The sequence below is a fragment of the Microcoleus sp. N9_A1 genome (assembly GCF_036701795.1).
Taxonomy (GTDB): domain Bacteria; phylum Cyanobacteriota; class Cyanobacteriia; order Cyanobacteriales; family Microcoleaceae; genus Microcoleus.
This window is the reverse complement of sequence record NZ_JAUBRI010000013.1, coordinates 1-57,671: the sequence shown is the minus strand read 5'-3', so window position 1 is coordinate 57,671 and position 57,671 is coordinate 1. Positions and strand designations below refer to the sequence as shown.

49 protein-coding genes (1 of these 49 running past the window's edge) are annotated in these 57,671 nt (G+C 44.8%); 17 read left to right on the top strand and 32 right to left on the bottom strand.

The annotated features are described in order from the left end of the window. Window positions 1–573, top strand: partial view of an NAD(P)/FAD-dependent oxidoreductase gene (locus QUA58_RS08690; protein WP_333393678.1) — the 3' end only. The gene continues 879 nt to the left of window position 1, outside the view; only the last 573 of its 1,452 coding nucleotides appear in the window; its start codon lies off the left edge, out of view; it ends in the stop codon at window positions 571–573. Window positions 574–603: 30 nt separating this feature from the next. Here QUA58_RS08690 and QUA58_RS08685 read toward each other — a convergent pair whose 3' ends face one another. From QUA58_RS08685 to QUA58_RS08670, 4 genes are all read right to left on the bottom strand, one after another. Beyond that, window positions 604–996: a hypothetical protein gene (locus QUA58_RS08685; protein WP_333252802.1), complete on the bottom strand. Its 393-nt coding sequence runs from the start codon at window positions 994–996 to the stop codon at window positions 604–606. Between the two features lie 62 nt (window positions 997–1,058). Further along, the gene (locus QUA58_RS08680) at window positions 1,059–1,352 is read right to left on the bottom strand and encodes a nucleotidyltransferase domain-containing protein (RefSeq protein ID WP_333252804.1); all 294 of its coding nucleotides are present in this window, start codon (window positions 1,350–1,352) and stop codon (window positions 1,059–1,061) included. Between the two features lie 226 nt (window positions 1,353–1,578). Then, window positions 1,579–2,061, bottom strand: coding sequence for a transposase (locus tag QUA58_RS08675; RefSeq protein ID WP_333393676.1), 483 nt, complete (start codon window positions 2,059–2,061; stop codon window positions 1,579–1,581). A 119-nt stretch (window positions 2,062–2,180) separates the two neighbouring features. Then, window positions 2,181–2,615 carry a GMC oxidoreductase gene (locus tag QUA58_RS08670; protein WP_333393674.1) on the bottom strand — a complete coding sequence of 145 codons (435 nt, stop codon included), beginning with the start codon at window positions 2,613–2,615 and terminating at the stop codon, window positions 2,181–2,183. 342 nt (window positions 2,616–2,957) lie between these two features. On the opposite strand from QUA58_RS08670, the gene QUA58_RS08665 reads away from it, so the two are divergent. Both QUA58_RS08665 and QUA58_RS08660 read left to right on the top strand, forming a co-directional pair. Further along, a complete protein-coding gene (locus tag QUA58_RS08665) occupies window positions 2,958–4,340 on the top strand; it encodes a branched-chain amino acid ABC transporter substrate-binding protein (protein WP_333393672.1) in 1,383 nt (460 codons plus the stop codon). Window positions 4,341–4,555: 215 nt separating this feature from the next. Continuing rightward, window positions 4,556–5,632: a branched-chain amino acid ABC transporter permease gene (locus QUA58_RS08660; protein WP_333393670.1), complete on the top strand. Its 1,077-nt coding sequence runs from the start codon at window positions 4,556–4,558 to the stop codon at window positions 5,630–5,632. Between the two features lie 159 nt (window positions 5,633–5,791). Here the strand turns inward: QUA58_RS08660 and QUA58_RS08655 are convergent, their stop codons facing one another. After that, window positions 5,792–6,358: a Uma2 family endonuclease gene (locus QUA58_RS08655; RefSeq protein ID WP_333393668.1), complete on the bottom strand. Its 567-nt coding sequence runs from the start codon at window positions 6,356–6,358 to the stop codon at window positions 5,792–5,794. A 222-nt stretch (window positions 6,359–6,580) separates the two neighbouring features. On the opposite strand from QUA58_RS08655, the gene QUA58_RS08650 reads away from it, so the two are divergent. From QUA58_RS08650 to QUA58_RS08640, 3 genes are read left to right on the top strand one after another with little or no spacing between them, the layout of a single operon-like run. Then, on the top strand, window positions 6,581–8,200 hold the full coding sequence (locus QUA58_RS08650; RefSeq protein WP_333393666.1) for an ABC transporter permease subunit: 1,620 nt from the start codon (window positions 6,581–6,583) through the stop codon (window positions 8,198–8,200). Window positions 8,201–8,219: 19 nt separating this feature from the next. Next, window positions 8,220–9,050, top strand: coding sequence for a class I SAM-dependent methyltransferase (locus QUA58_RS08645; protein ID WP_333393664.1), 831 nt, complete (start codon window positions 8,220–8,222; stop codon window positions 9,048–9,050). Window positions 9,051–9,109: 59 nt separating this feature from the next. After that, window positions 9,110–9,889 (top strand): ABC transporter ATP-binding protein, encoded by a 780-nt coding sequence (locus QUA58_RS08640; RefSeq protein ID WP_333252828.1) that lies wholly within the window; start codon window positions 9,110–9,112, stop codon window positions 9,887–9,889. Between the two features lie 199 nt (window positions 9,890–10,088). Here the strand turns inward: QUA58_RS08640 and QUA58_RS08635 are convergent, their stop codons facing one another. Continuing rightward, a complete protein-coding gene (locus QUA58_RS08635; protein ID WP_333252830.1) occupies window positions 10,089–10,952 on the bottom strand; it encodes a PEP-CTERM sorting domain-containing protein in 864 nt (287 codons plus the stop codon). Between the two features lie 484 nt (window positions 10,953–11,436). On the opposite strand from QUA58_RS08635, the gene QUA58_RS08630 reads away from it, so the two are divergent. Further along, on the top strand, window positions 11,437–12,864 hold the full coding sequence (locus tag QUA58_RS08630; protein ID WP_333252832.1) for a tyrosine-type recombinase/integrase: 1,428 nt from the start codon (window positions 11,437–11,439) through the stop codon (window positions 12,862–12,864). A gap of 476 nt (window positions 12,865–13,340) precedes the next feature. On the opposite strand, the gene QUA58_RS08625 is transcribed toward QUA58_RS08630, so the two are convergent. Continuing rightward, window positions 13,341–13,907 carry a hypothetical protein gene (locus QUA58_RS08625; protein WP_333252834.1) on the bottom strand — a complete coding sequence of 189 codons (567 nt, stop codon included), beginning with the start codon at window positions 13,905–13,907 and terminating at the stop codon, window positions 13,341–13,343. A gap of 505 nt (window positions 13,908–14,412) precedes the next feature. After that, window positions 14,413–14,724, bottom strand: coding sequence for a hypothetical protein (locus tag QUA58_RS08620; protein ID WP_333252836.1), 312 nt, complete (start codon window positions 14,722–14,724; stop codon window positions 14,413–14,415). A 402-nt stretch (window positions 14,725–15,126) separates the two neighbouring features. Between QUA58_RS08620 and QUA58_RS08615 the strand changes: the two genes are divergently transcribed. Further along, window positions 15,127–15,834 (top strand): ABC transporter ATP-binding protein, encoded by a 708-nt coding sequence (locus tag QUA58_RS08615; RefSeq protein ID WP_333252838.1) that lies wholly within the window; start codon window positions 15,127–15,129, stop codon window positions 15,832–15,834. Window positions 15,835–16,024: 190 nt separating this feature from the next. Here QUA58_RS08615 and QUA58_RS08610 read toward each other — a convergent pair whose 3' ends face one another. The 6 genes from QUA58_RS08610 to QUA58_RS08585 all read right to left on the bottom strand — a co-directional run bounded on the left by QUA58_RS08610 (window position 16,025) and on the right by QUA58_RS08585 (window position 26,195). After that, window positions 16,025–21,517, bottom strand: coding sequence for a response regulator (locus tag QUA58_RS08610; RefSeq protein ID WP_333393662.1), 5,493 nt, complete (start codon window positions 21,515–21,517; stop codon window positions 16,025–16,027). 83 nt (window positions 21,518–21,600) lie between these two features. Beyond that, a complete protein-coding gene (locus QUA58_RS08605; RefSeq protein WP_333393661.1) occupies window positions 21,601–22,860 on the bottom strand; it encodes an RNA-guided endonuclease TnpB family protein in 1,260 nt (419 codons plus the stop codon). A 567-nt stretch (window positions 22,861–23,427) separates the two neighbouring features. Then, window positions 23,428–23,892 carry a hypothetical protein gene (locus QUA58_RS08600; RefSeq protein ID WP_333393659.1) on the bottom strand — a complete coding sequence of 155 codons (465 nt, stop codon included), beginning with the start codon at window positions 23,890–23,892 and terminating at the stop codon, window positions 23,428–23,430. 53 nt (window positions 23,893–23,945) lie between these two features. Continuing rightward, window positions 23,946–24,869: a hypothetical protein gene (locus QUA58_RS08595; protein WP_333393658.1), complete on the bottom strand. Its 924-nt coding sequence runs from the start codon at window positions 24,867–24,869 to the stop codon at window positions 23,946–23,948. A 33-nt stretch (window positions 24,870–24,902) separates the two neighbouring features. Continuing rightward, a complete protein-coding gene (locus QUA58_RS08590; protein WP_333252848.1) occupies window positions 24,903–25,058 on the bottom strand; it encodes a hypothetical protein in 156 nt (51 codons plus the stop codon). Further along, the gene (locus QUA58_RS08585) at window positions 25,059–26,195 is read right to left on the bottom strand and encodes a glycosyltransferase family 39 protein (RefSeq protein WP_333252850.1); all 1,137 of its coding nucleotides are present in this window, start codon (window positions 26,193–26,195) and stop codon (window positions 25,059–25,061) included. 776 nt (window positions 26,196–26,971) lie between these two features. Between QUA58_RS08585 and QUA58_RS08580 the strand changes: the two genes are divergently transcribed. Then, window positions 26,972–27,421 carry a pyridoxamine 5'-phosphate oxidase family protein gene (locus QUA58_RS08580; RefSeq protein WP_333393656.1) on the top strand — a complete coding sequence of 150 codons (450 nt, stop codon included), beginning with the start codon at window positions 26,972–26,974 and terminating at the stop codon, window positions 27,419–27,421. 95 nt (window positions 27,422–27,516) lie between these two features. Here QUA58_RS08580 and QUA58_RS08575 read toward each other — a convergent pair whose 3' ends face one another. Continuing rightward, window positions 27,517–28,389, bottom strand: a complete 873-nt coding sequence (locus tag QUA58_RS08575; RefSeq protein WP_333252854.1) for an alpha/beta hydrolase — start codon at window positions 28,387–28,389, stop codon at window positions 27,517–27,519. 332 nt (window positions 28,390–28,721) lie between these two features. Here QUA58_RS08575 and QUA58_RS08570 point away from each other — a divergent pair, with 332 nt between their 5' ends. Beyond that, complete coding sequence (locus QUA58_RS08570; RefSeq protein ID WP_333393654.1) at window positions 28,722–29,216, top strand: GAF domain-containing protein; 495 nt, start codon at window positions 28,722–28,724, stop codon at window positions 29,214–29,216. A 206-nt stretch (window positions 29,217–29,422) separates the two neighbouring features. On the opposite strand, the gene QUA58_RS08565 is transcribed toward QUA58_RS08570, so the two are convergent. The 7 genes from QUA58_RS08565 to QUA58_RS08535 all read right to left on the bottom strand — a co-directional run bounded on the left by QUA58_RS08565 (window position 29,423) and on the right by QUA58_RS08535 (window position 34,989). Then, window positions 29,423–29,743 carry a XisI protein gene (locus QUA58_RS08565; protein WP_333393653.1) on the bottom strand — a complete coding sequence of 107 codons (321 nt, stop codon included), beginning with the start codon at window positions 29,741–29,743 and terminating at the stop codon, window positions 29,423–29,425. After that, window positions 29,731–30,147 carry a XisH family protein gene (locus tag QUA58_RS08560; RefSeq protein ID WP_333393651.1) on the bottom strand — a complete coding sequence of 139 codons (417 nt, stop codon included), beginning with the start codon at window positions 30,145–30,147 and terminating at the stop codon, window positions 29,731–29,733. The genes QUA58_RS08565 and QUA58_RS08560 overlap by 13 nt, the downstream gene beginning before the upstream one ends. A gap of 100 nt (window positions 30,148–30,247) precedes the next feature. Further along, window positions 30,248–30,613, bottom strand: coding sequence for a hypothetical protein (locus QUA58_RS08555; protein ID WP_333393650.1), 366 nt, complete (start codon window positions 30,611–30,613; stop codon window positions 30,248–30,250). A gap of 79 nt (window positions 30,614–30,692) precedes the next feature. Beyond that, the gene (locus QUA58_RS08550) at window positions 30,693–31,511 is read right to left on the bottom strand and encodes a hypothetical protein (protein WP_333393649.1); all 819 of its coding nucleotides are present in this window, start codon (window positions 31,509–31,511) and stop codon (window positions 30,693–30,695) included. A gap of 180 nt (window positions 31,512–31,691) precedes the next feature. Next, window positions 31,692–31,793 (bottom strand): helix-turn-helix transcriptional regulator, encoded by a 102-nt coding sequence (locus QUA58_RS08545; protein ID WP_333393648.1) that lies wholly within the window; start codon window positions 31,791–31,793, stop codon window positions 31,692–31,694. A 67-nt stretch (window positions 31,794–31,860) separates the two neighbouring features. Next, a complete protein-coding gene (gene uvrA, locus QUA58_RS08540; protein WP_333393647.1) occupies window positions 31,861–34,821 on the bottom strand; it encodes an excinuclease ABC subunit UvrA in 2,961 nt (986 codons plus the stop codon). Window positions 34,822–34,851: 30 nt separating this feature from the next. Continuing rightward, complete coding sequence (locus tag QUA58_RS08535) at window positions 34,852–34,989, bottom strand: hypothetical protein (RefSeq protein WP_333252865.1); 138 nt, start codon at window positions 34,987–34,989, stop codon at window positions 34,852–34,854. A gap of 235 nt (window positions 34,990–35,224) precedes the next feature. On the opposite strand from QUA58_RS08535, the gene QUA58_RS08530 reads away from it, so the two are divergent. Further along, window positions 35,225–37,006 carry an SWIM zinc finger domain-containing protein gene (locus QUA58_RS08530; protein ID WP_333393646.1) on the top strand — a complete coding sequence of 594 codons (1,782 nt, stop codon included), beginning with the start codon at window positions 35,225–35,227 and terminating at the stop codon, window positions 37,004–37,006. Window positions 37,007–37,264: 258 nt separating this feature from the next. Here the strand turns inward: QUA58_RS08530 and QUA58_RS08525 are convergent, their stop codons facing one another. Beyond that, window positions 37,265–39,067, bottom strand: coding sequence for a serine hydrolase (locus tag QUA58_RS08525; protein WP_333393645.1), 1,803 nt, complete (start codon window positions 39,065–39,067; stop codon window positions 37,265–37,267). A 70-nt stretch (window positions 39,068–39,137) separates the two neighbouring features. Further along, on the bottom strand, window positions 39,138–39,872 hold the full coding sequence (locus QUA58_RS08520; protein ID WP_333257044.1) for a calcium-binding protein: 735 nt from the start codon (window positions 39,870–39,872) through the stop codon (window positions 39,138–39,140). Window positions 39,873–40,155: 283 nt separating this feature from the next. Here QUA58_RS08520 and QUA58_RS08515 point away from each other — a divergent pair, with 283 nt between their 5' ends. After that, window positions 40,156–41,511 carry an AAA-like domain-containing protein gene (locus QUA58_RS08515; protein ID WP_333393643.1) on the top strand — a complete coding sequence of 452 codons (1,356 nt, stop codon included), beginning with the start codon at window positions 40,156–40,158 and terminating at the stop codon, window positions 41,509–41,511. 441 nt (window positions 41,512–41,952) lie between these two features. On the opposite strand, the gene QUA58_RS08510 is transcribed toward QUA58_RS08515, so the two are convergent. After that, window positions 41,953–42,771, bottom strand: coding sequence for a calcium-binding protein (locus tag QUA58_RS08510; RefSeq protein ID WP_333393641.1), 819 nt, complete (start codon window positions 42,769–42,771; stop codon window positions 41,953–41,955). A 413-nt stretch (window positions 42,772–43,184) separates the two neighbouring features. Between QUA58_RS08510 and QUA58_RS08505 the strand changes: the two genes are divergently transcribed. Beyond that, window positions 43,185–46,724 carry a WD40 domain-containing protein gene (locus QUA58_RS08505; RefSeq protein ID WP_333393640.1) on the top strand — a complete coding sequence of 1,180 codons (3,540 nt, stop codon included), beginning with the start codon at window positions 43,185–43,187 and terminating at the stop codon, window positions 46,722–46,724. Window positions 46,725–47,041: 317 nt separating this feature from the next. Here the strand turns inward: QUA58_RS08505 and QUA58_RS08500 are convergent, their stop codons facing one another. Next, the gene (locus tag QUA58_RS08500) at window positions 47,042–47,674 is read right to left on the bottom strand and encodes a 7-carboxy-7-deazaguanine synthase QueE (RefSeq protein ID WP_333257054.1); all 633 of its coding nucleotides are present in this window, start codon (window positions 47,672–47,674) and stop codon (window positions 47,042–47,044) included. Between the two features lie 192 nt (window positions 47,675–47,866). Continuing rightward, on the bottom strand, window positions 47,867–48,565 hold the full coding sequence (locus QUA58_RS08495; protein ID WP_333382614.1) for a class I SAM-dependent methyltransferase: 699 nt from the start codon (window positions 48,563–48,565) through the stop codon (window positions 47,867–47,869). An 832-nt stretch (window positions 48,566–49,397) separates the two neighbouring features. Between QUA58_RS08495 and QUA58_RS08490 the strand changes: the two genes are divergently transcribed. Beyond that, window positions 49,398–50,165 carry a hypothetical protein gene (locus tag QUA58_RS08490; protein WP_333393638.1) on the top strand — a complete coding sequence of 256 codons (768 nt, stop codon included), beginning with the start codon at window positions 49,398–49,400 and terminating at the stop codon, window positions 50,163–50,165. Between the two features lie 366 nt (window positions 50,166–50,531). Next, a complete protein-coding gene (locus tag QUA58_RS08485; protein WP_333255781.1) occupies window positions 50,532–50,978 on the top strand; it encodes a hypothetical protein in 447 nt (148 codons plus the stop codon). Window positions 50,979–51,133: 155 nt separating this feature from the next. On the opposite strand, the gene QUA58_RS08480 is transcribed toward QUA58_RS08485, so the two are convergent. After that, on the bottom strand, window positions 51,134–51,688 hold the full coding sequence (locus QUA58_RS08480) for a cyclic nucleotide-binding domain-containing protein (RefSeq protein ID WP_333255780.1): 555 nt from the start codon (window positions 51,686–51,688) through the stop codon (window positions 51,134–51,136). Between the two features lie 329 nt (window positions 51,689–52,017). After that, window positions 52,018–53,001 carry a DUF1517 domain-containing protein gene (locus QUA58_RS08475; RefSeq protein ID WP_333255778.1) on the bottom strand — a complete coding sequence of 328 codons (984 nt, stop codon included), beginning with the start codon at window positions 52,999–53,001 and terminating at the stop codon, window positions 52,018–52,020. Window positions 53,002–53,532: 531 nt separating this feature from the next. On the opposite strand from QUA58_RS08475, the gene hemB reads away from it, so the two are divergent. Together hemB and QUA58_RS08465 are read left to right on the top strand one after the other, a co-directional pair. Continuing rightward, window positions 53,533–54,516: a porphobilinogen synthase gene (gene hemB, locus QUA58_RS08470; protein ID WP_333049296.1), complete on the top strand. Its 984-nt coding sequence runs from the start codon at window positions 53,533–53,535 to the stop codon at window positions 54,514–54,516. 609 nt (window positions 54,517–55,125) lie between these two features. Then, window positions 55,126–55,614 carry a GNAT family N-acetyltransferase gene (locus QUA58_RS08465; protein ID WP_333255776.1) on the top strand — a complete coding sequence of 163 codons (489 nt, stop codon included), beginning with the start codon at window positions 55,126–55,128 and terminating at the stop codon, window positions 55,612–55,614. Window positions 55,615–55,886: 272 nt separating this feature from the next. On the opposite strand, the gene QUA58_RS08460 is transcribed toward QUA58_RS08465, so the two are convergent. From QUA58_RS08460 to QUA58_RS08450, 3 genes are all read right to left on the bottom strand, one after another. Further along, a complete protein-coding gene (locus tag QUA58_RS08460; protein ID WP_333393636.1) occupies window positions 55,887–56,822 on the bottom strand; it encodes a sensor histidine kinase in 936 nt (311 codons plus the stop codon). A gap of 25 nt (window positions 56,823–56,847) precedes the next feature. Then, window positions 56,848–57,441: an L-threonylcarbamoyladenylate synthase gene (locus QUA58_RS08455; protein WP_333255772.1), complete on the bottom strand. Its 594-nt coding sequence runs from the start codon at window positions 57,439–57,441 to the stop codon at window positions 56,848–56,850. Between the two features lie 44 nt (window positions 57,442–57,485). After that, window positions 57,486–57,671, bottom strand: a 186-nt coding sequence (locus tag QUA58_RS08450) for a hypothetical protein (RefSeq protein ID WP_333393729.1), incomplete at its 5' end; no start/stop codon positions are given.

Here is a 57,671-nt window from a genome sequence, read left to right as displayed (position 1 = left end):
TTGATTGTAGCGCTGATTGTCGATCGCAAGGATTTGTTTCCTGACAACTGGATTTACATTCACTCTCCCGAAGTTAAAGTGGGACGAATTCAAAACTTTAAGAATTGGAGCGCCGCTTTAGTTCCCGATGTCAGCAAAACTTGTTTAGGAATGGAATATTTCTGTAGTGTAGGCGACGAAGTTTGGGAAATGTCGGACGCTGAACTTGTGGAATTAGCAACTCGCGAGTTGGTTGGTTTGGGTTTAGCAACAACTGCTGAGGTTGAAGATGGAGTTGTCATACGGCAACTTAAAGCTTATCCAGTTTATGATGGAGAATATCGCGGACATTTGCAGGTACTTGAAGGTTTTGTGAAGGGTATTGAGAATTTGCAGACGATCGGGCGAAACGGTATGCACCGATACAACAATCAAGACCATTCTATGCTGACGGGGTTGCTGGCGGCGAGAAATATTCTGGGGGAAAAGCACGATTTGTGGGATGTGAATACTGAGCGATCGTACTATGAAGATTTTTCAGTCGATCGCTCAAAAGAAAAAAAGGATTCCGATTTGATGGCGCAGTCTAGTTGATATTTGGGGAACAGTTCGTAATCGACAGCATCACTCAACCTCATTAGATAAACTCTCAAACCACCAGACTAAGGTACGGACATCATCGAGCGCCTGCGTTAACCGATCGCGATCGCCCGTCCAATCGCCATACTCCCCGTGCTCGCCCGCCCCCGACACTATGATGTACTCCAGGAACGGATCGATCTGCACGAGAAACCCACCACTAGACACGTTAAACACCGCGTAGACATCCTCTGGCTGAACAGACCATCGCAAAAAAACGACGCCCGTAGCCAATGCTGGGAATTCGTTGAACACTTCACCGAAGAAGCGTTGAGCGAACGCAGGGGCGCGGGCTAAAGCGATGTCTTGTGGCTCAGTCCACCACGGGCCCTTTGTCTCGCGGCCACAGCGAGGATCGTGTTCTTCAAATTTGTCCATAAGGAATTTCCTCTCTCTTCTCTTCCTCTGTGCCCTCTGCGCTCTCTGTGGTTAAATCATTCCTATGAAACTGTAAACGATATCAGCCTTAAACTCCTGAATCCGACCAATTGCTTGCGCCATATCCCAAAGTGAAGTGCTATCCCGATCGCCCGCTTGGATAAATCACTCGATAGGTTTTCAAAAGCAACCAATACATCCACATTACTATCAGGGCGAAAATCATCCCGCAGTACCGAGCCAAACAGGGCAAATTCGACAATGTTCCAGCGCTGGCAAAATCGTGCGATCGCATCTAGAGAGACTTTTAGGCGATCGGTCACAACATATTCTAAATCTGATTGCAACTCAACCATCCGCGAGCTAACCTCCAATCTGGTAGCTAACGTCTTTTAATTTTAACATCCCAGGTCTGATTGACATTCTGATGCTAATATTTGAAGTAACTTTTACTTCGGAAATAGCTGGCATCATTACCCGACATTTGGGACAAAACCAGCAAATCTTTTGTTTGTGAATGTGCCGCAACAATGGCTCAGAACAACAAGGACATTCCTGCATTCTCTTTTACCATATAATTAATTAGGGGAAAACTATTTTAGGAGCAGCCATATGTCCTAAATAAAGATAGGCAGCCGATCGCAGCACAATTTCGGAATAGAGAATCTTTTGGATGTCTAAACTTGGCGCACGTTTTGCAGTGAATTTGTAAGCCACGATTTCCCCTTCCAAACTGAATTCAGTATCCGTCAAGTAGTGGTCGTGATCGTGCATTCCCTGAAAAATAAACCCGTAAATGGGATTGGGATAAACCGAAGAATCGTAACTTTCAGCAGATACCCAAAGTTGCCCTTGTTTGATATCTGCAAACATTTCTTCTGCGTTTTCGTAACGCATATAATCTGAAAATTGTAGATTTAAAGGCAATTGCTGGAACTCACCCATTAGCCAATCACAGAGTTGGGCGATGGTTTGATCTGAAACTTCGGCTGCCTTACTTTCCAGATAGAGTTTGGCGAGAGTTTCTACTTTTAATGCGGTTATGTTTGCTTTTGTGAGAGTCATATCGCTCCCCTCCTAACCTTGAACTACCTTTATTCTGACAGTTTTTATCAACAACTGCTATGAGCTAGCTCATAATTGAAAAAAAATAGTCAAGGCTATTTAATCGATCGCACTCCCTGTTAATTTTCCATTGCTAAACGTACTTGCTGTGAAACGCAAGCTGTGGCTTTAATTAAATCGGCTGCTTTTTCGCCGATCGCAATTATCGGCCCATTCGTATTTCCTGTGGTGATTGTTGGCATGATTGACGCATCTACCACACGCAATCCCTCAACTCCATGTACCCGTAATTCGGGGTCTACAACCGCCATTGAGTCGGTTCCCATTTTGCAGGTGCCGACAGGATGAAACACCGTACTGCACGTTTCCCGGATGTAGGCTTCGAGGGCTTCATCGCTGTTAACATCCGCACCGGGAGCGACTTCATCACCCCGAAACTCATCAAAGGCACTTGTCTGAAACAATGTGCGGAGTAATTTAATTCCTGCAACCAACTTTTGCAAATCGGATTCACTGTGGAGATAGTCAGAGCGAACGCATCTAAATATACTCACCGCTGATGAACAGTGTTCAATAAGATGCGCTCCCCCTGCTGGGCCAAACATACCCAGGCGAATAAGCCATTTTTAAAATCTAAATTTTGGCAATCGCCGACATTGACGTAGTGACAAAATGCAGATAGCGCAAGTAATATTATGTCAAGTATTTAGTGATGATGCTATTTCTATCGTTGCAGTTCAAGCATTGTCAATAAATACTCAAAAATCTTAGCACGTAATTGAATCAGATATGACCCAATTCCCGACCTTCTTGTGGCAGCAGTGTATCTTTGAGAGTTGACACAAATTTTTTAAACTTGTGCTAACTCTTGACTTACAGACTTACAGAGTGAAAATATGCTAAGACGCAAGCAACAAACCAACCAACCTATGAACTTTTCCCAGAAATCAGGGGGCAACAGTGCCACACACTCAACAACCCACACAACCCAGAATCCGGGCGCGGCCCGATTGCGGACAATACTCCTCGCCGCTGGCATAGCCTCTCTGTGCGCTAGCTGTCAAAATCCTCAAGCACCAAACGCCACAACTCCCGGAGCGACTCCAGCAGCCTCTCCCGTCGCAGTCAGCGCCCCCGGAGACCCAAATACTGTCAAAATTGTCTCCATGCTCCCCATGACAGGCAGCGCCTTGGGTCAATCTCAAACAATGGTCAACGGCATCAAACAAGCACTCGCCGAAACCGACTCCAAAGCTTGCGACGGCAAAATCAAAATCGAATACGAAGTGCTCGATGACGCCACCGCCGCCGCCGGCAAATGGGACCCCGCACAGGTAACGTCCAACTCTAATAAAATAGTCGCTGACGGTTCGGTAGTTGCCGCTATCGGTCACTACAACTCCGGTGCAGCCAAACTTTCCATTCCCGTGCTCAACCAAGCTAACGTCGTGATGATCAGTCCGGCAAACACCTATCCGGGACTGACTAAACCAGGAAAAGGCGAACCCAAAGAACCCAACGTTTATTATCCTGCAGGCACTCGCAATTTCACCCGCGTTGTCCCTGCTGATGACCTTCAAGGCTCTGTTGCTGGAAATTGGGCGAAATCTTTAGGCGTACAAAAAGTCTTCATTCTCGACGACCAAGAACTCTACGGGAAAGGTATCGCTGACGTTTTTGAAGCAACGGCTAAAAAGTTGGGAATTCAAGTCTTGGGTCGGGAGGGAATTGATATTAAAGCTAGCGACTACAAGGCGTTAATGAATAAGATCAAAGCTTTAAATCCAGACATGATTTACTTCGGTGGCACTACTCAGAGCAACACGGGACAAATAATTAAAGACATGAGAAATGTCGGGATGGCGGCTGATGCAGTTAAGTTCATGGGGCCCGACGGTATCAAAGATCAAGCTTTAATTGACGCAGCAGGCAAAGATGGCGAAGGTGTTTACGCTACTTTTGGCGGCTTGCCTGCGAAAGAATTGACTGGTGAGGGGGCCAAGTGGTACGCAAGTTACAAGGCAAAATTTAATGCTGAACCGGAAGCTTATACAGCTTACGCTTATGAATCTGCTAAAGTGGCGATCGCCGCAATCAATAAAGTCTGCAAAAATGACCGCGCTGCGATCCGCGATGCTGTCTTGGCAACTAAGGATTTTAATGGGGTACTCGGCAATTGGAGTTTTGACGCTAACGGCGACACGAGCTTGACTGTAATGTCAGGAAATGTTGTTAAAGGCGGCAAGTGGGATTTTGTCAGCGCGCTGAAGGCGGAATAATGGATAATTGGGAATTGGTCATTAGTCATCGGTCATTAGTCATCGGTCATTAGTCATCGGTGATTGGTAATAACTGAGAAATCATCGCTAAAAAATAATAGCTGTCGGAACACGAAAAATGCCCAATTCCCAATTCCCAACTCCCAATTCCCAATTCCCAATCCCCAATCCCTAATTTCCAATCCCTAATCCCCAATTCTCAATTTCCCAAAATTATGAAAAAATGGCAGAGTATTCTTCTATATCTAGGTGTAGCTTATATAGTTTTGTTGTTAGGTCCGATCGCCGGATTTGACTTGCCCAAAATTATTGGGGAAATAGCCAGCAGCCCTGAAGTTTTGATTCAACAATTATTAGTTGGTCTTGTCAACGGCGCGCTGATTGCAATTATTGCTTTGGGTTATACGATGGTTTACGGCATTATTGAATTAATCAATTTTGCTCACGGCGATTTGTATATGTTGGGCGCTTTTGCTTCCCTAACTGTGTTCGGGGCTTTTGGCATTGAAGACGGCGCACCTTTAGCTGTGGCGATACCGGTGATGTTAGTCGCTTTAATTGTATGTTCGGCGTTTTGTGCTGGGCTGAATATTGTTGTGGAAAAGTACGCTTATCGGCCTTTGAGGAATGCTCCGCGTTTGGCTCCTTTAATTTCGGCGATCGGGGTTTCCTTCATTTTCCAAAATATGGGATTATTTTGGGGAGGATTGAAAGCTTTTATTCCGGTGATGGGTTCTAATTCGGCTGCTCCGAAAAGTTTTCCCGATTTGTTGCCCAGAGTTGATATTCTCAAATTTTTGGGAATTGAAACCAGTATTGTATTTACTACGAAAGATTTAATTGTGTTGGTGGTGGCGGTTGTATTGATGGTTTTGCTTCATGTGTTTGTGCAGTACACTCGTCTGGGAAAGGCGATGCGGGCTACTGCTCAAAGCCGCGATGCTGCTAAGATTATGGGAATTAATGTCGATCAGATTATTGCTCTGACTTTTTTGATCGGGGGGGCTTTGGCTGGTTCTGCGGGAATTTTGGTTGGTTTGTACAATAATACGATCGTGTTTACGATGGGTTTTACGGCGGGTTTGAGGGCTTTTACGGCGGCGGTTCTGGGGGGAATTGGCAATATTGTGGGGGCGATGTTGGGAGGGGTTTTGATTGGGTTGCTGTCGTCTTTGAGCGATCAGTATTTGTCGAGCCGCTGGACTAATGCTTGGGTGTTTGGGGTTTTGGTGGTGATTTTGGCTTTTCGGCCTGGGGGTTTGTTGGGCGAGAATGTTCAGGAGAAGGTTTGAAGGTGCGGTTTCTCTGTTTTATTAAAGATTTATGCTTGAGCGAAACCGCAAATCAACAATGCAGATTAATGCAGATGTCTTTGTAGTTAATAAATTAGTATTGTGATGAAATCTGCAATCTAAAACTTTTGTACTGAGCGAAGTCGAATGAGTTCAAATTTAAAATAGTTTGAGCCAGCTAAAAACTTCGCCTAAAGTCAACTGCATTTCCCCCATAAATTCGGGAACCGGAAGTATATCTGTCGGTTCTTGCAATGAAATTGGTTGCTGCCTTGCGGGATAAGCTAAAATGTTTTTTTCATCGGGATCGAGCAACCAACCCATCTGACAACCGGCATTCAAACAGTGCAAAATATTGTGGGTGACTTTGGTTTGGCTTTGGCCGGGGGACAAAATTTCGATTGTCCAGTCTGGGTGAGCGTTAAATGTATTGGCAATTTCGCCGTCAGCGTCTAGGGGAATGCGATTCCAAACAAAAATGGCGACATCTGGAACAATAGAACGTCCGCCAAAGGTGCAGCGAAGTTCTGGTAGGGCAAGGGCAATTTGCGGTTTCTCTGCGATGTCGTTGGCGACTGTTACGAGTCTACCTTGTAGTTTGCTGTGTTTTCCTTGCGGCATAGGTTTTTGGACGATCGCACCGTTGATGTATTCGCTAGCGGGTTTGGTTTCTGGCAGTTGCAAAAACTCGTCTAGGGTGATAGTTTTTTGAGGAGCTTGTACCATATCGCGATCGCCCGTTTGAAGTGTGTTTCGGTAACAGTTCCAGTATATTTGAATTTTCGTCGCTTTTGGTGCAACAATCGAACTTAAAAGACTTTAAACTGTAGCTAGCCCGATCGCCAGTTGCCAAAACCAGCAATCGATGGAAAACGATCTAATTTTTTTCTTACCTCTTCCTCACATCCGTTACATCCGTTACAGAATCCGTTACCGAACTTCTTCCTTATGTCAAATAAAATAATCAAAGCAATTAAATCGATCGGTATTCTAGCGATCGCCTATTTTACCGTCCGCCTAAAAGCAATTAAATCGAGCGGTATTCTAGGAGTGATCGCCTCTTTTACCGTCCTCCTATTCGGGGGTTGGAGCGGCAGTGTCATCGGCTGGCTGATGGGTACGGCGGCTGGCTTCATCGCTTGTCAAAAACAGAAGGTTTACAACCCGAAAATGGGTGCGTATATCGGCAATTTGGCGGGTTGGGGTTTGGGCTTTTGGCTGTTAGTTGCGAGTGTGGTAGAAGGGGTTTTAGTTAGACCTTTTTCCGGTCAATCTGCTGTGGCTTTGCCGACGACGCTGCGGTACGGGATTTGGAGTTGGGCTATCGCAATTTGGACAGCTTCGTTAATGGGTGCTTTGCAAGGTTTACCGCCGCAACGTCAACGGCTGGCGACTCTGGTAACATTAGCTTTTATCTTAATTTTGTTTCCGTTTATCGATCTTCAGGCTCAAACCGGTTGGATTGCTACGGTAGTACAGATTCAAATCTTTATTATGTTGGCGCTGGGTTTGAATATTACTGTGGGTTTTGCGGGTTTGTTGGATTTGGGATATGCGGCGTTTTTTGCGATCGGCGCTTACACGACAGCTTTGCTATCTTCCGGGCAGTTAAATATTGCTTGGAATTTTTGGATCGTTTTGCCGATCGCCGCCGGTGTAGCTGGCATTGCGGGCGTTATCCTGGGTATTCCCACACTGCGGCTTAAGGGCGATTATTTGGCAATTGTTACCCTCGGTTTTGGCGAAATTATCCCCGTGATATTTCGGAATTTAACGGACATTCGGATCGAGGAACCAATCTCGAAGATTGTAGCTTTAATTTTGGGCAAGCCGGAATTGGTGCTGTGTCTGGTTGGGTGCGATCGACCTTTTAACCTCACCGGCGGCGAAGCGGGTATCAACCCGATCGCGCGTCCATCTCTCCCCATCGTCGGCACATTCAGCACCGGCAACTACTTTCCCTGGTACTACCTAATTTTACTGCTAGTCGTCTTCGCTTACTTCATGATTTCGCGGCTGCGAGATTCCCGCTTGGGACGGGCATGGAATGCCATGCGCGAAGATGAATTAGCGGCAAGCGCAATGGGCATTAACCTAGTCAAAACCAAACTTTCGGCTTTTGCGATGGGAGCGACATTTTCGGGGTTTGCAGGTGCATTTTACGCTGCCTATATCAGCGCGGTTTTTCCCAGCGTCTTCGATTTCTCAGTCTCGGTGATTATCCTGTGCATGGTGATTTTAGGCGGTTTGGGCAACATGACCGGGGTAATTTTAGGCGCTATCATTATCATGTCTGCCGATCGGCTTTATCTTCCCCAACTCGCCCAAGTCCTCAAAGGTTTCCTGAATACTTTTGTACTTCCCAGAATAGCAATTCCCCAGTTAGCCGACTTTCTCGCCACCAGTTTAGACCCGATTCAAATGCGCTTATTTCTATTCGGTTTAACTCTAGTTGTCATGATGATTGTGCGGCCAGAAGGGTTGATTCCCGATAAAATTCACCAAGCTGAATTGCATTCTGATGATGAAGCGAGCAATGAATCTTTAGCAGATGCCAGAAGTCAATAGTAAGGGTGAAAGATTAGCCATGAACAATGTAACTGGTACTGCTTTTATCGTTGCGGAATTTAGAGCAGAAGAAAATGAAGAAAGTGCACCGCTTTACACTGATAATGTAGTCAAAATCTGGCTGAATGAGGAAACAAAAGAAATAGCTGCCGAAATAGCTCAAAACTCTCCCGCTGCCAAAGAAATGGTTAAACTGCGGACGAAATACTTTGATGATGTTTTATCAAATCAAGTTTTAGGAGGTTGCAAGCAAGTAGTTATTTTAGGTTCGGGCTTAGATACTCGCGCTGCGAGAATCAATGGAGAAAGAGTCACTTATTTTGAAATAGACGACCGCGCTACACTGCAATTAAAAGAAGAAACTCTCACCGCCAACAAAGTTAGTGCCAATGTCCGCTACCTTGGCGGCGATTACGTAAAAGACGGTTTAATCTCATTGTTGAAACAGAGTGAATTTGACTTCGATATACCGACATATTTTTTGTGGGAAGGCAACACTACCTTGCTTGCCAAAAAAGATGTAATATTTGCGTTGAAACAAATTCGTGACAATGTGAATAGTTTTCGATTGTCCTTTGATTATATGTCAGAAAAAGTGATTTTGAGGACGACGGGCTACCAAGATATCAATGATTACATAGATAAATACGAAAGTATGTATGCACCGTGGATTACTGGGTTTGACCAAATTGCCACTTTGGCGGACGAACTCAATCTCAAACTTATTGAGAACTTCTCAACGGCAGATTTGCACGTACAATATCGCCCTCGCCGTTCCCTCGAATCTAATCTTTTTAAGTTTTATTTTGTTTGTACATTAGAGAATATGTCCGAGAATCTCCCAAGTTGATTCACAAGCCTGCGTGAAATCTCACACTTCAATATAAAATATTAGGAAACAAAACCAAAATGTCATTATTAGAAGCACAGCAACTTACCATGCGATTCGGCGGTTTGACAGCAGTCAACCAGGTTAGTTTAACCTTGGAAAAAGGCTCGATCGCCAGTTTGATCGGCCCCAACGGTGCGGGGAAAACCACGTTTTTTAATATGCTGACGGGTATCTACAAACCGAGTGGCGGTAACTTGCTGCTGGAAAATAAGAATATCACCGGTTTACCACCCGATCGCCTGACAAGTTTCGGGATTGCTAGAACTTTTCAAAATATCCGCTTGTTTAACAATATGACTGTGCTGGATAATGTTTTGGTAGGCAGGCACAGCAGAATGAAAACAGGTTTGTTGGGCGCAATCCTCCGCCCTCCGACTGCGATTATCGAGGAACGGGAAGCTAAAATAAAAGCGCTAGCTATGCTGGATTTTGTCGGTTTGGGCGTGAAGAAAGCGCCGGAGTTGGCAAAAAACCTTTCCTACGGCGATCAGCGCAGATTGGAAATTGCGAGGGCTTTGGCTTCCGATCCGAAGGTGTTACTTTTGGACGAACCGACTGCGGGGATGAACCCGAATGAAACGGCTGATTTAACTCGCTTTATTTACCGGATTCGCGATGAGTTAGATTTGAGCATTTTGCTGATTGAACATGATATGAAAGTGGTGATGGGAATTAGCGATCGCGTTAGTGTGATGGAGTACGGTACTAAAATTGCTGAGGGAACTCCGGCAGAAGTTCGCGCAAATCCTCGCGTCATTGAGGCATATTTGGGAAAAGAAGAAGATGCAAATGGGTAATGGTTAGATCTGAATTGCAAAAATAATTTGGACGATGCTCAGAGCAACATCCCACAATTTTTTTTTCTTGTGGGACGTTGCTCTGAGCATCTCCGAAAATTTGATTAAAAAGACTTTGGCAATCTTGTCTCTTATTGTGCGCCGACAGATAAGTCAGGTGTGCACTGCGCCCCCTACGGATTGATATTGGCGATTTTTCCTAAATTTTTGATTTGATTTCCGACAATTGATTCTTGAGTTTTCGTGCTCTGGCAAACAAACCTAAAAATATTGCAGTACCTAATACAGTGCTCGGTTCGGGAACTGCTTGTGGTTCTGCTTCTGCTTCTGCGATATTGTTTTTAATTTCTACTAATCTTAAGTTAGTGGCGCTGTCGAATGTCCGCGAATACACCCCAGAAGTATACAGGAGGCTTTCTGCTGCACTTCCTTCAGCCATAAAGTTAAAATTAATTGCTGTGGGATGAAAGCTTTGGCTGGCGGACAAATTGAAATAACTTCCCCCAAAAGAGTCTAAAATGCCGACAACTTCAAAAGAGTCTAACAGAATATTAGTAACAGTGTTGATCAACCCAAAAAATATATTTCCACTCGCTTGGGCGCGTTGGGATTGGCTGTTGTCAACTGATGTTAAAAGATTTAAAACTGTCTGGAAATTGAAGGAAAAAGTTTCTTTAGCGTCAATGTCGAAGTCGCCGATAACTGTTGCTTGACTTTGGGCTAAACCATAATAGCTGCTGCGGCTACCTATGACTTGACTTGTTGAGAGATTTGCTGCTAGCAATTCGTGACAGTTAGATATAAAAACTGCTTCAGCATTTGCTTCGCTAATCACGAAACCGCTGTTAGCTGTCGCAGAAGTATTAGTATTAGTAGATCTACCTGTGTCTGTGGGTCTGTGACTGAAGTTGTTAATGCTTACTTCTGCCGCAGAAGCTGCTATTGTGGCAGCACTGCTGGGCGCTATACCTACAGTCAAGCTGGTGACTACAGGAGTTGCTAATAAAAATGCGTTAGCGAAGCCCTCGAAGAGGATCGCTCTGGTACTGTGATTTAATTTCATGGTGAATCTCCTTAAATTTGCAGAATTTTAAGTGTGGTTCTTTTTGTGATTTGTAGTGGCTAGTTTCCCTTACGTATTCATACTATCTATTTACTTAGACATTTTTGTAAAGTTACAGTCAAGAAATCATTTTTTTAATTAAAAGTTCTGTAAAGTTGGTCTCCACAACTTTTCAAAATACATGGTATTCGATCGCTCGTTGGGTGTTGATTTAAGTAAAAATACTACTTACTCTACAAAAGGTTGATTTTAAATAAATGCAATAAAAATTTATAATGAGTCGGGATAATATAACAAAGGACAAAGCAGAAAGAGTAATTATGTTAGAAATTAAAAACATTCACGTAAACCGTGTCATAGTATTTTCAAACGTAGGCGGCTACAGAAGGCGGCTACGCCAAGAAAAGCTCACTAGAGCGATAATCTAGAAACTGTCTAGAAAACCCTGAACCTTGACAAATCAATACTTTGGAGCAAAACAACCATGAGAGCCGACAAGCGTCCCCAACCTTGTGATGTAACTGTGTACTCTGACAAGGGTTCCCTTGCCTTGCGCTTTCCTAAGCGCCACAATCCGCTGTGGGAACAGTTGGACGGTAAATCGCTCGTTAAGCCCAAGTGCTTGGGAATAGGCAAGTACGGTTACAGGGACAACCCAGATGACTGGAAACGGGCAACACAATTAGCGATCGCACTAGAAGCCGACCTCGACCACCCTGAATGGGAAAAGTTGTTTGACCCTACCCTTGCCAAGTACGGTTTAGGGGGGGGCAAATATGCCAAGTTAGCCGACGTACTCCAATTACCAGGGGCTAAACAGCCTGAACCTGAAATAACAGTAGGGGAGATGTGGGAAGCGTATCTAGAGTGGAAAAAAACTGTTGTTGAAGAAACTACGTTTAAAAAAGCTTTCGGTTGCTTCACTAATGCAATACACGGTAAAGTTTGGAGTAAAAAAACCAAAACCTATGTACAACAAGTCAGCCCTTTATCTAGACTTCCTTTAAGTAACGAAAAAGAATTGGAGCTTTGTTTGTCAAACATAAGTTTGAGCGCTAAATCGTACTTTTTCACTGAACTAAATCAGGCTTTCGAGTTTTGTAAAACAAAAGGGATGTTGGTCAATCCAACTACTGAGAACCCTTTTGTTACAGACAAGTTCAGCGTACCTGCTGTAACAACTCAACAAAAGTACGCGCCTAAAATAGTGAACGGGGAAGAGAAAGAATGGTATGAAGCGCTAGATGAGAAAGACCTTGAAAATGACAGGCGCGCTTTCACTAAGGAGGAGCGAGATATCATTATCAAAGCTTTTTATGAAGGGTCATCATCTAAAGCTTTTTACGCACCTTTGATTGAGTTTTACTTTTTAACAGGTTGTCGTACATCTGAGGCACTACCTCTTACTTGGAAGGATATCGACTTTGAGCGAAACCTAATTCGCTTTAACAAGTCGCTAGGTTCCTGTACCAAAAAAGTTAAAGAAACCAAAACAGGGGAAGCAAGATTGTTTTACTTTAGTGAAAATTCTCGACTGAAAGAGATGTTAGTAAAGTTGAAAAGTGAAACTTCAAGCAATTTAGTTTTTCCTAGTAAAAGCGGTAAGTATCATAGTCAAGCGAGCATCGGCAAAATATGGCTAGGTTACATCCTAGCTAAGACTTTAGTCGATGGAACAGAGTGTACCTACTACTACCCTGGTGTTGTTACTCAATTAGTTGAGTCAGGAAAAGTAGGCTGTTACCTTAGTCCTTATCACACCCGTCACACTTACATCACCCTTACGGCTAATGCCAACAAACACGACAACAACGCACTACTTTATATAGCAACAGCTTGCGGTAACAGTGTTGACGTGATACTCAGGCATTATCTGGGTGCTGCCGAGAATACTCAGATAGCAGAAGTCTAACCCCCACCGACCGCGCCCTAAAAAGGGCGGTTTTTTATTGGCTTACTATTGGGTCGGTAGGACGATCGCTACATTCACACTATCTGCACGATGTGAATAGAGATGTTGGTTCTCTCCTAGTCTTTGCCTGTATTTTCAACTGTAGCCGCCTAACGTAGGCGGCTTGACTTAAAAATGCAGGTAAATAACCTAAGTAGTATTTGTTCGTTTTTGTATAAGAGAAAATATACCTAAACCCTACGGGTTTCGCGAAGTAAATATACGAAAGTATAATGTTGTAATTGCCTAATAAATAAGTGTTTTAGTGTGTATTTTCTGGCGTAGCCGCCTACAGTAGCCGGCTTGACTTAAAAATAGACTAGAGAGAGCAAGTGTAAACCTAAAGTATTTCGATGTCAAAGTAAAAATACTCAAATAAAAAAACCTAGGCAACTAAACCTAGGTCTTCTATTACTTACAGGACTTGCTAGCGTAAATTACTCGCGTAAACAAACGTCGGATATTCTGTCAGCCCAAGTGTGCTTTTTTATGTAAAAATTACCTCGCGGTGGTGGAAACTCCCCATCATAAGCAAACAGGCTCGACCAAGTTTCGAGGCAGTCTTGCTGTCCAAAATGTTGGATATAGGGATACAAATTGAGTTCTTTTGCTTTTACCAAGCACTCAACTAATTCTCGATCGCTTATCCGATCGCAGTGAATCGCGCGGTAACGATAGCAGGTTTTCTCCCAGTCAGCATATGTGGTTTCACTCAACTCTTCACTCACCGCATAATTCCACAGTGCATCAACGGTTGCCACTACGGTAGGAGTAGCAGGTAGGAGCAGGCACATTTTTAAAACCGCTTGCGGTGGTAGCAAAATGAGTTCGTTCGCAGTCAATGGCGTACCTAGTTGCTTGCAAGCATCATCTATTGCCTTGTCGCGCAATACCAGCAACCCGCTCTCGAATAATTCCTTTAGGTAGCTGGGGACTCCATTAATTACAGTTTTGATTTTTTTTGCTTTTAAGCCGTAATAACCCGCCACATCATTTACCGACATTACGGATAGCTCGAAATATTTGCCCCACAGGTGTCTGGGTATTGGTTCGCGGGACTCTTCGATTTGACGGGCTACCGTTGCGTCGTAAAGTATCTCAAGTGCCTTATCGTCGGTGATGCCGTCAAATGTATGGATACGCGCCCACTGTGAAGTAAAAAGCGATACGCGCGTTAAGAATTGTGGCTGTACGTTGCCGCAGGCGTTCTGACAGTCATAATAAATTTGCCCTCAAGCGTTGTAATAGAACGTTTGGGGAAGTCGCAGTTAGCTCGGTGTGAGAAACCTTGCTGGCTGCGCGGAAATCTTCCTCATCACTAGACGATCGCAGCCGAAGTCGGTCGGTGTCAACCCGCAAATTTAGTCATATTTGGTCTATTTCCCACTCTAGCCGCCCAACTTAGGCGGCTACGCTTCAAAATGCTCTCAAATACTCTGTTTTACTATGAACCGAAGTAAAGTCCCCTTTTAAGGGGCCATAGCTTCCTAATTTCCCCTTACTGGGGCCTTACCCCTTCAATATTGCCTCTACTTGCCTCACAGTGACTTTTTTAGTCATAGGGAATAGATTTTTGATGGCTATAGCCTTGTCAGTGATGCCAGCCTTCAGTGCTTCATTCTCTTCCAGTGATTCAGCTAGCTGCTGTTTCAGCTGTTCTATCTCAGCTTTCAATGTATTTGTGTCACGCGCTTCAAGCGATACTGTATCAATCTGACTATCAACTAAACCATTACTTTGTTCCGCTGTGTCAGGCGGTTCAATACCTTTATCGAGTTGACGGGCAAATTCGAGAGTTGCATCAGCTAAAACGATCGGCACTCGGATAGTCCGGGTAGCACCCGAGTGCCAAGGTGAGGAAAACTGAGTTTTCTTAATTGAGTCGATGTGTCCAATTGGGTTAGGCATAGTAATAACTAAGTAAGGTTTATCGCCTGTGTCAGGCGTTTCGACTCCTATAACAGTAGCAGTTTAAGACTTTCAACCCCGTGACACAGGGATTTACTACTTTCAGTTACTCCCAAAACCCTTCAAAACGTTGGGGTGAGAGCTAGGTATAGCGGACGGTATGGTACAGGTAAAGTTAGGCTAGAAAGTATCTAGATTTTGTCAATCGAAAAAGTAAGCTAACTCAACGTCTGAAATGACGCAAATACGTTAGTTCGGCTAGAAAATGTCTAGAAAATAAGGTTGTAACGGCTAAAAGTATTGGTTATTCATGCAATGCTAGAAATTAAAGACATTCACACCTACTACGGAAATATCCACGCTCTCAAAGGAATATCGCTAACAGTGTCGCAGGGAGAAGTTGTGACATTAATCGGCAGTAATGGGGCGGGGAAAACTACAACTCTCCGCACGATTCAAGGGCTGCTGCGCCCGCGCAGCGGCACTATATTATTTGAGGGTAAGCCTTTGGAATCGCTGTCTACAGAGGCGATCGTCCGTTTGGGTATTTCTCAAAGCCCGGAAGGGCGGCTGATTTTTGGGCGCATGACGGTGCAAGAAAACCTGGAAATGGGTGCTTATCTCCGCAATGATACTCTGGGTATCAAGTCGGATATGGAAAAAGCTTTAAATTTATTTCCCCGTTTGCGAGAAAGAATTAGTCAAAAAGGGGGCACTCTTAGCGGCGGTGAACAGCAAATGCTGGCGATCGCCCGCGCTTTGATGTCGCGCCCCCGTTTGTTATTATTGGATGAGCCGAGTATGGGATTGGCGCCGATGTTAGTCAGTCAAATTTTTGCGATCGTCCGCGATATTAATGCGGGCGGAACTACTATTTTACTGGTGGAACAAAACGCCCGCATGGCTTTAAGTGTAGCCCACCGTGGCTATGTCATCCAAACTGGTGAGGTTGTAGTCGCTGGTAGTGCTAGCGATTTGCAGTCTAATGAAACTGTTCGGAAAGCGTATTTAGGTGAAAGTTAAATAGCTATTTTGGAATTGGGTAAAGAGTCATTAGTCAGTTGTCATTAGTCATTAGTTAGGAATAATGGGTAATTGGTAATTGGTAATTGGTAATTTTCAATTACTAATTGAGCGCGATTCATTAAACATCCTGGTTAAGGACTAATCACCAATGACTAATGACTAATGACTAATGACCAATGACCAATGACTAATTCCCCATTTGCGATCGCAACTTCCCCGTTTTCAATTCGGTCTCAAACGCCATCCGTACCTTTTCCCACTCCGTTTCGGCTTCCAACAGCCGATCGCGCGCCGTCCTCGCATCAAAAACCTGTTCTCCTCCAGACTCAACCGCCAAGCGGCCCATATACTCCAACTCCTTGCAAACTTCCGAAAAAGACACCGCTCCTAAATTAGCGCTGCTCGACTTCAGCGTGTGAGAAGCCAGCTTCAAACTATCAGCATCGCCGAGAAAAATAGCCTCTTTAATTGTTTCTAAATGCTGCGGTGCGTCTAACAAATATATCTGAATCAACTCCCCCAAAAAATCCGGGTCTTCCTCATCGTCTAACTCGCGGAGACTTTGCAAAACATGAAAATCGATCGGCGAATTTGCTCCCGGTTGAACGATCGAAGATGCCGCAGCATCACTGTCAACTTTATCAGAAATATCTTGATTGTTTTGCTCAGTAACCGCATCCAATTCATCCCGAATCAGAGGTGAGCACTTGCTCAAGGCGATCGCCAACTCTTCCCGGCGCACCGGCTTAGTAATATAATCGTCCATACCTGCTTCCAGACACTTTTCGCGATCGCCCTGCATCGCATTAGCAGTCATCGCAATAATTCTCGGCTTCTTGTTAGCAGGCCATTCCTGACAAATGCGGCGCGTCGCTTCCAACCCATCCATGTTCGGCATCTGCACATCCATCAGCACAACATCGTAAGATTGCCGCTTCAGCGCCTCCAAAACCTCCAACCCATTAGCCGCAATATCAGCCCGATATCCTATCCTGTCGAGTAAATGCGTAGCGACTTTTTGATTCACCACATTGTCCTCAGCCAGCAAAATCCGAATCTGACTAGAATTAGCTGCATCCTGTCCGCCAGAATTCGCCGCAGCCTGCCTCAAAACAGCAGGCGTCCGCTGCACGCGGTGCTGTTCTTGAGAATTTTCAAAATACTTCAATCCCGAAGTCAAAGTCACCACATTTGAGACTTCTCCCCTGCCGCTTCTGCCAGTAACATATCCAAAAACTTGCAGCAACACATTATAAAACTGCGACTGTTTTAAAGGCTTAGTTAAAAAAGCAGAAAAATGTACTTCTGTAGTTTCAAGTTTTTTCCAAACTTCCGCCTTACTTAAATAAGTAAACAGCACCAAAGGTAGTGCTATTTTGCGAGTGTTTTTAACGATGACATTCGGATTTAGACCGTCGTCGCCCGACAAATTGCTCAGCTCAAATTTCCGAATCTCCACAGCCAAAGCCACACCGTCCATATCTGGTAGATTCATCGCCAAAATAGCTAAATCGAGCGGCGAGTTTCCTTTAATGATTTCCAAAGCCTCAGCACCCGAAGTTACAGCCACGGGTATCATTCCCCAAGACTCTGCCTGCCGGATCAAAACTTGCCGGTTAATGGCATGATGCTCAACAATTAACAAGCGCTTACCAGCGGCAAATTCGGGTCTTTTTTCCTCAGCCCGGATGTCATTCGCTTCAGCAGTCACCGTGAAATAAAAAATCGAACCCGAACCCGATATCAAGGGCGGAGTAAATTCTTCTGGCGACCTTCCAGCGATACTTTGTCCGGCAGAAACTCCCGGTTGAGACTTAGAACTTCCCGGAGTAACCTGGCTGACAACCCACATTGTACCGCCCATCATATCGCTCAAACGCTGGCTGATAGCCAGTCCCAAACCCGTCCCGCCGTAATGTCGTGTTGTCGAAGCATCCACCTGCGAAAAAGCTTTAAACAGGCGATCCATCCGGTCTGGCGGAATGCCAATTCCCGTATCTTGGACAGCAAATTGAATCTCGTATTGTCTGCTACGTGCCACCTCTCCCTGGTTAATTGCTAGCGGTTGTGGCTCTAGAATATTAATTTTTTCCGGCGAAGTTTTAGCAGCTACCTGTTCAATTTGCCTAGCCGTACAGCACACCACAATTTCTCCAGATTCTGTAAACTTAACTGCATTGCCCAGCAGATTTACCAAAATTTGGCGCAGCCTCGTGACATCTCCTAAAATGTTTTTCGGAACAGAATCATCAATAAAATAAGCCAGCTCTAAACCTTTTTCTGAGGCTCTTGGAGCCAGTAATTCCAGAGATTCTTCTATACAGTTTTGCAGCTCGAAGGGGCTGCGTTCCAAATCCAATTTTCCAGATTCAATCTTGGAAAAGTCCAGAATATCGTTAATAATAGTCAGCAAAGCATCGCCGCTGGTACGAATTGTCTCCACAAAATCCCGCTGTTCAGGAGTTAGTTCCATATCCAGCAGCAAGCCCGTCATCCCGATGACCGCATTCATCGGAGTGCGGATTTCGTGACTCATAGTCGCTAAAAATTCGCTCTTAGCTCTATTAGCAACTTCCGCCGCTTGTCGTGCTTGATCCAAAGCTTCATTTTGCTCGGCTAACTGTCGCTGTCGCTCAACTTCCTTTTCTAAAAGTTGTGCTTGAGCTAACGTAATTCCGACTTGAGCGGCCACATCTTCTAACAGTTCAATTTCGTCTGGAGTCCACTGGCGAGTTGCATCGCACTGGTGCAAAGTAATAATTCCATTCGGTTTTCCTTGATAGGAAGTGCGAACAGCCAACATAGATTTTAATCCGATGCGGCGGCACATCGGCCCCGAAGATTCGAGCAAAGGATCGGCAAACACATCGGGAGATGCCAGGGCTATATCCTCAGCGAGGAGTTTTTCTGTGTAGGGGTTATAAGTGACAGAAAGTTCTAAATCTAAAGCCGATTCGTGACCGGGTTCTAAGTATTCTGCGACGCAAGGAAGGTGGGGATAAGGTTCGGAAAGATAGGTGTGAATTGTACAGCGATTGACACCAAATACGCGGCCGATTTGGGTGGCGGTAGTTTGAAAAATTTCTTGAGTGTCTAAGGTCGATCGCACTTTTTGAGTAATTTGTTTGAGTAGTAAAACGCGCTGGTACTGACGTTGCAAAGTTCGCTCTCGCTCTTCGCGGGCAATTTCTGCGCCGATGTAATTGCCCATCAACTTTAAAATTTCAAAATTCAGCGGTTTAAAAGGAGATTTAGTGGTGCGAGAAGTAAAGCTCAAAGTGCCAAAAATTCGCCCTTGGACCATTACCCTCGTCCCCACAAAAGCCTCCAACTTGCGGACGCTGTAAGCGGGGTGGTTGCGCCACTGAGTAGTGCCGGCTGATTCGACAGAAATAGGTTCGCTCGATCGCAAAACCTCTCGCTCAAAGGTTCTGCTCAAAGCAAAACCGTCTCCTTTAGCAAATCCGAAGGGAAAATCTTCCGGTACATAAGCCGCAATCACTTCGTAGCGATCGCCCAAAACCCTGCCCAACAGCCCGATATCCATCCCAAACTGACTGCAACCCATTGCCAGCAACCGGATTGTTCGATCGTCAAAAGAGCCTTCCGAGCTCACCATTACCTCGTAGAGCGATCGAATTGCCCGCTCGCTTTCCCGCAGTTCCTCAACTCCATCGAGGCGGTTGCAGACATCGTGCAAAGTCCCGAAAATTCCCGCTATTTCGCCTTGGGAATTCCGCCGGACTTGGGCAAATAGTTCCACGGAAACAAAGCCGGAATTACTGTGAATTCCCAAGGAGTTTTTCCCCGAAACCGACTTGGACTTAAATCGCAGTTCTCGCCGTTCAAATTCCGACTTCCCCGACAGCAAAGACTCCAATAAATTTGCACATTGCTCGCGCTCATCTGGATGCACCCACTCTAAAAAATTAGTTTCCAAACTTTCCGCAACCTCAAAATTCGTAATTTCCGTCCAAGCACGGTTGAGAAATTTCCAAATCCCCGCCGCATCTATGTGGAAAATTACTGTTGCTTTTAAAGAGTCAAATAGATGGAATTGTTCTCGATCATGCTCGCGGTTTTTGAGTGCAAAATGCTTGTTTGGAGTAATATCTGTATGAGTTCCTACTACCCGCAGCGGTTTGCCGGTAGCGCTGCGTAAAACTTGACCTCGGTTCAGCACCCAGACAGTGCTGCCGTCTTTACAGTACATCCGATATTCTGCTGCAAAATCCGGTGTCTTTTGGGCGAAGTGTTCTTCTAAAGCTGCCTTTACCGAGTCAATATCATCTCGGTGGATGCGACTCCACCATTCCGATCGGCGATTCGAGATTTCCCCTTCTTGGTAGCCCAGCATTTCTTGCCACCGCGCCGAATAAAAAAACTCATCTGTTTCGAGATTCCAGTCCCAAATCCCCTGATTGTTGACTGCAGGGGGGAGATTTGGCCGCTCTACGAAACTGTGGTGAGAAATTTCAGCCACCTCGTGGCTATTTGCTGCTGTCCGCTGTATTTCTGCTGAGAGTTTTTTGTATTGAGCGTTGCTAGATTCTAGCTGGCGCTGCAAAGCGATTAAGCCAGAATGCAGAGATTTTGAATCCAGCGCTTGTAAAAGGATAGTTTTAGGATTGATAATCCCGATCGGGTGATTTGTTTCGTTGATGACTAATAAAGGCAACTGGCAGTAGTGTTTTTGCAGCAGCGCGACGGCTGCTTCGAGGGTAGAGTGCGATCGCACCAGCGGCGGCGAACTGCTGCAAATTGCTCCCGCTTTAATTTTGTTAGAGTCTCTTCCCAGCGCCTGCAACTGCACAATATCCCGCGAACTTACCACCCCAACCAGTTTGTGAATGTTGGGATTTGTAAATTTGGAATTGTGAGCCGCACCAGTCGAGTTTTGTTCCGGGGTTTCAGTGATTAATACATAACTAACATTGTGTCTAAACATCAGTTGCGCCAAATAGCGAACCGAAGAATTAGAAGGAGCATGAATTATTCGCGAACCTGCTATTTGAGGGATTTGATAAAGTTTAATTAAACTTGCGGGTAGCTCTAATTTCTGATGCAGAATTGGCAGCGGCGGAGGGAACGCGAAAGTCGCAGGTGGCGAAGCGCTGCTAATTGCTTTTGGTGTCGATTCCCCAATTCCTTGCAACATTTGCACCAAGCTTTGAGAGCTAATTAAACCGACAAGTTCTTCAGTGTCGCTGACGACGGGCAAATGGCTGATCTGATTTTTCTCCAGCAGATTTGCTAACGCAAAAAAGTCGGGAATTTCCGATTCTCGGGCTACAGTTACGGTTCGGATCATGATTTGCTCGATCGCAAATCCCCTCAAAGCAGCGCCGATCGAATTTAGCTGTACGATATCTCGCGCTGTAAAAATCCCCAACACTGTCTGGCTGCTCGGATAGGGAGCCTTTGAGCCGTTGAAACGCAGCCCGTTGCCTCCTGCGTGTACCGCAGGCGGTATGCCGTTGTAGAAACCCGACTGTTCCCGCGATTGTGGGGAAGTCCCGTTGGTGGGATTTCCGAATAGAGAATTCCCGCGTGGTTCTACCACGAGGACGTAACTGGCTCCTGTGCTGCTCATCAGCTCGATCGCCTTTTCTACGGGCGTCTCAGGGCTGACAGTGAGGGGATTGCGGTTGATGACCTGACTGAGGGAGGGAATAAACATCAGGGGACATAAGAGGATATTTGTTGGAAAAATCCGAAAAGCGGGCAGCAAGTTGATTGAGAGGCTTTGCCGTTCCGTAATACCTACACAAACCTACTCAAGTCTAAGCAAAGCTCGACCAAAGTAGGATCGCTGCTTACTTCCTGCTTCACAGTAGCCCCGGTCTGACGACGGGAGGGTTTGTCTACTCCACAAGCTGAGACGGTGGAACTCACCGCCAAATCCGAACACTCTGGAATATATATTCCTTCAAACCAACGTTCAAGATTTCGAGCCGCGTTTAAATCCCTGTCTCCGGTGTAACCGCATTCTGGGCACTGATAAACGCGGTTCTTTAAAGGCATTTTGTGCCGATGGTTGCCACAATTTGAGCAAATCTGGGAGCTTGGGAACATCCTCTCGACTAGCACCAACTGGGATGAAAACTTCTCAGTTTTGTATTCCAGTTGCCGCTTAAACTCATACATCCCGCAATCAGCGATCGCGCCCGCTAATTTGTGATTCTTGAGGAACGCTTTAATATTCAAGTCTTCAATCTTTACTGTGCCGTGGTTCTTAGCCAAGTGAGTTGTTAACTTGTGGATTGCGTCTTTCCGAATATTGCTGATTCTCTGATGAAGTTTCGCGAGCTTCCCGACTGCCTTAGTCCGATTGGCAGAGCCTTTAACTTTTCGACCCAGAGAACGCTGTAACCGCTTCATTTTACCGCTCATACGGCGGTAAGCTTGCGGGTTAGCAAACGTCTTACCATCACTGGTGACGGCAAGCTCTTTAATGCCGATATCCACTCCCACAGAAGGGCGGTAGTCAGCGACATCTGGCTTTTGGACTTCCACCTTGATAGCGATAAACCATTCGTCGGCTTGACGGCTAATTACGCAGTTATGAACGGCTTCTACGGGCAAAGCTTCAGACAATCTTACCCAGCCAATTGAAGGCAGTCTAACCCGCTTGCTGTCGTTTCTAATCATCGGTTTGGCTTGAGTACCCGACTCCAAGTAAAACGAATCGCGATGCCCTTTTTTCTTAAATCTAGGCTGCTTTGATACTTTTTTAAAGCACCTGTCCCAAGCTTTTTTCAGTTCGGCTAAAGCCTGCTGAGGAACGTTTTTATTCGTTTCGTAGTACCACCGACACTCTGGCTTGACAATAGCCACAAGCTTTTTGTGCAAGTCTATCGCTGAGGGAACCTTGACCGAAGGATCGGTTTTTCGATCTTGTAAGGCTTTTAATACAATTTCGTTCCCCCAGTTGTAAGCATGGCGGGCTACCCCGCAAGCTTTCCGAAACTGGGTAGTTTGTTTTTTAGTCGGCTCTAGCCTGGTTTTGAAACTTAAAATCATTGATTCGACCTCTCAATGTTGTGCTGTGTGATTAACCCTAGCTTTTTCTGCTTTTTGAGGAAACTTGGCAGAAGAGAGACTCTATACAAAACGACAAAGGATGTATAGAGGTGTATACATATTAGCTTGCATTTGTCAACCCCTACTTCCTGCATCTTGGCATTTAAACTTAATTCCGTGCCCAATCCTGACAATTGACGGGTTCTGACTTTCAGAACCAATGTGATCGGTCCAGAGGGCGGACATGAAGGCTGGCCGGCAATTCCTCCCCTAGCCTAACTGCGGGTTTACGAGCAAGAATTTCTGCGATTGTCTAGACTGCACCCTACTTTCTGCCCCTCAACGGAACTCTCGCTCGCATTCTGTTTGAGGCAAGATACCTGCACGCTACCAATTTACCAGCGACAGGAGGGGAATCACAACAGGACGACTTAGGTATGGCAACTGTGCAAAGGGGTTCGAGGGTTCCATGGTTCCAGGGTTCCAGGGCCAAACAGGCAGAAAATAAATAATTCTGAGCATAACTAATTCTATCTTATCCCAATTATGGCCCAGAGGATTTGAGCTTCAATTCGGGCGATCGAACTTGATGAGAATAGCGCTGTTCCCCGCCAGTGCAAAACTCGCATTTCCGCCCTTGAGTCTTAAGCTACCAACAACCTCATCCATTCTTTTAGAACTGAACTCCCGCACCGTGCCATTACCAGTTTTTATCAGCTCGGAAATATCAGCATTAACAGTGTAAGATGTTGCTCGGTCATTGACAACCAGCAAGTAAACATTCTTGCTAGCATCAAGAGTTACAACTGCCCTTAAATCCGAACTGTTAGTGATAGGAAAAAAGGTAGCTTTCCCGCCCTGCAAAGCCCGAATTTCCATCCGCAAAGCATAGTAGCCTGCGCGCCGTTTTCCCCCATCCCCTAGCAACCCTTCCGCCAGTCCCAGCTTTCCCCAGTCGTACAAACAGAATATGTGACCGCCGTCAATACAATTATCCCCCGGTTGGGAACCTCGAATCAAATTCTTAATCAAATTTAAAGCTAAAGATAAATCGTCATAGCTAATTTCGTAAGTTCCCCATTCTCCTACCCAAAGCTGCGAGTTAGCGCGGACAGTACCGTTATCCAGCCGCGCACTTTGCGGGTGTAGTTAGAAATATCTGCATCGTAGTTGTGGACATTGACTGTATCGAAATAATTCGGTATTTCCTGCAAAGCACTAGCCGGCCAATTGCTGCCTCCTACGGTTTTCGGGCCGTGGATGCGGTAAGTGTGCGAAGGCAAATAAGTTTTATAAACAAATTCGATCGCATCTTTTGCCACCTTAACCAATTCAAAATAGTCAGCCCTAGTCCCGCCCCAACCCTGATCCCGATTGTCCGGTTCGTTGTGAATTTCACAATCATCAACGCGGTAATCATTGCGAACATTCAGCCAATAAACCGTAGCAAAAACCTGTTTCCACCACTCGTTCCAATCTTCTCCTGTGCGCGGCGGGTTCAGTTGCAGCGCCCAACTCGGCCGCCAGCTATTATCAACATTGCGAATGCTGACAACCGGGCGAATATTTGCTTGTTTGAGACTATTGAAAATAGTCCTGGCATTGCCTTGCCAAATTGTGTCACGTTCTCCCGACCACCAATAATTGCTACCCTTGGGCGGATCGGTCATAATTTTATCCCAATGCGCCCAATTAATGATATTTGGATTTGTCTTAATTTGGGAGATTTCCGGCCAGCCGTATTTACCATCGTCGTCTTCCGGTTCCCACCGGGACATCCCGCCGTAAATCCGGTAGGTATTAATTCCCAAATCTTGCAAATCTTTGAGGTCAAAGTTGATGTTGCCCTCGACTGCACCGATGTAGCGACTGCTGACACCCGCAGCAGTGCCGGAGAATTTAATTGTTTCGATGTTTTGAGCAAAAATTGTCGTTCCGCTGAACAACTCAAGGATGAGGGCGATTAAAAAGGCGATCGTAAAATTCCGAATAATTGTTTTTGAGAACACTGGGTTAATAACTCATGACAAACTGCCTAATACCTACTGACTAATTAACTTCAACCGACGCTGAAGTTCCCCAGCGGCCGTAGCAATTACGATCGCCAAAATCGGTTGCAGTGGCTCGCTGTGGCGAACTTCTGTAAAAGTGAGGGCATGGATCAAAGTAAAATAGCCACAGACTGCCAACAGTGGCAACTACTCCCGCCAGCGATGCCGCAAAACTATCATGCCCAAAGCAGCAAATACAGGAAAATTTCGCGACGCTAAAATGCCGACAATCTGTTGCGGCGAAAAGAATGGCCGCATTGCCTTCACATTAAACATAGCGTGATAAGGCCAGTCACTTATAGGGTTTCCCAACCAGAAAAAAACTGCCTTTTGCAAACAATACCAGAGATAGACAGCAGGCTCGCGGAGGATTGAAGCGATCGCCCGTTTGGTAAAATAGCGATCGCCCTCAATTGTAAAAGCATTGTGTCCCCCATTCCGATCCGGATTAAGTTCTTCCTCCCAAATCTGAACGATATGGCGTTTTGGCAGTTGTTCGTAGGCCAAATGATAAAACTCTGGACTTCCTTGCCACAGCAGCGCCGTAGAAACGCTGTAAATCAAAAAAGTCTTGTGAGTTCGATAATTGTGGTAAGTCCAAGGTGTAGTAATGATAATAATTGCGCCCAAATAAGCAACAAAACAAGAAATCTTGCGCTTTAAAGACCATTGACGCGGCATCAATAGTGGCACAATTAATGGAAACAACATCGCTGTCGGCCGACAAAGATTCGTAATTGCCAACAGCGCACCTGCTAATGAAAACTTTTGCCACTGCGGCTGTTCTAATGCCCGTAGCAAGCCCAGCACTGTTAAAAGTATTAAAGGCGTATATAAAACCTCTGTTTGCAGCAGCCTGACATGAAGAATTAGGGAGGGATGCAGCGCAATTAATCCAGCGGCGACTAAGGAACTTGGAGCGCCAGTAAAACGCCGTGCCAGGATAAAAGTTAGCGGTATGATTGTCGCCCCCAAAAAAGCTTGTACGTAGACTACAGATGCGGGAGAACGACCAAAAATTGCATAGCATCCAGCCACAAAAAAGGGATAAACTGGTGTCCGGCCTGGCCTCTCAAAAAAATGACCCTTCAGCAACTCGTATGCGAAACGCTCATAGCCCGGTTCGTCGCCTCTGAGACGGGCGAGGGTATCGGGGAGAGTTTGGTTGGTGCGCCACGCCAAATAAAGGCGGAATGCCAGTCCCAGCAGCGTCAGACCAATTAGGGCCAAGACAATTATGCAGTGATTTCTTTGCTGCTGCGTTGCGGAGATGTCTGGTGTCATAAAAACTGACTGCTAAGATTTGATTGGCTCGCTGCGAATTTTCTTAGGTTGGCAATGTCAAAAATTATATCGTTTCAGCTTCCATCTTTTTCGAGCATAGATGTTTTTTCTCAGGGATTATATAATGTGAGAGTATGCAGGCGGACGATCGCACCAATACGCTATGAGGGCAGTGTGCACTCACAAACTACGAGATTTCAAGCGTTTGAGGGAGTTATAGACCAGGCTTGGCAGTCACGCCAGACAGGGCGGGTCATCACGCTCGAATTTGCCGCATAACCGCAGCGTGAACCATCCCTAAATTTGGCGCTGCGGTTATGCGGCGATGTTTTTTTAGCACCGATTATATCTAGTGTCAGAGAATTCCAGGGGATGATCGCATCTTGTTCGCGGGTAACAAGAAAACATGGACGCCCAAGCTGCTGATCAAGCGAGTTTGGGTTTTATCTGGGCTGAAAATTTGTTTAAGTCGCGTTAGGAAAAAACGCTTTTATTAATTAATTAGACGATCGCCATTTAATAAAAACATTAAGCCCTCAGCAATTGCCGAGGGTTTATTTCCAAAATAATACAAATTTTCCAACAAAAAATATCTCGGTCTAAAGGTAGATGATATTTGTGACTAACCCAGGTTATGTTTAAGGTAATTATATACTTGTTTGATAGCCACAAAACAGGCGGATCACAAACGCAATAATTAGAGCCAAAGCGCCACTCGTGAAGCAACCTAAAACCTCGATTGATTTATCTAGAGTAAGTTTTAAAGGAGCATAAGAATGTTAGATATTGATGAAATGAGTTCAAAAGAAATACAAGAACTTTTACAGCAAGTAGGACACGGACACCTCGGCTGTGTATTTGAAGGGCATCCCTACGTTGTGCCAATGCACTATTATCTCCAAGATTCGGACATATACATTTTCACAACTGTCGGGATGAAAACGAAGTATATAGACAGCAATCCAGAAGTCTGCTTGCAAGTGGAAGAAGTCGGGGATTTCCAACACTGGCGCAGCGTTGTCGTCAACGGGCGAGCAGAACGCCTCACGGAACAGTCAGACATCGATCGCGTGATGCAATTGGTCAAAGAACACAACCCCACACTTTCACCCGCCATCAATCGCACTTGGATTGACTCTTGGGGACGTGCGGAGGTAATTGCAATCTACCGCATTCACCCCAGCGAAATGAGCGGGCGCACTACGGAGGGCATCAGCAGTCGGTGAATGTCTCTGCTGCCATGGGAATAATAATTTTCCGAGTAGATCGCGATCGTCCTACTCGCAGGCTCAGTAGCATTCCGATCAAACTGGATATGAGATTAAATGAACTTACTTCCCAAAAAATCTCTCATGTAGCGATTCACTAACTGCGGCTGTTCCTGGTTCACCCAGTGGCTGCAATTGGGAATGTACTGAATCTGAAAATCCCGCACGTAATCTTCAGTTCCATAGGTTAACTCTTTGCCGAGGGCAGCATCATTTTCTCCCCAAATCATCAGCGTCGGAACTTCCAGAACCCTCCAATTCTGGCGATCGAGAAATCCGCCAGCAATATTGCGGTAATAATTGATAGTAGCAGTCAGAGCGCCGCGTTTGGCAGCCGCATCTTTGTAAGCTTCGATATCTGAGGGGGTAAAGGTGCTTTTGTCAACTGCCATACCTTCCAAAGCAGCAGAAATTGCCTGATAGTCGCCTAACTGAATTAACAACTCCGGCAAAACAGGCAACTGAAACAACAAGATATACCAACTTTTCAACAATTGTTGGGGAGTGCGTAAACCTTCCGCAAACTTTGCCGGATGCGGTAGATTCATCACAATTAATTTATCCACCATTTCGGGATAAACATAAGCAAAATTCCAGGCGATCGCCCCTCCCCAGTCGTGACCGACTAAAACGCAACTTTCGTATCCCAAACCCTGAATAATTCCCTTGACATCTTGCACAAACTCTGCCATCACGTAGGCAGATTTATCCTTCGGTTTGTCGCTGTCGTTGTAACCTCTAAGATCCACAGCGACAACTTGATAATCTGACGCAAATTCCGGGATTTGATGGCGCCAAGAATACCAAAATTCGGGAAATCCGTGCAGCATCAGCATCAGCGGCCCGGAACCTTGAGTGACATAATGAAGCTTGATGTTATTTGTCGCAATAAATTCGTGTTTCCAAGGTTCTTTCAGCACAGGCATATTTGAGAGTTCCTCTAGCTAGAGATAGATTTTAGCAGTTAAATAAGTTGAGATTTCAGATTAAAGAATTGAAGACTTCAAAATGACCGATCGCCCTTCGCGATTTGGTGATTCCTGTGTGGAACAGGTGTCCGGCCAGTTTCCCGAAAGGATTGCGAGTTCAGTCAAAATATTAGTATAATGTTACTTCCGTTTCGAGAACTGTCAAGCCCAAAATAACTTATTTTCGAGCGGGCGAGAATCCAGAACCTCAAAGAGTTGACAATTTTTGAAGATGCAAGTTAAATAATTCATAGTTTGCGAGTACACTAGAAATTGAAGGAGTTCATACCATGTCTGGCGATCGCCTGCAAAACATTGTTAACCGCTTGACAGATAGTCTAAAGCGCGACGTATTAGTTGAAAAATGCCTGTACGACATTCGAGAAGTTTTGCAGAGCGATCGCGCGGTGCTCTATTATTTTTACAGAAAGTGGCAGGGTCAAGTGACTTGCGAGACGTTAAGTGCGATCGAACTCTCAATCTTGGGTTCAACGGGGCCAGACGAGTGTTTTAACGGCGAATACGCTGCTTTGTACGAAGCGGGCAGAGTTAAAGCAATTGCAGATATTGAAGTAGAAGAAATTCACCAATGCCACCGAGATTTTCTGCGTAGCCTGAAAGTTCGTGCCAATTTAGTTGTGCCAATTTTAACAAACAAAGGACTGTGGGGGCTGTTAATTGCTCATCAGTGCAGCGGGCCCCGCACTTGGTCGCTGTCCGATATTGAATTTATGCAGAAACAAGCGCAAAATATGGCAATGTCTCCCACAATTCAAGATAGTTAATATCGCATCTACTATTAGTACATAATATACCAGGATTTCACCCTCTAATTAGTGTAATTGATCGCCCCCTTGGAGTAGTATGACTCTCAGTGTTCAACCCTTCTTCGAGTTCGGGTGCATTCTCTAGGCGATCGAAAATGACCAACCAACCGGAATCTTGTCCCAATCTAGCCAAATATCTATCTAACTGTTCCCAACCTTTATCTCTAGGAATAGTTGGTGGCAAGGAGTTTTCGGATGCTGGGGGAGCGAAACCCAAGAATGATATCTTGAGAAAACACGCCACGTTGAATCAGTTCTCGATCGATGTAGATTTCGGTACTGTTGTGTTGAATCCAGATTTGATTTTCGATGATATCGAGCTGCATGGCACACCCATAGATGCGATATTCGTCGCGCCATTCGTTGTGCATAACGAGATATCGATCGCGGGCGAAATCGAATATTAGCTGAGCATTTGCGTCATTTTTAGAAAAGTCTTCGAGAAAGTCACAAACAATTTTGCGGTATTCGTTTAGTCTATCCATTGGTCGATCGCCTCACGAGTTGGATTGTAAATAATTAGTCGAATTTCATAACGTTCGATGACAGTTTTTGCGGGTTCAAATCTGAGAAACATTTGGTAGGTATCGATGGGCACTGCCAGATACAGGACACGTTCTGGTTCGCTAGAGACTTCGATGGCAATGCGATAGTTGAGGAATTGACCGAGGGCGGTGTGGAATTCAGAAATGGTGGAGCCACCTGCGAAACTTTTGACTTCTACAGCTATTTTACGTCCTTCTTTTTCAGCGGCGATCGCTTCTTCGGCTGCAAGATCGATGTAGACATCAGCAACACCATAGCGTAACTGGTAGGGATCGTGGGTAATCTTCCAGCCATCTTTTTGTAGGGCGATTTTGACTGTATTGTGGAAGAGATCCTTTGCCATTTTTAGATTTTACCCAAGTATTTACACCCGACACTATGAACAACACGAGATGTTAATGCCATAACAAATTCACCAGTCTGGCTACCAATCTTTACAAACATTATAACCTAAATTCTTTCCAGCCTTTGATGAATCCAGTAATAAAGGCCCCAGCCGGATTATCGATAGCTTTTTCAAACGCTGCTAGACTACCTTCTGTAACACCATTTATAACTTTTTGTTTCATTGTTGGGTTACTTTCTAGGTGTTTAACCACTTCCATTGCCATCACCCTATCTCTTTCCGGTGTATCGCTAGGATAACTTGTTTCTAGCTGTTTGAGTAATGCTTGAATTTCGCTTGCTGCTTGTACTAAGCTTTGAGGCTCTCCTGCGGCGTAGTAATTTCCCTGAATGTACTTACCTTGAATATGTCTGTTGAAATTACCGCCACCTGTGTTAACAGTCCAATTTTCATTGTTACTCATCTTGATATCTCCTTAAATCCTTATTTCAATTAAACTTAAAACCCGATCAAATTAGTGAGCTACCTCCGCAAACTTCTATCTACCAATTACTAAATTTTGCTTTGTCTATCTTCCCTTTTGCTTGATCGATTGCCAAGTCTTTGTCATAAAAATCACCACTTTCATTACATAGAGGACCATTTATCTTGTAATACCACCTATCATCTTTGTCTGATTCCAAATAAATTATATGTTTTTTATAATTTATTTCTTCCCCATCATCTTCTAATCCTTCATAGCCTGTTGTTTGATTGAATGAAGCGTTTCTAATTAGAAGGCTCACAAATGTTTTATAAACTTCACTATCATCAGCATTTTCGTCAATATGAAACTTACCTTTAACGTAGGGCTTATTTCGAGCCTCTTTGGCTAACTCTTTAGCCATTTGATTTACTGCTTGCTGTGTACTATATCCTTGACTTTTCATCTCAGTCAGAATAGCTAGAAAATCATCAAGAATGGAAGTAATATCTTTGCTCATATCTACACTATTGTCCTGTATGTTTATATAATCACCTTGTATGTAATTGCCTTCAACTACTCGATTATAGTTGCCGCCACCTGTGTTGATGTCATGATTTGTAGTTGAATTATTTTTATCTTCTAAATCATAAACTATATGATTATCTCTAACACCTCTTTGTCGCTTTAAGTATAGATAAAGACAAATTGTAAGCAGTATTATACCTATAATAATACCAACCACATATTTGTTCTCAACTATTAATTGAAAAACTAATTGACAAACTTGAACAATTAATGATGCAGCTAAAATTAGGTAAATACTCTTTTCAGTAATAGACAGCCTGTCTTTAAAGTGATGAAAAAGTTTTACTGAATTTTTTTTTAGATAGCTCATACTACCGGAATAGTATTTGTAATTTTAGTAACCAAGCAATCATACTAGCTTCCCGTAGAAATGGATATAGTATAAATCATTGCTTATCTGTGATTAATATCACTGATGGCAATCACTAAGCGTGCTACACAACGTAAAAAAAAGGTCTTGCCATCACCATATCACCTTCCCCATGTTCAATCAATCAACAGTTCCCTCAGTTAGATACAATATCTCAGCAATTTCCTGATTATTTTTGCCTTCACCAACCAGTTTTAATACCTCCCACTCGCGCTTACTCAACTTAGAGCGATAACTTCAACTAAAGGCGTGGCACTCATTTACAGGAATCCCACGCCATAATTTACTATTAACTAACGGCTACAGCACTCCCTAAAGGATGCTGCTGCAAAACCGCTTGCAAATACTTCCCAGTATAAGACCTCTGATTTGCCGCCACATCCTCCGGCGTTCCCGCCACAATAATCTCGCCGCCCTTATCTCCTCCTTCCGGGCCCAAATCGATCGCCCAATCGCAGCACCGAATCACATCTAAATTGTGTTCGATTACCAAAATTGAATTACCCTTATCCACCAATCTTTGCAGCACATTTAACAAATGGTGAACATCATAAAACGACAAACCAGTCGTCGGTTCATCAATCAAATAAAGCGTTTTCCCAGTAGCGCGGCGCGACAGTTCCGTTGCCAATTTTACCCGCTGCGCTTCCCCCCCAGAAAGCGTCGGCGCCGGCTGTCCCAACTGAATGTAACCCAAACCAACATCAACCAAAGTTTGCAGTCTGGCGCCCGCCCTAGGAATATTTTTAAACATCTCCAAAGATTCCTCTACAGTCATGTTCAAAACATCAGAAATCGATTTGCCTTTGTACTTCACTTGCAGCGTTTCCCGGTTGTACCGTGCACCCTTGCAAACCTCACACTGCACGTAAACATCCGGCAGAAAATTCATCGAAATCACGTTCACCCCTTGGCCGCCGCAAGCTTCGCACCTTCCCCCTTTGACGTTAAAAGAAAACTGCCCTGCTTTGTAACCTCTGGCCTTCGCTTCAATGCTTTCGGAAAACAAATCCCGAATCACGTCAAAGACTCCCGTGTAAGTAGCGGGATTAGAACGCGGAGTGCGGCCGATGGGAGATTGATCGATGACAATTACCTTATCCACCACATCCTCTAGAGAGCGTTCGCCTTTAGTTTTGAGGGCGTCCATATCTGGCGGTAAAGGCACTTTTTTGGTGATATAATGTTGCAGCGACGGGTACAGCAATTCATTGATTAAAGTTGATTTTCCCGAACCGGAAACGCCCGTCACGCAGACGAGTTTTCCCAGGGGAATTTCTACATCGATATTTTTTAAATTGTTGCGCGTCGCATTTATGATGGAGAGAGCTTTGCCGTTGCCTTTTCTCCTTTCATTAGGCGTTTCAATTACTCGCTTTCCCGACAAATAAGCACCAGTCAAAGATCCCTCAGCGGCCAGCAAATTTTCTAAACTTCCTTCAGAGATAATTTTGCCGCCGTGCACGCCAGCACCGGGTCCGATATCCACAATATGGTCGGCTGCTCGCATGGTTTCTTCATCGTGTTCTACGACAATCAAAGTATTGCCTAAATCGCGCAATTTTGTTAAGGTTTGCAGCAGGCGAAAATTGTCTCTTTGGTGCAGTCCGATGCTCGGTTCGTCCAAAACGTAGAGAACACCCGTCAAACCAGAACCGATTTGAGTCGCCAGCCGAATTCGCTGGGCTTCTCCGCCAGAAAGCGTCATTGCTGCGCGGTCTAAAGTCAGGTAATCTAACCCGACATCGAGCAAAAATTGTAGCCTTGCTTTGATTTCTCTCAGGGCTAAATCGGATATTTGGAATTGCCGATCGCTCAATCCCAAATTATTTACTCGTTCGCGGCATTCGCGAATCGAAATACTGGTTAAATCCACAATTCCGTACTGTCCCAACCGCACCGAAAGCGCCTCGGGTTTCAAGCGTTTGCCGTGACAAACCTCGCAAGAGCGATCGACCCGATACTGTTCCAACTTCTGCTTGATCAGATCGGAACCAGTATCGTCGTACTGGCGCTGCAACATGGAAATTACGCCATTAAAATCTCTCCTCAAATCGGTGGTGCCGTCGCGCTTTTTACTTTCTGCGGTGCGCTTTTGCTCATTGCCGTACAAAATAACCCGCTGGTGTTCGGGCCTTAATCGATACCAAGGAGTGTCGATATCAAACCCACAAGTATCAGCAATACTGCAAAGCAAAGAGAGATAATAGGAATTGTCTTTGTCTGACCAAGGCGCGATCGCACAATAAAGAGGCGCTTTCGCGTCGGGAATTACCAACTCCGGCGCAAAAGTCCGCAAACTCCCCAAACCGTGGCAGTTTTGGCACGCGCCGTAGGGCGAATTAAACGAAAATAACCGGGGTGAAAGTTCCTCCATTACCGCGCCGTGTTCGGGACAAGCAAAGTTTTCGGAAAATACGATCGGCCCCTGTGGTTCGGAATTTTCATCAGTCGGTAACTCTTCAACGATCGCAATTCCCTCAGAATGGCGCAAACAAGTAGCCAGAGAATCAACTAAACGTTCTTCTAAACCGGGTTTTTTAATTAGCCTGTCAACAACTATCTCGATGTTGTGCGTATGATTTTTATCTAATTCGATATTTTCTGACAGTTCTAAAATTTCTCCGTTAACTTTGACTCGAATAAATCCTTCGGAAGCTAAACTAGACAGTAATTTGCGGTGAGTGCCTTTTTTTCCGCGCACCACGGGCGCCAGAAGGTGAAAGCGAGTGCCGTCGGGAAGGGCCATGACTCGATCGCACATTTCATCAATTGTCTGGGGCGCAATGCAGCGATCGCAAATCGGACAGTGCGGTTCGCCAGCTCTGCCGTAGAGCAATCTGAGATAATCGTAAATTTCTGTAACAGTGCCAACAGTCGATCGCGGATTGTGAGAAGTTGACTTTTGGTCGATCGAAATAGCCGGACTCAACCCCTCGATCGCGTCCACATCCGGTTTGTCCAACTGTCCCAAAAACTGGCGCGCGTAGGCGCTGAGAGACTCAACGTAGCGGCGCTGTCCCTCCGCAAAAATTGTATCGAAAGCCAGGGAAGACTTACCGGAACCGGAGACACCAGTAAACACGATCAGGCGATCGCGCGGCAGTTCCAGATCGATATTTTTCAGGTTGTGCTGTCTCGCACCGCGAACCCGAATCGTATTTTGGTTGTTAGAGTGAGAATTCGTCACATTATGCCCGTTGCGGGATGCACTTGGCTGGCTGTTTGAGGTTTCGGCGCGTTGGGACATGAGAGTAGTGCAAAACAGTGCTTAACCATCTTAGCGCTGCCGATCGAATTGCTGGCATCCAAACTCAAGAATATCAAAGAATCTTAAACAGTTGACAGTTGACAGTTGACAGTTGACAGTTGAGGGTTCGGTTTTAATGCCCGCTGCTGTTTGCACAGTAGATTGCATAATGTTTACTTCTCCTCAATTAAGATTAACCTTAAAGAATAGTAAAGATAGGTTTCCGTCGGCCCGTCGCGCAAAACATTCAAACTTTGAGGCTTCAAATCCACTTCAATTCCCAGCATAATTTGATCGTTCGGACTTTAGTCCTAATTAAATCCGAGGAGTTTAGTCCTCATTACAAATCGACATTTTTCGGGTAAAATCGAGTCTAATCCTTTAATTGCTGAGGTCTGGTGTGATGCCTATTCCCAAACTTAGTGAAACGATCATCAAGAATAAGAGTTCTGAGCGATCGCTCAACCGAGCCGAAGATTACTATTTAGGTGGAAATGTTACTAACGCAGTTCTCCGTGGCAATATGGTGCAAGCAACAGTATACGGTTCTCAATCTCAAGCCTACAGCGTTAGCCTGCCGTTCAATCCTGCGGGATTAACATCTGGAGTATTATGCACTTGTCCTTACGATGGCGATGGATGGTGCAAACACATTATCGCTACGCTGTTTTTGTGTCTGCGAGAACCCGAAAAAATTGAACAGGGCGAGAGGCTGGAAGACTTGCTTTCTCGCCTCAACGACGCCCAAATCTATGAGTTAGTAGAGCATTTAGTGGACAACGAACCGTCGCTGATAAGTGCGATCAAACTATACGTTAATTCTAACGCTGTGTCTGCTCCGACAAGCCAACTGACGAAAATACATCGCCAAAGTGCGATCGATCCTGCTCCTTTTCGGCGACAAGTACGAGACATTTTCCGACAAGCTGAGAATTATTCCGAGTATGAATATGGTTATGATGAAGAAGACCCGATTACAGAAGAAATTTTAGAATTGATTCAGCAAGCCCAGGAATTCAGCGAACAAGGAGATGGCAAAAACGCTTTAGTAATTTTAGAAGCCATTACCGCAGGCTGCGTTGATGATTGGGATGACGTAGAAGAATATGGTTTTGAAAGTTATGAAATCACCAATGCTTTAGATGAAGCTTGGACAACAGCCATTTTAACGGCCGAACTAACTGCTGAGGAAGAAATAGATTTCCAGGTGATGTTAGAAGGTTGGAACGATGAATGGGATTGTAATTTCAGCATGAGTTTGGAAGCTTTACGCCAAGGTTGGGACTACCCGCCACTCCAGCAGATATTGGAAGGAAACCTTGCTGGAACGGGAATCTGGGCTGATGATGCACCAGATTATGCTCGTGAATTAACCTTGACTCGCTTACAAATTCTCGATCGCCAGAACCGCGACAAAGAATACTTATACCTAGCCAAAGCAGAAGGCTGTATTCAACAATATCTGACTATGTTAGCTCGTTTGGGGAGAATAGAAGAAGCTGTGAAAGCTGCGGGAACCGAGATGACATCAGTCGAAGAGGCTTTTGCTCTAGTTCAAATTTTACAAGAAGACGGATATTCAGAAGAAGCTCTAAAAATTTGTCAAGCTGGGTTAAATTTACCCGGCAACTCTACCTACAAACTAGCAATTTGTATGAGTGAATTAGCCGATGAATTGGGCGAAAAAGAATCTGCATTTAATGCTAAAATGAAAGTTTTTGAAATTCAACCTTCCTTGAATGATTATCTTTCATTGCAGGAGTTGTCAGGAGATAATTGGTCAACATTGAAAGCAGATTTATTGGCAATTGTAAGAACCATTCAAAACTACAATTCTACCGAAGCAAAGGTTGATATTTTTCTGCATGAAAAAATGATTGAAGAGGCGATCGCCCTTGTAGAAACATCTTACAGTTCCGAACTGGTTCATCGAGTGATGATGGCAGCAATTCCCCATCGCCCAGATTGGGTAATCGTCAATGCTTGTCAGCGCGCTGAATCGATTCTAAAGGCAATGAAATCAGCCGAGTACGATAGTGCGATTAAGTGGCTAGAAAAAGCCCGTGCTGCCTATATACAAGCTGGGCGAAATGTTGAGTGGTCTGCTTATCGTGCTCAACTGATGGAAGTACACAGTCGGAAGCGGAAATTCATGGGCTTGTTCAAAAATTCATATTTAAATTGAGTCTTAATTTTACCGTAAATCGGAATAAGTGAAAGTAGCCCAATAAAAAGTATTTGTAGGGTGCGTCGCCATCGACAATCATTACATAAAGACCGACAATCTGACAGCGACGCACCTGACACGATTCTCATCTGTTAGGTGCATCGCTTGCTAGATAATCGATTGAATTTTGGGATTAAAAAATGGCGACGCACCCTACAAATAATCTGCGTTAATCTGTGTTGCATCTGCCTCGCATCTGCGGTTGACCTATCAATCTTATTTTGCCACAGCACTCGGCGCAACCATATTCCAATTTACCCGAGAAACACCGTACAAAATAAAATTATTCAAAAGTCCGTAAGCATCCCCGCAATTGTAATCTTTAGCATTAACACACTTTTTATCCGCCCTCTGATTCACCGCCACAAAAATATCAACTCCATCCGGCAACACACCCGCATACATCTTCAAATTAGCAAAATCATCAAGGATGTGACCTCCATCGTCCACAGGCGGCAATTTCCACTCTTTCGGATTATTCTTTCCCCCTAACTGAATAGCCCAAGCATGAGTACCATCAAGCGCTCCGTTGTGAGCAGTATATCGATTCCAAACATTATTTCGCTTTTCCCCGATGCGCGGGTTATTCTCATAACCACCAACCCAATATTGTGACATAAATTTGAGAAAAACTCCAGCTTCTGCAGCTAGCGAACCGGTGCCGGGACTCAAATCTGTGTTTCTGCGGGAAAAAAGAACCTGGCTTAAATTCCAAGACCAATTTATCCTCCCCGGCTTGGCATTTATCCAACTAGAAAAATCGCACAAGCTGCCATTCCAAATGCAGTGCGGTCGCTTCAAATCCCATCCCTTACCGTAGTAATTTTTTCCGTTCCAGTGGCGCTTTTCCGGTTCGCGACTGCTAAATTTTTCTACTTCTTGGGTCATAAAAATTCCCTTGTTAGCCGTAGTAGGAATTCCCAACTCTGTTTTGAAAAAAAGCTCCAAAGCAGAGCCTTGATGAGTTTCTGGTTTACCCGTTTTAGCAGCATATCTGCCGGAGGCTACCAACTGCTGCATAATAATCGTAGGAAATGCCGGACTGGTATTGGAATAATGATATTGACCGAGGGGATACTGAAGGCATCGCCCAGCCAAAACCAGCATAGTTTCTTCTAAATTAGGACTTGGCAAAAAATAGCCAGCATTGGGAGAAATACTGAGTTGGTTTTTAGCTGAACTGACAGATTTATTTCCCCATTCATTGATAAGTAGCTGTTCTTGCGATTGAAAATCTGCTGCTGTTTTCAAATTCCGAAGCACTGGCAAATTTGCAGTTACATCTTGACCGTATCTGGGGGCGCTGCGCTGAAGTCCAGATCGGTGCGATAGCAGGTGTCCGAGGGTGACGTTTTGCCATTGTTTGTCGGCAAATCCTGAGTTGAGATTGCTACAATTACGGTCTTTAATTGCTACGGGAAATTTGACTTTTCCCGAAAATACGGCGTGCAATTTTTCAGGGATAATCGCGACTGGATATTGCTTGTTCAAACCGGGAATTAGGGGCGGATAATGCTGGGGGTCGAACAATTTCATCCCTTCAATTTGGTCGTCAGTCAGTTCTAAGCCAGCCCGATCGCGCGCCGTCTGTTTCAGCGCCCAGCGCACCATTGCAAAGGTAACAGGCTTGCTGATGCTGCCCATACGCATGGGGGTATCTGCGGGTACGATCGCGCTTTGAGGAGCCTGCATATCGTCGCCGCAAGCCGGATTTGCGTTCAAGGTCGATCGGTCTTTCATGCGCCCCAAACCCCAAACACCCACGGGTTTACCTTTGACAGAAACACCGAGGACAGCCGCACCGACGCAGCGGTAGCGCATGAACTCTGTCAGGGATTGCAAAATCGGCTGTAGTTGCGCGTCGCCGCTACCGCTAACGGGGATGCTTTCTTGCGCTAAAGCTGTGTTGTTGTTAGACTCAAAAACCTTTCCCAAGCCTCCTAAGAGGATAGCTGCAATTAAGGTCAAACTTGTGTAAAAAAGTCGATTAAATTTTCGTTTGTTGCGCGCAATTTTCATGATAAAAAACTCCTGTTTAAAAATGTAGGGCGGTACTCAGTTGCCCGCCCTTTGGCAGCGACAAGTAAAACTATTGAGGGATGGGAGGCGCGGACAAGAATACTTGATTCTGGTTAGTATTAATTAAATTTGTCTCTAACACAACACCAATTAAATTGTCCTTGTAGAAGATTCCAGTATCTTGAACATTGTTGTTGCTCCAATCGCCAGCCTTGAGCGAATAGCCGTCTGCTAAATTGCCTTTGATTTGAATTTTATCAGTACCTAACGTAAAATCGGTAATCGTAGCATAGCCAGTGCCGAGATAGTAAACATTGTTAACATTGCCGAGTACAAATGTGTCCGCACCCGCGCCGCCGGCGAGAGAATCCGATTCACTTCCGCCGCCGATACCGTTACCAGCACCCGAAAAATTAGCACCGTCAAGGTAATCGTTACCTTCGCCGCCGATCAGATAATCTTTGCCGCTTCCTCCGAATAGATAATCGTTGTGAAGGCCGCCAGACAGTGTATCTTTGCCACCACCTCCATACAGGAAATCCTCGCCAGCTTCGCCGTATAATTTATCATTACCCGCGCCGCCATCTAGCTGATCGCCCCCGAAGCCACCGTAGAGGATGTCATCTCCACCGCGACCTGACAAGATATCATCGCCTTTATAGCCGTAAATTGTATCATTTGAAATCTGAATTTGACCTTGACCGTTGATTGTCCAATCATCTCCAACTAGGGATTTGTGGAGTTGACCGTTGCCGTTGACAGTATTGTTGTCATCGTAGTCAGTGCCTTTGATAAGTGAGGACATTTTTGTTGCTCCTTGTGGTTTGCCAATTAGTGCAAGGGTGAGAAAGACTCAACTAACTTGCTTGATGTATTTAGTTTCTCCTCTAATAAAGCAAGCGACAATGGGAAGAAAATCAGGTGTTTAAATAACTCAAAAATGGCTGGCAGCAATGATTTACAGTAAAAACTCAGATTAAATCAGTTAAAATAGGGAAAAGTCAGGGTAACTTCCCGATGGAGGAACAACTCCTCTCTTGCCATAGTCTGCATACTTACGTGTATATTTAATTACCCGTGTCTAGCCCATGAAATCAGAATTAGAATTCTCTTGGAGCAAAACCAAAGAATCTGCCGATCGCATTTTTGCCCAAAACACCGGCAAATATCTCAGCGACCTCGAAACGAAAGTCCTGCAAGGTTCTTGGGAAGGAAAAAGTTACGATGAAATCGCCAAAACCTACGGCTACAGTGCTGAATACCTCAATAAAGATGTCGGTAACAAATTGTGGCACAAGCTTTCTGAAGCTTTGGGAGAAAGAATTACTAAGAAAAATTTCAAAGAAGCGCTGAGGAGAGCTTATGAAGCAGAACCCAGTCAATCTTTGTCTGCAAATCCGCCCTCGCCAACATTACCGACGGCGGCAAATTTGCAATTCCCCGAAGGTTCAGTAGCCTTAGATTCACCTTTTTATATAGAGCGTTCCAGCATCGACTCTCTCTGCGAGGAAACGGTTGTCAAACCCGGTTCTCTGATTCGGATTAAGGCCCCGGAGATGATGGGCAAAACTTCACTGATGAACCGGATTTTAGCTCGCGCTGTCCGGGAAAATTATCATGCAGTTTATTTGGATTTGAGCGCCGCTGACCGAGGAATTTTAAGAAATCTTGATAAATTTTTGCGCTGGATGTGCTTGATGGTAAGCCGGCAGTTAAAGTTAGAAAATAAGTTAAACGAGTATTGGGATACGGATATTTTGGGCAGCAACGATAACTGTACGGTATACTTTGAAGAGTATTTGCTGGCAGAAATAGCAACTCCTCTAGTGTTGGGATTGGATGAAGTCGATCGCATATTTCCCTACACAGAAGTAGTTGAAGATTTTCTGGGGATGCTGCGAAGCTGGCACGAAAAAGCCAAAATTTCTGATATCTGGAAAAATTTACGGTTGGTAATGGCGCATTCTACTGAGGTTTATATTCCTTTGGATATGAATCAATCTCCGTTTAATGCGGGAGTGCCCGTGGAACTGCAGGAGTTTGACAGCCAGCAAATCCACGATTTGGCTGGGGTTCACGGCTTGGATTGGGGTGATGGACAGTTTCAAGAGTTGATAAGTGCGATCGGCGGACATCCTTATTTAGTAAGATTGGCAATGTATGAGGTTAGTTGTGGCAAAATTTCCTTAACTCAGCTATTAGAAAATGCAGCATCAGAATCGGGAATTTACAGCAGTCATTTGCGGAAGCATTTAGAAATACTGCAACACAATCCAGAATTAGCTTTGGCTTTGAAAAAAGTTGTTAATTCTGCCGAAGCAGTTGAATTGGATTCGATGCAAATTTATAAGTTGCACAGCATGGGAATTGTGCGGCGGCAAAACAATTATGTCATGCCGCGCTGCAATTTGTACCGCGAGTATTTTTGCCGTGTTTTAGGTTGAAAAATAGAATTAGGATTCGGCGGTTGAAACCGCTTCTACACATACAAAGTCCGCCTTCGCGGACTAAAGAATAAAGTTAAAGTAGGGTGCGTCGCTGCGACAATTTTAGCTATTTACAACTATCTCATAGCGACGCACCCTACCGCGATACTGTAGGGCGGGTTCACTCTTGAGCCTCAAAGCTTGCAGACAGGTTAAATAAACCCGCCCGACCCCACGAAAAATTCCCATCTCAGTTTAACCTGACTAGGACACAGAGAACGCAGAGGGAGACAAGAGAGAGATGAATAATTCAGTTGAAGAGCGGATTTGGTATGAGTTTTTCATTTTTATGCAAGAGGACTTAAGCTATGAGGCGGGGGTTTAAATCCCCGCCGGACTTCGCGAAAAAATGTGGAAAGTTGACACCAATAGCTGGTAATGCAAAACCTACAGATAGAATTAGACGAATGACAGGGTTAAATCCGCAGCCATGTTATCTGCAACTACAGCAATCATGTCACCTTTATAAAATATTTTCGTGTCTTTGAGTGACTGATTCCCATAACCGTAGTTGCCCGATGTAAATTCGTAATCTTGCTTTTTACCCAGCATTAAGATTGCATCCCCATCAGATTTTTTAAAGTCCCGAATAATCGCATAAGCAGTCTCACCTAAGCCATCTAAGTAAGGAAGTTTAGGGTCTGGGCCACCGTTCATAACTAGCGAGAATGTATCTGCTCCAGAACCACCAATTAAGGTGTCGATTTCATAAGAATCATATTGTCCTGGCCCGTTGGTGTGGCCGATGAGAATATCATCGCCACTATTGCCTTCCAACCAGTCGGAACCGCGGCCGCCACAAAGCTGATCTTTACCGCTACCGCCAAACAAGAAGTCGTCACCGTCTAGACCTTTGAGTGTATCTGCACCGCCACCGCCAAAGATTGCATCGCGAACCTGATTGTCATCACTGCCGATTAGATAGTCAGCTCCTGCTGTTCCCGTTATGTTGTCATTGGGTAAGCCACCGATTTTATCGAAGCTGCCGAACAAGCTGTTAGCAAAGTTACGGTCAGAGGCGATTATTTTACGTGTTTCTACTATTAAGTTATCATCGATGTCTGGCCGAGGAACGTCGCTAAAGTCTTCAATCAAACCGGAATTATTAGGCTTGGGTTCGTCATCGGGATTGGTTCGAGGAACGTCGGTCAAGTCTTCAATCAAACCGAATCTAGGGGTAAAAATGTTAGCATCGGCGATCGTTCTAAGTTCAGTCATGGTAGTAATTCCTATTTGTGATGATTTTCTGAGTTGGCGGAAGCGATAAGTGTTTGTATTTGTTTGCTGCACCTTTTGCTTCCTGTTATCAGTTTGTTCCTAAAACTCTTGAACGGCAATGGTGATAAAATCAGGTATTGTAGGAACTGATAAATAGCTTCAGGTTGTGAATTTATAGGGGAAAATCAGGTGCAGCCTGACAAAGCATCATCAAAATCAGGACTCAGGCATCAGACTTTCATAACCGGGTTTTTACCTAATCTGTCGGCTATAACCAAGGATTTTCGTAAAAAACCCGGTTTCTAACCCCCGGTTCGTAAGTCCTAAAAATCAGCAAAAATCAGGTTTTTTGATAAATCTCTACATAGTCAGGTTTGCGATCGTACAATCAAATCTAGATATGGGTGCAGGTAATGATGAAAGAATCTCCACTTGGTTATGAATATCAGATTGGCGGTAGTCTCCCAGCAGATGCGTCTAGTTACGTGACGCGCCAAGCAGACTTGGATTTTTACGAATGTTTGAAGGCTGGTGAGTTTTGTTATGTTTTAAATTCGCGCCAAATGGGTAAGTCTAGTTTGCGGGTGCGGGCTATGCAAAGATTGCAAGCTGAAGGTACTGTTTGCGCTTTTATCGATTTAACTGGGATTGGTAAGGAGGATGTAACTGCGGAAAAGTGGTATGCTGGTATTGTTAATTCTTTGGTCAGTAGCTGTCAGCTAGGCAATAAAGTTAATTGGCGGAGTTGGTGGCGCGATCGCCGGGATTTGTTTTCACCTCTGCAGCGGTTTAGTTTGTTTATTGAAGAAGTTGTTTTAGTTGAAATAAAACAAGATATTGTTATTTTTGTTGACGAGATCGATCGCGTTTTGAGCATGAATTTTTCTACGGATGAGTTTTTTGCTCTAATTCGCTGGTTTTACAATCAAAGAGTTGACAATTTTTTATACCGGCGTTTGACTTTTGCGCTGCTGGGGGTGGCGACACCGGCGGATTTGATTGCTGATAAAACTCAAACTCCTTTTAATATTGGTAAGGCGATAAATTTGGGCGGTTTTAAAATTGATGAAGTGCAGCCTTTGATTGATGGTTGGCGGGGACAAGTTGGTGATGCTGAAAGTGCGATCGCCCAAATCCTAGATTGGACTGGGGGACAACCTTTTTTGACCCAAAAGCTGTGCAAGTTGGTGCTTGAGGAATCTGCATTGGGAAATTCGCGATCGGTTGAAGAGGTGGTGCAGTTGCGGATTGTGGAGAATTGGGAGTCTCAGGATGAGCCCGAACATTTGAAAACTATTCGCGATCGCATTTTGAGAAATCAGCAAAAAGCAGGGCAGTTATTGGGGCTTTACCAGCAAATCTTGCAGCGGGAAATAGGCACTGATGGGAGTCGCGAACAAACCGAGTTGCGCCTCTCAGGTTTGGTGGTTCTGCATCAAGGCAAATTAAAAATTTACAACCGAATTTATGCCGAGATTTTCAATCTTGAATGGGTGGATAAACAGTTGGGCAAGCTGCGCCCTTATGCGGAAAATTTTAATGCTTGGAATGCTGCCAATTTTGAGGATAATTCGCGACTGCTGCGGGGAAATGCCCTACAAGAAGCTTTGGATTGGGCAAAAAATCAAAGTTTAAGTCCTCTGGACTACCGCTTTTTAGCGGCGGCTCAAAATTGGGAAAAGCGAGAAGTTCAACAGGCTTTAGTCGTCAAAGAAGAAGAAGGTCAGATATTAGCAGAGGCGAATGAAATTTTAGTTTTGGCTCAACAAAAAGCAAAACTAAAATTAACTCAAGCCCAGCGGAGAGCTACCCGGATTGTGGCTATCGGTTCTCTAGTTTTGGCAGTTTCTATGATCACAGCAATCTCAATCCAATTACAAGTAAAAAAAGCCCAACAGCAACTGGCAGAACAACAAGTAATCTTGCAAACTTCATTTTCTAAAGCAGCTTTGGTTTCCGATCCTTTTGAAGCGCTGCTGAAAGCGTTACAAGCAGCACAACAGATCAAAGGATTAGAAAAATTAGCCAGCAATGAGACACAGATACAAGTAACGAGGGGGCTACAACAGGCAATTTATCATGTTAGAGAACGCGATCGCGCGATCGGTCATCGTGGCGCTATCAAAAGTGTAACTTTCAGTCCCGATGGCAAAATTTTTGCTTCTGCTAGCGAGGATGGTACGGTAAAACTCTGGAATGCTAGACCAGCTACATTAATATCAACCCTGACAGGACATACTGGTAGAGTTACGAGTGTGAGTTTTCATCCTAATGGCAAGATTTTGGCTTCTGGAAGTGAAGATGGTACTGTCAAGTTGTGGGATGTAACGCGCAGCACTTTAATTAAAACTATTAAGGCTCATCATAGCTGGGTGAGAAGTGTCAGTTTTAGTCCTGACGGTCAAATTTTCGCTTCCTGTAGTTCCGCTGGTTTTATCAATTTGTGGAAAACAGCAGACGCTACATTATTAAAAACTCTGAAAGCACATACCCAGATCGTTACCCATATTAGTTTTAGTCCCGATGGTAAAACTCTCGCTTCTGCAAGTTTTGATACAACCGTGAAGCTTTGGAATGTTGGCGATGGATCTCTCATAAATACTCTGGAAGATCATAAAAGTAACACCAGAAGTGTCAGTTTCAGTCCCGATGGTAAAACCTTAGCTTCTACCGATCAAGACGGCATAGTGAAACTGTGGAATGTAATAGATGGAACTTTACTGCAAAACCTTCCCACCCATCGCAGGGCTGTCTGGAGTGCAATTTTTAGTCCAGATGGCAATACTCTAGCCACTATCAGTTCCGATAGTACAGTCAAATTGTGGAATTTAGAGGATATAAACGACAATACAATTGAACCGCAACTTCTTAAAGGACATCGTGGCAGAATTTTGAGTATTGGTTTTAGTCCAGATGGCAAAACTCTGGTTTCTGGAAGTTTTGATAGTGCAATTAAGCTCTGGAATTTAGAGGTGAGGGAACCGCAAACCATTAAAGGAAATAGCACTAATGTTCAAGCTGTAAGTTTTAGTCCCGACGGTAAGATGTTAGCTTCCGGTAGCGACGATTTTAAAATAAAGTTATGGAATAAGAAAAATGGTACTTTACTCCAAACTCTCAACGGTCATCAAGGTCTGGTGCTAAGTGTTAGTTTTAGTCCCGATGGTAATATATTAGCTTCCGGCAGTGTTGACAAAACAATTAAGTTGTGGAATGTCCAAGATGGTAGACTACTAAAAACTCTCAACGGTCATAGCGCTTGGGTGAGAAGCGTTCGCTTTAGTCCAGATGGAAAGACCTTTGTTTCTGGTAGTTCTGATAGTACGGTAAAACTTTGGAATGTAGCAGATATGAGGTTACTGCAAACCTTTAAAGAACCTCGCAGTATTGTAACCGATTTAAGTTTTAGTCCAGATGGAAAAGCTCTAGCTGTGGCTTGTTCTGACGGTGATATACAGCTATTAAATTTAAAAACAACGACTTTAATGCAGAGTTTTCCCGCCCATAGCGGTTGGGTAGCTACCATTAGCTTTAGCCCAAATGGTAAAATTTTTGCTTCTGGTGGTTCGGACAGTATAGTCAAACTATGGAATGCAGAAAATGGCCGATTATTGTTCACCCTAGAAGGACATTTATCTGATATAACTAATATCAGTTTTAGTCCAGATGGCAAGACTTTAGCTTCCTCTAGCGATGACGGTACAGTGAGGATATGGAATGTAGAAAATGGTCTGGAAATATCAATTTTAGAAGGACACCTTGGCCGCGTTACCAGCGTGATGTTTAGCCCAGATGGCAAAACACTGGCTTCTAGTGGGCTTGACAATACTATCAAGTTGTGGAACTTAGAATTTGATTTAGATCATTTTATCAGGCAAGGTTGCTTGTGGTTGGAAGATTACTTTGCTTCCCATCCTGAAGAGGCGAGAAAATTTAGCAAAATATGTAAATAAATAATTTATGGCTGAGCATTTATATCGCCAATCATCCTGACGAAAGGGCGATCGCCCAAATCTGCAATCCTTAAAAAAATTGAATAATATCGTGTCCGATATACCCGATCTAAGACGTTGATGTCACCAATGGCGGGGATGGGGCGAGTTGATGGGATTATTTGTGGGTTTCATAGCAATTCCGGTTGCACTCCTCATGATGTTAACTGTCAACTGTCAACAGTCAACTGTTAACAGTTAATTTACTATTTCGATGAAGAGAGAATTTGATATCATAGATAGTTGGTGAATCCGCCTCCTACAGGATTTTAGGATGTTTATTGCACACCAATAAACTTGTGAGTTTGCAAAGACAACCTATAACTCGGATGCTGTTTGAGCAACTCCAAAATAATCGGAATCGCCCGATCGCGCGATTCCCATTCCGGCTGCAAAAACACAGGCACATTCATATCCTCAACAAAATATTTTTTGTAAAAATCAACTTCTTCGCCCGTGCTAACCACCAACTTGATTTCATTGGCTTTCTTCCATAAATGCTCTTGTACCGGATATTTAGGATTGACGTGTTCTTTAGGAGAAAGAGTAATCCAAGCCAGCGGCGAAACATCTTGCCAATAAGCGCCAGAAGTTTCGATACTTACCTGTTTGTCAGCTTGTAACAATGCTGCAACTAACTCCGGTAAATTCTGGTGAATGAAAGGTTCGCCGCCAGTAATGACAACTCTCGGAGACTGCAATTGAGCTAGCAATTGTGCGATCGACTGCGGCACCGACGGCAAACCTTTGCCACCTTTGGAGTAGCCAGTATCGCACCAAGGACACCCCACGGGACAACCTGCCAATCTAATAAAATCAACTAAAGTACCTGTCCAATAACCTTCGCCTTGAACAGTGCACTGAAAAGTTTCGTGAATCGGTAATTTTATTTGTAAATTTGATGCCAGCATTTGTCACTTTAAATTAATAATATTTGTTGAGGATTTTGATTAATTGTAATTGATCGTCGGTAATTAATATAGTTCTAGATACAGGGGTAGGCAGAAACCGGGTTTTTCACGAAAATACTGTATCGCAGCTTTGAATACAGATAAAAACCCGGTTTCTTTGGTTTTAATGAAGTTCCCAGCAGCTAAAACTCTTTAATTGTGATGTTCCGGCTGCATCATAGTTGCCCAGCGGCGTTTCAGGGCTAAAGTTAGTCCGTCAGCAATGGGGACAACACTCAGAGTAACTCTCGGATCGTTACGCAATTTGTCGTTGAAATTACGAAGGGCGAGGGTACTTGTGTCTTGTACTTGAGGATCGGCAACTCGTCCCGACCACAGAACGTTGTCAATTACTATTAAACCGCCATTGCGTACAAGTTGGAGCGATCGCTCAAAATAAGCCTCATAATTTTCTTTATCTGCGTCTATAAATGCAAAATCAAAGGTTCCGGCTTGTCCCTCGGCTATTAGTTTGTCGAGAGTATTGATTGCCGGCCCCAATTGCAAGGAAATTTTGTTTGCGACACCCGCCGCTTCCCAATAGCGTCGCGCTATAGAAGTATATTCCTCGCTGATGTCGCAGGCAATAATTTGACCGTTAGGAGGCAGGGCTAAGGCTACGCACAGGGAGCTATAACCAGTAAAAACGCCAACTTCTAAGGTTTTTGTCGCTCCCATAAGCTGCACCAGCATCTCCATAAACTGACCTTGTTCGGGAGCTATTTGCATCATACCCATCGGATGCTTAGCAGTTTCTTCTCGCAGTGCAGCGAGAATATCTGGCTCCCGCAGGGAAATAGATAATAGATAATCGTAAAGTTTATTTTCTAGACCAATAGTTGAGTTCGCCATCGGTTTGTCCTTCCTGCTGACTTTTGATTTGAGATTGTATGCGTGCAGTTATTGGAAATCGGATACGGTAGAGTTAATTTTAGCTATTTTGCTGTGGCTGCAGCTTGCGGTATGACCCTCTCGGTGACAAGCTGGTAATTTATTTGCTTTCACGGGCGATCGACCTTTCAATCAGTTTATCTCAGCCACAGGCGATCGAGCTGCTCTGCAACAGAAAAGTGGAGAGAGGAGCGTTTTGACATTGCTGCGTTCTTCCCCAAGTGTAACCCTGGGAGTTATACCAGTTCAAAAAAGAATGCCACTGTAGATAAGCTGTAAACCCAGACACAATCAGTCATTACTAATTTCAAATCTTAAATTTTAAATGGTATGACTTGGGGGAAATCTGACTTTATCCGATCGCTAATCGCTAATGAATAATTATGTATAACTTAGGAAATTTTCACAGACAAACCGTTTTATTTAACTATTATTGCTCGGCGAAATACCGTGTATTTTTTTTTAAAACAAACCAGGTGTCGGGAAACTCTTGTGTCCGGGAAGATTACTAATCACTAATAAACTGGGTTGAACAATAGGACGCTTTCTCAACTGTCACAGCTTATTCTTCCACACCTCAAAAACCTACCCACAATCAAAATAACATTCCACGATTGAGATATAGCAAGTATTTCGCTGAAAAAGCCTGGTTGGTTGCAACCCTTCCCTCGCACTGTTACTCATAACTAATTAACCTGGATTAATAGGACGATTACTTAACTGTCACAGTTTCTGGCTCCATATCAAAACAACCTACTCACAATCAAAATAACATTTCACAAAGGCTCTCGCTATGTACAGTTTTGCAGGTTTCGGTGCCGGTACTGGCATATTTTTATTGTTGATTTTTGCCATTCTGCAATGGCTGCACGTCCCCGCCGGCAGTTTTATTGATTGGGTAATTGCTATTGCTATTTTTGAATGGCTGTTGCTGATAGTTACTGTTCCTTGGAATGTCCATTTTGAAGCTAAAGAAGTTTTAGCGCAAGCGGCTGAATCTACTAAAAAAAATATTGCTGTCGATCATGAACAAGTCAAATACGTTAATGTATTAGTTCGCCGATCGCTCTTTGTGGCGATCGCCCTGCATCTCGGAAGCGCGATCGTACTTTACGCCCTAGCCGCCACTGGAATTAGTGCTGTGGGCTATCTCAGTTCCGGTGCTGCACTGCTGTTAACTGTAATGCGTCCAGCTATCCGAGGTTATCAATATTTAGCCCAGCGGCTGAGAACTATCCGCAGCCAATTTTTGTACCCCCGCGAAGATATTGTCGAACTCCGCAGCCGCTTTGCAAGCTTAGAATCTACAGTTAAAGATTTATCCAATCAATTCAGTTTAAATAATCCGAATTCGTGGGTGGCTGTCCAAGAGCGGGAGCAACAGGCCACCAAAATAGAATTAACTAATTTATCCGCATCTCTACAATCTTTGCAAGCGAAAAATCAGGCAGAACACACTAAACTGGCAAGAGATGCAGAAAGTGCGATCGCCCAGCTTACCGACGACGGACAATTTCTCAACCACGTCCGCGAAATCATCCGCTTCTATAAAGAAGCATAAAGTCAGACGATTTTAGATTAAAGAATTGAATAATTGGGAATGACTGATGACTATCTGGCTTGAGAACTGGCCTACCGTAAAACTCCGCCTCTAAACTGCTATCATTAGTCATTAGTCCAATTCCCAATCCTCAACCTGCAATTGCCAATTCCCTATCTTTAGATAGATGCCAAATATTCGCAGATAGTAAAATTTTACCTAAAAACATACTTGTATCAGTCTTCAGGAAGACTCAATCAAGGTATTTTCCCTAACAGCAATTTTTCGCAAACTATAACCAAAGATAGTTTGTTAATGAGTTAGCTTAAGCTTAATATTAAAGGATAAGCGAAAGACCTTTTTGAAAAAATAACTCAGGAAACAATCATGACTAATCGCCAACCAACACCGCCCGAGAGTGAAATTAGCAAATCAACACCAACCGACGAACAAATAGAAGCTAAGATGGAAGCCCCCCACTACGACAGGGGCATTACTCCTGCTGAGACAGCAGCGCGGCAAGAGCGCGAAGGCTCTAACTTCATGCACGCAACCACCGAAGCAAAGCAGAAAGGCGCCAAAACAGACGACCAAACTGATGACGAAAGCATTCATACCACAGATGGTTATACAGTAGACCAAGAAGGTCTGGTTAACAATTACGCGGTCGAACCGGAAATGTACATCAACGAACCGGGCGATTTGAGAGCAAAAGAAGAAGCCGAAGCCGCAGAACGCGCTCGAATTCTCGCAGAAATCAAAGATAAAAAAGGCGAGGAAGGAAAACTGACAATGGATTCAGACACCCGTAGCAAAGGGCCGGGAATTATCTAGATTGTGTGGTTGGTAGTTGCGTTTCAGCGCGCGAAATTGCAACTGCAAAGCAAAGGGGCGGGTTTTTATAGTTCCGGCAGTTATCGATCGATATTTCCGGTACAACCCGCCCCTATTTTGTTTTCACACCTAGCTCAAAAACGCCTTAAAATTCCTCAAGCTTTAACATTTTCCCTCAGCCAATTAAACTTAGCCTGAGCTAGCGCCAAATTTTCCAGGACGTTAGGATTGATATCCTCCCGTTCAAATTCGGGTTTATCTAATTCTATATTGCGCCCGTATTCTATATGTCTGATCGTACCGCGCATCCTGTCTGCCAGACACAGTGAAATTCCATAATAAAACCGGGAAGCAAAGCCCATATCGTTTTGAAGTTTGATTACTAACTGCCGCCTAGGAATTGCCAGCAAGTGAGTTTCTTCTATCGCCTTCACGGTTGCCAAAGGAGGGCGAGCGTCAATAAAAGAGACTTCTCCCACCAGTTCTCCGCTGGCTATTTTAGCAAGTTCTTTAGTCCCCTCAGCCTCGATCAAAACGCTCAAACTCCCATCCAAAATAATGTAGAGCGCATCTATCTGTCTCCCTTCATGGATCAAAATCCCGCCCGGATCTAGAACTTCCTTTTTGCCTTTTTGGACGATCCAGTTGATATCGTCATTATTTAACTGGCTCAAAATAAAAAGTGCTTTTTTTCTGCTGCTGTCGGCCATAAGTTTTCGCTCTCGATCGCTTCTTCTTTATATAAAATTTAGATGGCGCGCGATCGCAACTTCTTCCGAAGCAGTCCTCGCTCAATACAGTTTTTTTATCCTGCCCAACTTCTTCGCAAAACCCCTATGGGGCAGGCTTGACCCATAGCAGACGAATCACGCTGAATCATAATCTCTCAATACTAGCATTTGTTAAAGAATCTTTTTTAACTCCATCGACCTCCCCAACATCCCGCGAAATGCCCGTCTCAAAAACAATTGGGTTCACCCGCCCAGCTTTGCTGCGGCATGAGGCGCGGCAGACAATGCTCCGCGCCCAGTCTTGCTCACTAAATCGATCGTAAATCAGGATAGCCGGCCAACATATCGTCAGCAGTCAGAGTGTCCCCGTTCGCTTGAGGAGTCCACAGCACCTCAACCGCCAGCAACTGCTCGCTCGATACTCCCCCAATCTGACGCAAAGCTTGGCGCAAATCTTCAGAGTTTTTCACGGCTGGCAATTGCAATTTGCCTTGAGTACCCACAATCACCGTCACCACAATAAATTCCCCAGGATCTGAATTCAAATCAGAAGCAACCAGCGCCCCATTTTCCTGCAAACCTGGCAGGATATTGTTGCTCCCTGCTTGGCGGAGCTGATTGTTATAATTCGAGAGCGTTTCTTCAGTAAATTTACTGCGTTCTGCCAAAGAAAGTTGATTAAACTTAGCTTCGGCTGCTTCCAAGCGAGTTTGCACAGATTCAGCGCCCGCGTAAACCCAGTATTCAGGATGCCGCAGCAGCGCCAGAGTAGATTCTTGCAGCACTTGAGCGCGACCCGCGGCTGTGTCGGTATCCGCTTTTAGCGCTAGGGAGTCGAGCTCGGCTTGCAAACCGCGGGCCTCTGCTAGCAAACCAACTTGCAAGCGGGCCACAGATACAGTGGTAGTGGGGGCGCTGTTGCCGAGTTCGTCAGTTCCTCCCCCGGCGCGGCGGAAGCTTTGGACGAGGAAATTAGCAATCGAGATAAAAATCAAAATCGAGAACAGGCCGCCAAACCCGCCCCCAAAGCCAAAAAACGGCAGCAAGAACGGGAAACCGAAGCCACCTCCAAAGCCACCACCTGGGTAGTAGCCTCCTCCCGACGGCGCGTAAGTGCGACTAGGAGACGAGTAACTGCGCGCCGGAGCTCTAAAAGATCCGCCGCCGATACGTCCTCCACTGCGGGCGGCCAGAGCTCCATCAGCGTTACCGAGGGCTAGCGTCAGTACCAGACCGATCGCAAATAGTGATTTCAAAAGCGGTTTGATCTTTGAAATTAGTTGCTTGTACATAAGACCGTTACTATTCGATACATTTATAATTTACAGTCTATCCTCGCTTCTGGGCAGCCTGGTTATAGGTATGAAGCCAGCGAGATATCCGTACCAACCGATCCAACCACAGTTAGGCCTGAGTCTGCAAACGAGAAAAGCTAGAAAGGACTTGCATTCCTTACTACTTAATTCTTGCACCATTTTCAAGAGCCGGCTTTCCGGCCTGTTCCACAAAGACTGAATTTCTTTTGGGGAGTACGGGTTGGGAGCTTCTAGCCCACCCATAAAATGGTTATTGAGAATGGTGCAACATCTCAGTTACTAAGTAGTCGTGCAAAATTAATTACACAATATTTCGCGTGAAAGCCTTACCTAGCAATAAGTCTTTATGTAATTAATTTTGTGTAGTTACTTACAAACAATCGACATCCTGGCTTTTACAGAACTTTACTTAAGTACAGGGCGATCGGCCAACAATAAGCTTTAGACTTTTAAAGAAACGCCGCGAGTCCTCAAAAACAGGGCTTTATCTACCGTAAAAAAAACATTATGTTTCCAACTCACCGCCCCCGCCGCCTCCGCAACCATCCCCAACTCCGCCGGATGGTACGCGAAAATATCTTGACAACCAGCGATTTAATTTACCCCCTATTTGCCGTACCGGGGGAAGCTTTTGCTAAAGAAGTCACATCCATGCCCGGAGTTTACCAGCTATCGGTAGACAAAATAGTAGAAGAAGCAAAAGAAGTCTACGACCTCGGCATTCCCGCGATTATTTTATTCGGCATTCCCGCAGATAAAGACACAGATGCTACAGGTGCTTGGCACGACTGCGGCATCGTCCAACAAGCGACGGAAGCAGTTAAAAAAGCCGTACCAGATTTAATCGTCATGGTCGATACTTGTCTGTGCGAATATACCAGTCACGGTCACTGCGGCTATTTGGAAGTCGGAGATTTAAGCGGCCGCGTCTTGAACGATCCCACACTAGAATTGCTGAAGAAAACCGCCGTTGCTCAAGCTAAAGCCGGTGCAGATATTATCGCCCCTTCGGGAATGATGGACGGTTTTGTCGGAGCAATTCGCGAAGGATTGGACTCCGCTGGATTTGAAGATATTCCCATCATGTCTTACGCGGCAAAATACGCCTCAGCTTATTATGGCCCGTTCCGGGATGCGGCAGATTCTGCTCCGCAATTTGGCGATCGACGCACCTATCAAATGGACCCCGGCAACGGCCGCGAAGCTCTCAAAGAAATAGCTCTCGACATTGCCGAAGGCGCAGATATGCTCATGGTTAAACCCGCTTTAGCTTATATGGACATCATCTGGCGGGTTAAGGAAGCAACTAACCTGCCAGTTGCTGCTTACAACGTTTCTGGGGAATATGCGATGGTGAAAGCCGCCGCCCTCAACGGTTGGATAGATGAAGAAAGAGTAGTGATGGAAACTTTGACAGGATTCAAGCGTGCTGGTTGTGATTTGATTTTGACTTATCACGCCAAAGACGCCGCGCGCTGGCTGCAAAACTGATTCACTTGATTAGAGATTAGAGATTAGAGATTTGACTCCACAGCACAATCTTCGGGTGTTTTCGTGGAGTCAATACCTCTCTCGATAGATGATTTTTGAGCGATTACGCACCATACAAGCCTCGCTTACCGATGGACGACCCTCTAAACCGGGTTTTTACCGTTTCGGTGGGCTGCAATATCAAATCCGTTGGCATCGGAATTATTCATCTCGATCTTCTCTGACTCTGTGTTCTCTGCGCCCTCTGCGGTTAAATCATTCCGATACAACCGCAATTGATCTAACGAAGTAGACGTAAGAAAAAACCCGGTTTCTCTGTAGACAAACTCCACACCCCTAAAAAATCAGTCATTCCCATCTAAAATCTCAAATCTAAAATCTCAAATGGTATGAGTTATCAGTTGGGAATTTTGACTCAAAGACTTTTTTACAAAATTTACCCCAAAAAGTATTAATAATCACCGAAATTAGTGAGAAAATATGTATGAATAAAAATAGTTTTGTAAATCGGGAATTCAACCATTGCTCGTTCCCAAGCAAAATCAATTTTCACCCCTGTAAAACAGTAAAAGTAACACAGTTTAGATACCACTTGAAGGCAGATTGAGCATGACATCAACGACTAGGGATTCCAGTCAGATTCAATTTTGTATAGGTCGCGATCGCGCAGACATCGTACAGATCCAAGAACTATTTAAAGCCGCCGCCTTTTGGGCGAGGGAACGCAAGATAGAAGATTGGGAAATTGCGATCGCCAACAGCGAACCAGTTGTTACAGTTTGGGACGGCTCACGGGCGATCGGCTTTGCCAGAGCCACCTCAGACGGCATCTATCGAGCCACCATCTGGGATGTCGCCATTCACCCAGATTACCAAGGTGCAGGACTCGGCCGCAAATTAGTCCAAACCGTCTTGAGTCACCCTCGAATGTGCCGAGTAGAGCGAGTTTACCTGATGACAACTTACAAACAAAGCTTCTACGAGCGCATCGGTTTTCAGCAAAACGCTAGCACGACAATGGTACTTGAAAATCAGCTCTTAGAAGAGAATGTCGAATTAGAAATTAGCAAGGGCGAATTGCTAACTGCTAATTGTTAAACAAGCACAAAACTTGCACCAAAATCAATATGTAGGGTGCTCTTCGGCGCACCTTACTACCTATCAATTACCCACAACCAGGACACGGCAGTGCCGTTTCCCTACAATTAATCGATCGATAGTTACATCTCTTGCGAGCATGATGGCAAGAGAGTCCTCGCCCGTTCTATGATTATTTTGGGGTAGGGAAACGGCATTGCCGTGTCCTCGGTTACTCGTGCAACCGGCATTGATATTAATCCGTTAAAAAGTCCGTGGCCGAACTTCCTTCATCACAAAGTTGCCAAAGGAATAGAACACTGAGTCCGGTTAAAATTGCACTCTTCAGACTCAGAAGGCACAGCCAGAACCTCCAACTTTCCGCTCATCAAACTTAAAAGAGTCTGATTCATCAATAACCTCATTCCAGAAGACACCTGAGAATTATCGCTGCTCTTAGTAGCATCACACTCCAAATCGTGCTTCAGCAAATCCCAAGACTCGCTCCAAGCACTCACTGAACGCTGATCGTCCACCCAAATGTGAACGTATCCAGATTCCGGCGAAGCATGGGCAGACACAGAAATACTCCCCTCCTCCATCTGAGCCACAGCAGTATCTACCAAATTGACTAAAACTTGCCTAAACCTCGGCAAATCTGCCAAGACATAAATCTCCGGATCAGGCGGCAATATCTCCAAACGAATGCCGCGATTAGCAGCTTGCAAGTAAGTTAAATCATCAACCTCGTCAAAAACCTTAGCTAACTGAATCGGCTCAATATCCATCCTGTCAGTGCCGTGTTCAGTTTTAGCAACAGAGATAATTTCATCTATCAATTTCACCAGCTTGAGTGCCGCGACGTGAGCTTGCTCGACAAACTCTCGTTCCTCAGCAGGATCGTCGCACAAATCCGAGAGAATTAATTGCAGCGTACCAATCATAGTGCTCAGGGGCGATCGCAACTCGTGAGAAGTTCGAGCCAAAAAACCCGCCTTAAATTGGCTCATCTCCGATGCCATCTGATAAGCCAATTGAGTTTGCTTAAGTTGCTCAGAAAGGGCATCAAACTTCTCTAACTGAATTTCTTGAGGAGATGGGGCTACTTTGGGCGCCGGTTCGGGCTGTTGCGAGCTTTTTTGCCGCAGGCGCCAAATCAAACTGCTTCCCAAACCCAGCCCCAGTCCCATACCTAAATATATAAAGTTGCTCCAGCCGATCGGCGCCATATTGCTTTGCCTTGGAGTTTAGCTTTTAGCATTCTAACTCGATCGCGCCTTGTCGCAATATTTCCCACTCGCTGCCCGTCCATTTAGCCACAGTCGAAGGCAAACTCGAAGCTGTTGTCGCTGTTGCTAATTCCGAAGGAACTAATGTCAAGACTTCAGGAAACTGAGCCTCAATTTCTGCCACCGACTCCAGAGGCGCTTGGCCGGATAGATTAGCACTGGTAGTAGCCAAAGGGCCTGTCTGCTCTAGAATCTTGAGGGCAAGGGGAAAATTAGGCACTCGTACTCCGATTGTAGTGCGATCAATGGGATTGAGAGCCGCCGGGACTTTTGGCGAAGCCGGCAGCACCAAAGTTAGCGCCCCCGGCCAATAGGATTCGGCTACTTGCTGCCACAAGTTTAACTCTGCTGGACTTCCCTGCACGTAGGGCCATAAAGCCTGGGCGGATGCTGCCATCAAAATCAGCGGTTTGTCTTGACTGCGACGTTTAGCTGCAAAAATCAACTCCGAGCGATCGGGACGCGCAGCCAAAGCGGGTACAGTATCTGTAGGAAAACTGACGATATGATTGCCAGAAATTGCCCCTTGAACTAGGGCATCGATCGAAACTTGTGTCATAGCTGGTAAAACTATAGTCATTTATTGCAACGACATGGGAGGCGTTAGCCCTCCCCTTTCACTTTTACTTTGAGCGGATTAACCCGCCTCGGCTGAACTACGCAGCTCCCTATCCCATCGCACAAGGCATTTGGGATTGCTTTTCTGAGAATGATTAAAGTCAGTGAAGGAGTCGCCTCCTCCACTGCTCTCCAAAACGGAACGTGATAGTTTCCCATCATTCCGCTCCT

Excerpts from the sequence above, each read along its gene's own strand:
- QUA58_RS08585 (WP_333252850.1), bottom strand. The coding sequence starts at position 26,195 with ATGACACCAGACATCTCCGCAACGCAGCAGCAAAGAAATCACTGCATA.
- QUA58_RS08640 (WP_333252828.1), top strand. The coding sequence starts at position 9,110 with ATGTCATTATTAGAAGCACAGCAACTTACCATGCGATTCGGCGGTTTG.
- QUA58_RS08520 (WP_333257044.1), bottom strand. The coding sequence starts at position 39,872 with ATGTCCTCACTTATCAAAGGCACTGACTACGATGACAACAATACTGTC.
- QUA58_RS08510 (WP_333393641.1), bottom strand. The coding sequence starts at position 42,771 with ATGACTGAACTTAGAACGATCGCCGATGCTAACATTTTTACCCCTAGA.
- QUA58_RS08455 (WP_333255772.1), bottom strand. The coding sequence starts at position 57,441 with ATGACACAAGTTTCGATCGATGCCCTAGTTCAAGGGGCAATTTCTGGC.
- hemB (WP_333049296.1), top strand. The coding sequence starts at position 53,533 with ATGTTTCCAACTCACCGCCCCCGCCGCCTCCGCAACCATCCCCAACTC.
- QUA58_RS08580 (WP_333393656.1), top strand. The coding sequence starts at position 26,972 with ATGTTAGATATTGATGAAATGAGTTCAAAAGAAATACAAGAACTTTTA.
- QUA58_RS08525 (WP_333393645.1), bottom strand. The coding sequence starts at position 39,067 with ATGAAAATTGCGCGCAACAAACGAAAATTTAATCGACTTTTTTACACA.
- QUA58_RS08565 (WP_333393653.1), bottom strand. The coding sequence starts at position 29,743 with ATGGATAGACTAAACGAATACCGCAAAATTGTTTGTGACTTTCTCGAA.
- QUA58_RS08680 (WP_333252804.1), bottom strand. The coding sequence starts at position 1,352 with ATGGTTGAGTTGCAATCAGATTTAGAATATGTTGTGACCGATCGCCTA.
- QUA58_RS08560 (WP_333393651.1), bottom strand. The coding sequence starts at position 30,147 with ATGGCAAAGGATCTCTTCCACAATACAGTCAAAATCGCCCTACAAAAA.
- QUA58_RS08655 (WP_333393668.1), bottom strand. The coding sequence starts at position 6,358 with ATGGTACAAGCTCCTCAAAAAACTATCACCCTAGACGAGTTTTTGCAA.
- QUA58_RS08480 (WP_333255780.1), bottom strand. The coding sequence starts at position 51,688 with ATGGCCGACAGCAGCAGAAAAAAAGCACTTTTTATTTTGAGCCAGTTA.
- QUA58_RS08475 (WP_333255778.1), bottom strand. The coding sequence starts at position 53,001 with ATGTACAAGCAACTAATTTCAAAGATCAAACCGCTTTTGAAATCACTA.
- QUA58_RS08665 (WP_333393672.1), top strand. The coding sequence starts at position 2,958 with ATGCTAAGACGCAAGCAACAAACCAACCAACCTATGAACTTTTCCCAG.
- QUA58_RS08625 (WP_333252834.1), bottom strand. The coding sequence starts at position 13,907 with ATGTCGGTAAATGATGTGGCGGGTTATTACGGCTTAAAAGCAAAAAAA.
- QUA58_RS08485 (WP_333255781.1), top strand. The coding sequence starts at position 50,532 with ATGACTAATCGCCAACCAACACCGCCCGAGAGTGAAATTAGCAAATCA.
- QUA58_RS08495 (WP_333382614.1), bottom strand. The coding sequence starts at position 48,565 with ATGGCGAACTCAACTATTGGTCTAGAAAATAAACTTTACGATTATCTA.
- QUA58_RS08555 (WP_333393650.1), bottom strand. The coding sequence starts at position 30,613 with ATGAGTAACAATGAAAATTGGACTGTTAACACAGGTGGCGGTAATTTC.
- QUA58_RS08535 (WP_333252865.1), bottom strand. The coding sequence starts at position 34,989 with ATGCAATCTACTGTGCAAACAGCAGCGGGCATTAAAACCGAACCCTCA.
- QUA58_RS08660 (WP_333393670.1), top strand. The coding sequence starts at position 4,556 with ATGAAAAAATGGCAGAGTATTCTTCTATATCTAGGTGTAGCTTATATA.
- QUA58_RS08515 (WP_333393643.1), top strand. The coding sequence starts at position 40,156 with ATGAAATCAGAATTAGAATTCTCTTGGAGCAAAACCAAAGAATCTGCC.
- QUA58_RS08490 (WP_333393638.1), top strand. The coding sequence starts at position 49,398 with ATGTACAGTTTTGCAGGTTTCGGTGCCGGTACTGGCATATTTTTATTG.
- QUA58_RS08550 (WP_333393649.1), bottom strand. The coding sequence starts at position 31,511 with ATGAGCTATCTAAAAAAAAATTCAGTAAAACTTTTTCATCACTTTAAA.
- QUA58_RS08575 (WP_333252854.1), bottom strand. The coding sequence starts at position 28,389 with ATGCCTGTGCTGAAAGAACCTTGGAAACACGAATTTATTGCGACAAAT.
- QUA58_RS08505 (WP_333393640.1), top strand. The coding sequence starts at position 43,185 with ATGATGAAAGAATCTCCACTTGGTTATGAATATCAGATTGGCGGTAGT.
- QUA58_RS08630 (WP_333252832.1), top strand. The coding sequence starts at position 11,437 with ATGAGAGCCGACAAGCGTCCCCAACCTTGTGATGTAACTGTGTACTCT.
- QUA58_RS08610 (WP_333393662.1), bottom strand. The coding sequence starts at position 21,517 with ATGTTTATTCCCTCCCTCAGTCAGGTCATCAACCGCAATCCCCTCACT.
- QUA58_RS08570 (WP_333393654.1), top strand. The coding sequence starts at position 28,722 with ATGTCTGGCGATCGCCTGCAAAACATTGTTAACCGCTTGACAGATAGT.
- uvrA (WP_333393647.1), bottom strand. The coding sequence starts at position 34,821 with ATGTCCCAACGCGCCGAAACCTCAAACAGCCAGCCAAGTGCATCCCGC.
- QUA58_RS08530 (WP_333393646.1), top strand. The coding sequence starts at position 35,225 with ATGCCTATTCCCAAACTTAGTGAAACGATCATCAAGAATAAGAGTTCT.
- QUA58_RS08465 (WP_333255776.1), top strand. The coding sequence starts at position 55,126 with ATGACATCAACGACTAGGGATTCCAGTCAGATTCAATTTTGTATAGGT.
- QUA58_RS08650 (WP_333393666.1), top strand. The coding sequence starts at position 6,581 with ATGTCAAATAAAATAATCAAAGCAATTAAATCGATCGGTATTCTAGCG.
- QUA58_RS08500 (WP_333257054.1), bottom strand. The coding sequence starts at position 47,674 with ATGCTGGCATCAAATTTACAAATAAAATTACCGATTCACGAAACTTTT.
- QUA58_RS08685 (WP_333252802.1), bottom strand. The coding sequence starts at position 996 with ATGGACAAATTTGAAGAACACGATCCTCGCTGTGGCCGCGAGACAAAG.
- QUA58_RS08635 (WP_333252830.1), bottom strand. The coding sequence starts at position 10,952 with ATGAAATTAAATCACAGTACCAGAGCGATCCTCTTCGAGGGCTTCGCT.
- QUA58_RS08615 (WP_333252838.1), top strand. The coding sequence starts at position 15,127 with ATGCTAGAAATTAAAGACATTCACACCTACTACGGAAATATCCACGCT.
- QUA58_RS08645 (WP_333393664.1), top strand. The coding sequence starts at position 8,220 with ATGAACAATGTAACTGGTACTGCTTTTATCGTTGCGGAATTTAGAGCA.
- QUA58_RS08460 (WP_333393636.1), bottom strand. The coding sequence starts at position 56,822 with ATGGCGCCGATCGGCTGGAGCAACTTTATATATTTAGGTATGGGACTG.
- QUA58_RS08605 (WP_333393661.1), bottom strand. The coding sequence starts at position 22,860 with ATGATTTTAAGTTTCAAAACCAGGCTAGAGCCGACTAAAAAACAAACT.
- QUA58_RS08675 (WP_333393676.1), bottom strand. The coding sequence starts at position 2,061 with ATGACTCTCACAAAAGCAAACATAACCGCATTAAAAGTAGAAACTCTC.